Origin of the sequence: Curtobacterium sp. MCBD17_030 (assembly GCF_003224255.1) — a bacterium.
GTDB lineage: Bacteria > Actinomycetota > Actinomycetes > Actinomycetales > Microbacteriaceae > Curtobacterium.
The window spans coordinates 1-57441 of sequence record NZ_QKLI01000008.1 but is presented as its reverse complement, the minus strand read 5'-3'; the positions used below and the strand labels follow the sequence as shown (position 1 = coordinate 57441).

The following is a 57441-nucleotide window of genomic DNA, read 5'->3' as shown; positions in this document are numbered from 1 at the left end:
GCGACGGCTCCGACACACACGAAGATCGGCACCGGCTGGCCGACCACGAGCCCGGCCGAGGAAGGGAGCCCGGCGGCGCAACCGAGAGCGACCGCGACGAGGGCGCGCCGGCGGAGCAGCACGCCGAGGAGCGCGCTGCCGATGAGGACGGCGCCGAGGATCGTCATCTTTTCCTTTCAACTGTTTGGGATATACTATCGTTTGTATATCAGCCCCTCAAGCCCCTTCCCGAAGGAATCGTCATGTCGCTCGCACAGTTCCTGGCCGTCATCCGACGACGGCATTGGTTGCTGACCATGCTCACGTTGCTGGGCGTGACGGGCGGGGTGACGCTGTCGCTCCTCGCGACGCCGCTGTACCGCGCCGAGGCGCAGATGTTCGTCTCGGTGGACGGCGGTTCGACCGCGAGTGACCTGAGTCAGGGTGGGTCGTTCTCCGAGTCCCGCGTGGCGTCGTACGCGAAGCTCTCGACCTCGACCGCGATCCTCCGCGCCGCTGCTCGGGAAGCAGGAGTCGAAGCCGCTCCGTCCGAGCTCGAGAGAGCAGTGCGGACCACGACGAATGCCGACACCGTCATCATGTCGATCGCGGCGACGCAGCCCGACCCCGAGAAGGCCGCCGCGCTCGCGGACGCGATCGCCGCGCAGACCATCGAGCTCGTGGGGGACCTCGAGAAGACGGATGCACTCGGCGAATCGCTGGTGAAGTTGAGCGTGTATCAGAAGGCCGAAGTGCCGACCGCGCCGGCCTCACCCCGCGTGCCGGTGGACATCGCAGTCGGCGCCCTCATCGGTCTCGCCCTCGGCATCGGCAGCGCCCTGCTCCGCGAGACGATGGACACGAAGGTGCGGAGCGTCGACCAGGTGGCGTCCGCATCGGGGAAGAGCGTCCTCGCGGAGATCCCGGTCTCCGACGACATCGCCACCATCGCCCTCACCAGCAGCGGAGGGCAGTTCTCCAGCACAGCCGAGGCCTACCGCCAGCTGCGCACGCACCTGACCTTCACGAACCTCGACGGCGACTGTCAGGTCATCGTGGTCACGAGTTCGCTCGCCGGCGAGGGGAAGTCGACCACCGCCTCCAACCTGGCGCTCATGCTGGCGCAGAACGGCCACCGGACGCTGCTCGTGGACGCCGATCTCCGGCGGCCGTCCGTTGCCGACATCCTGGGCATCGAAGGCAGCGTCGGCCTGTCCACCGTGCTCGCCCACCAGGTCGAACTCGACGACGCGATCCAGGTGGTCGGAGAAGGCGGCCTCCGCGTCCTCACCTCCGGCCAGGTGCCGCCGAACCCGAGCGAGCTCCTCAGCTCCCGGCAGATGCAGCTCGTGGTCCAGACGGCGTCGGTGTCGTTCGACTACGTGATCATCGACGCACCGCCCGCGCTTCCCGTCACGGACCCAGCAGTGCTGGGGGCCTCGGCGTCGGGCGTGCTGTTCGTCGCCTCGGTCGACGGCCGGGTGAAGATGGGCGACATCGGGCGGGCAGTCAGCAAGGTCGACGCGGTCGGAGCTCGAGTGCTCGGCGTCGTCGCCAACCGTGTCCGTGTCGGGCACCGACCGGAGTCGTACTCCTACTACGCCACTGCTCGTCCGCAGAGCGAGAGCCCGCGGCGGGCGCGGCGTGCGGCGGTCGAGGGAAGACGATGACGCCCGCTGTGCCGCCCCGGGTGCTGTTCGTATGCGAGGGGAACATCTGCCGCTCCCCGTACGCCACGGTGGCGTTCTCCGAGCTCTGGTCCGCGAGGGACGACACTCCGGCCGTTCCACTCAGTGCCGGGACGAGGGCACCGCTCGGCGCCGGGGCACACGAACAGCTCCGCCGCTTCTTCGTCCAACCGCGGAGCCTGGCACAGCTCGATGCTCACCGGTCCCGACGGATCGACGCGGCGCTCATCCGCAGCGTGGATGTCGTGCTGACGATGGAACGCGGACACCGGCGCGACGTACTCGCGCTCGTTCCCGGTGCCCTCCGGAGGACCTACACCCTGGGCGAGTTCGCTCAGGTGGCCCGAGCGGCGACCGAGAGCGACGTCCGGTTGCACGAGATGTCCCTCGACGACGTCGTGGGACGGTTCCGCCTCGCCGCTCGGGGAGCCGTGGACATCACGGATCCGGTCCGGGGTGATGCCAGCGACTTCGCCGACATGGCCCACACCGTGGATGACGCTCTGAAGCGTGTGGTCGCGCTGCTCCACGCGGTCGCTTCACGTCCCTGACATCTCGAAGTGCCGGGGAGCGGCCCCGTGACTGCTCCGTACACGAGAAGGGGCCCCGATCGCCAGAACGATCGGGGCCCCTTCTCGTGCACGGAGCTCAGCGGTTCACGACGTTCTTCGCTCCGGAGTCATCGATCTCCGGCGTGGACGTCGTCGTGATCTCGTTGGCGTCCCCGGTCACGGTGATGGACGCGACGTCCTTGGCGGTGATGCTGTTGATCGCGCCGGTCACACGGAGTTCGTCGGCGTCGCCCATGACGATGCGAGCGTTCGAGGTCGTGATCACGACCTTCACGCAGTCGGGAACGGTGACTTCCTTGTTGTTGAGCTCAGCCACTCGGGCTACCCCGTCGGAGCAGCGCACCGTGGCCTTCTCGAGCTCGGGCGGCGGGGCCGTGGTGATGTCGGTCGGAGTCGGCGTGCGGGTGGGGCTCGTTTCCGATGTGGCGTTGCTCCCGGAACAGCCGGTGAGAGCGGCGGCGAGGGCGAGGGTGAGAGCGGTCGTGGTCAGGATCCGGGTCGACATGATGGCCCTTCGGGTCTGGTCGGTCGTCGTGTGGTGGTCCGGGCGGGACGTCGCTCGGACGTCCCGCCCGGACCGGGGGAGTGCCGGGTCAGCTCAGCTCAGCTCGGGTCAGGGGGCCACGTTGACGCCCAGCTGCTGCTGGTTGAACTTGCCGCCCTTGGTGAACTGCTGCACGAACAGCTGGTAGCTGCCGGCGGGGAGCGCCACGTCCGGGTCAGCGGTCATCGACCAGTCGGTCGTGCCGCTGAGCGTCGTCGTGGCGAGGTCCGCGGTGATGCCCGAGCCGTGCAGTGCGAGCAGCGCTCCGTCCACTGCGATGCCGGTGAACGTCTGACCCTTCGTGGCGATCTGGCTCCCCGGCGTCGGGGTGAGCACCGTGGGTGCGGTGTTCGGTGCGTACTGCAGGGTCACGTTGGCGGGGTCGGAGGTCTTGCCGTCGGTGGTCTGGGTGACGGTGAAGGCCTGGTCGCCCCAGCCGACCTTGGAGGGGTTGACGGAGAGGTCGAACGCGCCGGAGGCGTCGGCATTGCCGGTCGTGACGACGCCGTTGCTGTTGGAGATGGTGATCGTCGCTTTCGCGGTGACGCCGGAGCCCTTGATGTGGGCCCACTGCTTCACGTTCTCGGGGAAGTACCCCTGGACGTTGGCCGGCGTCGCCGGCTTGGCGTCCTTCACGGTGACGATGATCGGGGCGTTGTTGAACTTGCCGCCCTTGGTGTGCTGGTTCGCGAACAGCTGGTAGGAGCCGATCGGGAGGGTGATGGCGGGATCAGCCTGCAAGGACCAGTTCGTGGTGCCGTTGAGCGTCGTGGACGCCAGTTCGGTGCTGATCCCGGCGCCCTTGAGGCCGATCAGTGCGCCGTCGACACCGGTGCCGGTGAAGGTCTGCCCGGTGTTGATGATCGTGCCCAGGTTCGCCGGGGAGGTGAACGTGGGTGCGGTGTTCGGTGCGTACTGCAGGGTCACGTTGGCGGGGTCGGAGGTCTTGCCGTCGGTGGTCTGGGTGACGGTGAAGGCCTGGTCGCCCCAGCCGACCTTGGAGGGGTTGACGGAGAGGTCGAACGCGCCGGAGGCGTTGGCCTTGCCGGTCGTGACGACGCCGTTGCTGTTGGAGATGGTGATCGCGGCGTTCGCGGTGACGCCGGAGCCCTTGATGTGGGCCCACTGCTTCACGTTCGTGGGGAAGTACCCCTCGACGTTCGCCGGCGTCGCCGGCTTGGCCGACTCGACCACGGTGACGGTGGACTTGCCGGATGAGGTGAACGCGCCGCGGTTGCTCGTACCGCTCACGGTGAACGTGGCGTCACCGGTGCCAGCAGCCGTGCCCTCGATCGGCAGGCTCCAGCGGGCCTGCTGTCCCGTGTCCTGTGTCCAGCCGTGCTTGGTGTTCAGCGTGACGACGGCCTTCGCGCCGCCGTCCTGCACCGTGACGGTCGCGGTGGCATTGCCATCGCTCTTCCACTGCCCGTTGGGGTCGAGGTACTGGCTCTTCGAGGTGCCGTCGACGAACTTCGTCCCCGCCGGAGCAGTGACCTTGAACGTGGTGTCCTGCAGCGACGTGAGCGAGTCGGTCGCTTCGAGGCCGACGTAGAGTTCCTTGGTCTCGCCGACCTGCATCGATGCGTCGAAGCCGAGTGCGTCGGTCTTGACGCCGCCGTTCTCGACCGTTGCCGGTGCGACCGCCACGGTGATGTCACCGTGGCCGATGACCGGGGTGGTGCCGTTCGCCACGATGTCGACGCTGCCGCCGGTCAGCTCGGCGCCGCCCTTCTGGCCCTCGAGGACCTGCAGCTTGAACTGGATCTTCCGGAAATTGTCCTCCCAGGTCTGGTCTCCGGCGATGGTTGCCGTCTTCCCGTCCTCTGCGACTGAACCGGACACCACGGCGCCGCTGCCCCCGGCTCCCTGGGCCGCGACGAACTTCGTGCCCTCAGGAGCGTGGAGCGTGACCTCGCCCTGCTTCTTGGAGGAGATCGACCCCGACACCCAGTCGGTCGTCGATCCGGCCGAAGTCGCTGGCACGTCGAACGTCACCTTCGCACCGGTCTGGACGGAGAACGTCCCTTCCGCAGCCACGTCCTCCTGCCCGGCCTTCTTGATGGTCGCAGTTCCACCAGTGATCGTCGTGTCCGGCGCCGCGTCGTCGTTCACGCGCAGCTTGAACTGGATCTTCCGGAAGTCATCAGCCCATGTGTTGTCACCCGGGAAGAACGCGCTCTTCCCGCCGTCGCGGATCTGCCCGACGATCGTGGATCCGCTGCCCACACCCAACCCTCGTGCTTCGACGATCGTCGTGCCCGCGGGTGCCTTCAGCTCAAGCTCACCCGCGGCGTTGCTCGACATGGAACCATCGACCCAGTCTGTCGTTGTGCCGGGAGCGGCGACCGGTACATTCGGGAACGTGACCGTTGGCTGCTCGACCACGGTGATGTCACCGTGGCCGATGACCGGGGTGGTGCCCTCCGCCACGATGTCGACGCTGCCGCCGGTCAGCTCGGCGCCGCCCTTCTGGCCCTCGAGGACCTGCAGCTTGAACTGGATCTTCCGGAAATTGTCCTCCCAGGTCTGGTCTCCGGCGATGGTTGCCGTCTTCCCGTCCTCTGCGACTGAACCGGACACCACGGCGCCGCTGCCCCCGGCTCCCTGAGCCGCGACGAACTTCGTGCCCTCAGGAGCGTGGAGCGTGACCTCGCCCTGCTTCTTGGAGGAGATCGACCCCGACACCCAGTCGGTCGTCGATCCGGCCGAAGTCGCTGGCACGTCGAACGTCACCTTCGCACCGGTCTGGACGGAGAACGTCCCTTCCGCAGCCACGTCCTCCTGCCCGGCCTTCTTGATGGTCGCAGTTCCACCAGTGATCGTCGTGTCCGGCGCCGCGTCGTCGTTCACGCGCAGCTTGAACTGGATCTTCCGGAAGTCATCAGCCCATGTGTTGTCACCCGGGAAGAACGCGCTCTTCCCGCCGTCACGGATCTGCCCGACGATCGTGGATCCGCTGCCCACACCCAACCCTCGTGCTTCGACGATCGTCGTGCCCGCGGGTGCCTTCAGCTCAAGCTCACCCGCGGCGTTGCTCGACATGGAACCATCGACCCAGTCTGTCGTTGTGCCGGGAGCGGCGACCGGTACATTCGGGAACGTGACCGTTGGCTGCTCGACCACGCTGACGGCCGACGTGCCGGACGCGGTGAACGCGCCGCGGTTGCTCGTACCGCTCACGGTGAACGTGGCGTCACCGGTGCCAGCAGCCGTGCCCTCGATCGGCAGGCTCCAGCGGGCCTGCTGTCCCGTGTCCCGTGTCCAGCCGTGCTTGGTGTTCAGCGTGACGACGGCCTTCGCGCCGCCGTCCTGCACCGTGACGGTCGCGGTGGCATTGCCGTCGCTCTTCCACTGCCCGTTGGGGTCGAGGTACTGGCTCTTCGAGGTGCCGTCGACGAACTTCGTCCCGGCAGGCGCAGTCACCTTGAACGTGGTGTCCTGCAGCGACGTGAGCGCGTCGGTCGCTTTGAGGCCGACGTAGAGGTCCTTCGTCTCGCCGACCTCCATCGACAGGTCGAACCCGACGCCATCGGCCGCGACGCCACCGTTCGAGGACTTGCCCGGGTTCACCGTGATCTCGACGGTGGTGCGGTTGTAGCCCTTACTCGTCGTGGCGACGACGAGCTTGTACTCACGATCCTCGAGGCCGTCGATCGGGATGCCCCAGCTGCCGTTGTCCTTGTCGGCCTGCATCGACCCGAGGATCGTGCCCTGCTTGCCCTTCTCGTAGACCCTGATCAGCGAGTTCTGCTGCGACACACCGGTGAGCAGGAGCGTGCTGCCCGGTTCGAGCACGAAGTCGTCTGCCGGCGACGTGATCGTCGTGCCCGCGCCGTAGTCGACCTTCAGTTCCGTGTGACCGTTGTCCTGGCCACGGACGACCTGCACGACGTCGAGGGTGTCGACACCGGTCATGTTCGGGGCATTGACCGTGGTGCTCCACTCGCCCCCGCCGTTGACGGTGTCGTAGCCCACGACACTGTTGCCGCGGCGCACCTCGACCTTGGTGCCCGGCGTCGCAGTGCCGCTGATCTGTACGGTCTTCTCGGGGTTCTCGAGATCGAAGGTGTGCTTCGCAGTGACGTCCTGGACCTTGAGTGCGACATCGAGTTCCAACTCACCGAGTTCGGTGCCGCCCTTGAGCGCACGGATCTGTACTGCGTTCGATCCGAGAGCGAGCTTGTCGAGTGTGAAGGTGAACGAGCCGTCCGCGCCTGGAGCGAAGGCCTTGGTCGTCGTGCCCCACCGGATCTCGACGAGGTTCGCGTCCGTCGGAACGTACCCGCTCAGGCGCGCCGTGCCCTTCTCGACGTCGGCGTCGAATGCGTTGGCGCTGAGGACCTGCGGAAGGTTGACCTTGGTGCGTTCTCCGCGGTCACCAGACCAGATCGTCGCCGTGGTCGCGGTCGAGGGGACCCGGTCGAGGACAGCTCCGCGGACCCAGCCGTCCGAGCCAGCGGTCAGTGTCTGGTAATCGCCCCCCGGGGTGTCGTCCCTGGACACGTGGATGGTCGCGCCACTGCTGCCCGCGTTCGTGGTGAGGGTCCGCTGACTACCCTTCTTCCCGACCGAGACCTCTGTGAGGGCGGGGTCGTGGAGCGGCACGGTCGTCTGCACGCCATCGGCAGCCTGACGAACCCGCAGGGTCCTGCCGGCCGTGTCCGACCGAGGAGCTTTGCGCGAGTACTTGTACTCTGCGGCCGAGGTGAGCCACTTCCACTTGGCGCCGTTGTCCGCGCTGGTCCAGATGTCCCAGTTGCCCTCGGTCGTGCCGGAGATCGTGAACGAGTCCTCGGTCTTGTCGTAGGACGACGACGCGGTGAACGGTGTCGAGATCGGTACCGACGACGAGACGTCGAAAGACGTCCAGTTGGTGGAGTTCGCCGGGGCGGACTGGCCGGAGAAGCGGACGATGACCGAGCGCTTCGGGCCAGGAGTGTCGACCGTCAGGGAGGGCGAGTAGTACCACGTGTGCGAGCCGCCCCAGAATCCCCCCGTGCCGGTGCCGGAGTGCGAGCACAGCATCTTGCGATCCTGGTCGGACAGTGTGCAGTTCTCGAGCCCCGCACGCCCTGACAGCGGTCGATCGAATCCCACGATCGCGTCGTTCGCCGAGAAGTGCGTTCCGCTGGGTGCGGAGAACTCCCAACGAAGATCCTTCGTATGGCTGTCCGAGTGGATACGGAAGGCAGGATGCACTCGTTGGGTCTGACCGACTGTGAACGGAACGACTGACGAATCGAGACTGCTCCACGGGCCGCTCGACTCGGCCGACGCCGCGGGACCGATACTCAAGCTGGCGGCGAGGGTGGCTGCAGCGACGCCGGTCGCGGCCGCAGCTCGAGGGAATGCTTTCATAAGAGTGAGGTGTCTTTCGGATCGGGCTGCACCGGTGGAGCAGCGAATGTCAGATAGAGAATATCACGTTGATGAAGGCCGGTATGTGGGGCTGCCCAGCCGCCTTGCGTCGCTTGGACGCAACTTCCAACTCCGGAACTTGACCGGCCTCTGGATGGGAGTAGAGTTGAGTCCAAGGGACGCAAGTCTGTAGACGTCAGCACCACGCGTCGGACCTCCCGGCACCCAATGAAAGGAAGTACCTCCCCATGGGACGTGCAGTAGGAATCGACCTCGGAACCACCAACTCGGTCGTCAGCGTGCTCGAGGGCGGCGAGCCCACCGTCATCGCGAACGCCGAGGGCCTCCGCACCACGCCGTCGATCGTCGCCTTCACGAAGGACGGCGAGGTGCTGGTCGGCGAGACCGCCAAGCGCCAGGCCGTCACGAACGTCGACCGCACCATCGCGAGCGTGAAGCGCCACATCGGTACCGACTGGAAGGTCGACATCGACGGCAAGAGCTACACACCGCAGGAGATCTCGGCCCGTACCCTCGGCAAGCTCAAGCGCGACGCCGAGCAGTACCTCGGTGAAGACGTCACCGACGCGGTCATCACCGTCCCGGCGTACTTCAACGACGCCGAGCGCCAGGCCACGAAGGACGCCGGTGAGATCGCCGGCCTCAACGTCCTCCGCATCATCAACGAGCCGACTGCGGCCGCACTGGCGTACGGCCTCGACAAGGGCAAGGAAGACGAGCTCATCCTGGTCTTCGACCTCGGTGGCGGCACGTTCGACGTCTCCCTGCTCGAGGTGGGCAAGGACGACGACTTCTCCACGATCCAGGTCCGCTCGACCTCGGGCGACAACCGCCTGGGCGGCGACGACTGGGACCAGCGCATCGTCGACCACCTGGTCAAGAAGTTCAAGGACGAGCACGGCGTCGACCTGTCCACGGACAAGATCGCCAAGCAGCGCCTGAAGGAAGCCGCCGAGCAGGCGAAGAAGGAACTGTCGAGCCAGCTGAGCGCCAACATCCAGCTGCCGTACCTCACCCTCACAGCGAACGGCCCGCTGAACCTCGACGAGACCATCTCGCGCGCCCAGTTCGAGCAGATGACCTCCGACCTGCTCGACCGCACGAAGAAGCCCTTCAACGACGTCATCAAGGAGGCGGGCGTGTCGGTGAACGACATCGCGCACGTCGTCCTCGTCGGCGGCTCGACCCGTATGCCCGCCGTGGCCGAGGTCGTCAAGTCGCTGACCGGTGGCAAGTCGCCGAACCAGGGCGTCAACCCGGACGAGGTCGTCGCCGTCGGCGCCGCGCTGCAGGCCGGTGTCCTCAAGGGTGAGCGCAAGGACGTCCTGCTCATCGACGTCACCCCGCTCTCGCTCGGCATCGAGACCAAGGGCGGCCTGATGACGAAGCTCATCGACCGCAACACCGCGATCCCGACCAAGCGCAGCGAGACCTTCACGACCGCTGACTCGAACCAGCCGTCGGTCGCCATCCAGGTCTTCCAGGGCGAGCGCGACTTCACGCGCGACAACAAGGCGCTCGGCACCTTCGAGTTGACCGGCATCGCTCCGGCGCCCGCGGGCATCCCGCAGATCGAGGTGACGTTCGACATCGACGCCAACGGCATCGTGCACGTGTCCGCGAAGGACAAGGGCACCGGCAAGGAGCAGTCGATGGTCATCTCCGGCGGCTCGTCGCTGCCGAAGGAGGACATCGAGCGCATGGTCCGCGAGGCCGAGGAGCACGCCGCCGAGGACAAGGCCCGCCGCGAAGCCAGCGAGCGTCGCAACCAGGCCGAGCAGCTCGCGTACTCGATCGAGAAGCTCATCAAGGAGAACGACGAGAAGCTCCCCGCGGACGTCAAGTCCGAGGTGCAGGCCGACGTCGACGCGCTGAAGTCCGCCCTCGCGGGAGACGACGACGACGCGGTGAAGACCGCCTTCGACAAGCTGAACGAGTCGCAGGGCAAGATCGGCCAGGCCATCTACGCCCAGGACCAGTCGGCCGCCGCCGCCGGTCCGGAAGCGGGCGCGGAGGGCCAGACCGCCGGTGACGACGAGGACATCGTCGACGCCGAGGTCGTGGACGACGAGGACGACAAGGACAAGAAGTAACCGATGGCTGACTCCAACAACGCTGACGGCAACGTGCACGACGACAACGTCGACGACGCCCGGGAGCCGCAGGTCGAGGGCGACGCCACCAACGCGACGGCACCCGAGGACCTGATCGAGGCCGAGGGCCCCGACGTCGAGGTCCCGACGGATGCTCCCGCTGCGGCGGACGGGGGTCCGACGGACGGGAGCCCGGCGGACGACCTCAGCCCTGAGGACGAGGCCCTGCTCGCCGACGCCGCGTCCGGCATCGCCGAGGACCGTCTGTCCCCGTCCGACCGCGACCTGGTCGCCGAGATGCGCGCGGACATGCTCCGTGCGCAGGCCGAGCTGGTGAACTTCCGGAAGCGCGTCGAGCGCGACCGCGAGGCCAACCGCGAGGTCGCGATCGCCGAGGTGGTGCGTGCACTCCTCCCCGCGCTCGACGACCTGACTCGCGCCGAGGCGCACGGGGACCTGCCCGAGGGCCCCATGCAGGTCATCGGCCAGAAGATCCGCGCCGGGTTCGACAGGTTCAAGCTCGTGCAGATCGGTGAGAAGGGCGAGACCTTCGACCCGAACATCCACGAGGCGATCGTCCAGCTCCCGACCCCGGGTGCCACCGGTCAGACGGTCGCGGACGTCGTCGAACCGGGCTACAGGCTCGGCGAGCGTGTGCTCCGTGCGGCCAAGGTCGCCGTGGCGGTCCCGGCCTGAGGGCCGGCATCGGAAGAGGGGAGGTGAGCCGTGGCCAGTCAGGACTGGTTCGACAAGGACTTCTACGCGGTCCTCGGGGTGTCCAAGGACGCCTCTGAGGCCGACCTGAAGAAGACCTACCGGAAGCTCGCGCGGCAGTACCACCCGGACTCCAACCCGGGTGACGCTGCTGCCGAGTCGAAGTTCAAGGAGATCAGCGAGGCGTACTCCGTGCTCTCCGACAAGGAGCAGCGCAAGGAGTACGACCAGGTCCGCGCGATGGGTTCCGGGGCCCGCTTCACGGCGGGCGGACCGGGCGGCCAGGGCGGCTTCGAGGACGTCTTCGGTGGCATGTTCGGCGGCGGCGGCCAGGGCGGGGGCGGACAGCGCGTCCGCTTCGGTCAGGGCGGCGGCGGTGCCGGCGGCTTCGAGGACATCCTCGGCGGCATGTTCGGCGGTGGCGGCTTCGGCCAGAACACCGGCGGCTTCCGTGGCTTCGGCGGCCCGACGAAGGGGCGCGACGTCACCGCGACGACGACGCTCGACCTCGCCACCGCCGTCGCCGGTGACACCGTCAAGCTCGCGCAGGGCAACGGCCGGCCGGTGAACGTCCGCATCCCCGCGGGCGTCGCCGACGGCCAGAAGATCCGGCTGCGCGGTCGTGGTGAGCAGAGCCCCGACGGCGGTGAGGCCGGTGACCTCGTGGTCACCGTCACGGTGCGGAAGCACCCGGTGTTCGAGCGAGACGGCCTCAACCTGCGGGTCGACGTGCCGGTCACCTTCGTGGAGGCCGCGCTCGGCGCGACGATCGAGGTCCCGACCCTCGGTGGCGCGCCGGTCAAGCTCCGCGTCGCGCCCGGCACGCCGTCCGGACGGGTCCTCCGTGTCAAGGGCCGCGGCGTCACGACCAAGAACGGCACGGGCGACCTGCTCGCCACCGTCCAGGTCGCGGTGCCGTCCCACCTGTCGGACAAGGCGCGCGAGGCGCTCGACGCCCTCGCCGCAGCCCTGCCCGACGAAGACCCGCGCGAGGACCTGCTCGCCAAGGCGCGCGGCTAGCGTCACGCACCACATCACCACCAGACCCGGCCGGGAGGCTCGGTGCGGCTCCGTCAGGAACCGGCACCGAGCCTCCCGTCAGTCCCGCTAGGAGCGCTCAGATGGCCGACATGGACGAGACCTCGCCCGTCTTCGCGATCGCGGTCGCCGCCGAGTTGGCGGAGATGCACCCGCAGACACTGCGGCAGTACGACCGGCTCGGCCTGGTCGTCCCCGGACGGACCCGCGGCGGGTCCCGTCGGTACTCGATGCGGGACGTCGCGCAGCTGCGGGAGATCGCGCGGCTGGGATCCGAGGGGGTGTCGCTGGAGGGGATCCGGCGTGTCCTGGACCTGGAGAACGAGAACCGCGCGCTCCGGACTCGGGTCCGGGAGCTCGAGCGCGCCCTCGCCGACCAGTTGATCAGCCGTCCGGGCGCTCGGGTGTTCGCCGCGACGACGACCGGGGCGGCGGTGCCGCTCCGTGCCGGGATGCGGCCGCAGCGCAACACGGCGGTCGTGCTCTACCGGCCCCAGCGCTGAGTGATATACCGAATTTGTAGCGCATCCTGATCCTCTCTACGGTGTGCCCTGGCTCGGACCGAGTCATGACACGAGGAGGAGTCCATGCGCATCACGACCATCGCGATGGCCGCCACGGCGGTCGTCGTCTCCGCATTGGTGGCCGGAGGGCCGGCGTCGGCGACGACCACATCGGCGCCGCCGGGATCGACCAGGACGGTCGCGAACACGCCGACGGGCGTCAGCCTGACGCCGATCGACGACCGGACCTACCGGGTCACCGGGAAGCCACGCTGCGGGTTGTTCGAGACGACCTGTCAGATCCACGTCGGGAACGTCGGCGGTGACTACCACTGGGACGGTGGCACGTCGACCGCGACCTTCGCCGGGTGGCGGTACGGCGAGACCCGGACCCCCCGGTTCTGGACCTACGCCTGCCTGATCGGGTGCAAGAACTCGGCGACGGTGAGCAGCTCACCGGTCACGCGGCCGTACCCGCAGCGGGCGATCACCGCGCAGGTCGCGTCGAAGGACGACGTGGGACGGACCGCTCGGATCACCGGAACGGCGATGGGGAAGGCGAGCATCCGGTTGAACGGCCGTCAGGTCGCCACCGCGAGCGACGCCGGGACGGGGACGTGGGAGACGACCGTCACAGGGCTGCAGGTCGGGAAGAACACGCTGGTCTTCCAGCAGTACGTCGACGGGCAGTACCGGGACCAGACGTCGGTGACGGTGACGATCACCGACCCGGCGAAGCCGGGGCGGATCACCGGCAACGTCGGCACGGCGGACCTGCCGCGCGGTGCCACGACGACGGTGTACGCGGGCTACACCGCGCAGTCCGCCTTCACGACGCCCACCGGCACCCTGGTCTTCACGGCGCCCGAGGGCACCACGTTCGCGCCGGGCCAGGACCGGCAGACCGGTCAGTACCGGGACGGGACCACCTGGAAGGACTTCGGCGGCGACTCGCTCGTCAGCGGATCCCGCTCGGCCGACGGCAGGACGTACTCGTTCTCCCTCGGCAGCCGGAACTGGGCGATCGCCGCGGGTCAGCAGTTCCGCTTCGCGATGCGGATCGAGACGCCGATCGGCATCACGACGACGACGAGCTCGCTGCGGGGCACGCTCGCCGGTTCCGTCGCCGCGGGCACCTTCGACACGACCGCGACCGTGACGACCACGGTCACCGGCGCGGGCCTGCAGGCGACCGTGGAGGACGTCGACGTGGTGGACGGCACCGCGACCCTCGTCGGCACCGCACCGGCGGGCACGACGTCGGTGGAGGTCACCTGGAAGCGCGACGGCACCGAGGTCACCCGGTCGGTCACGCCCTCGTCGACCGGCTCCTGGAACTTCGGTCTCACCGGTCTGGCAAACGGGACGAACCCCGTCCACCTGGTCGCTCGGAAGGGCAGCGAAGAGGTCGCGAGCGCCGACGTCGACGTCCGGCTGGTCATCGCCGCGCTGACCGCTTCGGCCCAGTTCCCGGCGGACGTCTCGGAGCGTGCGACGGTGGCGGGACGAGGGCAGCCGGGCGCCCGGGTCGAGGTCCGGGACGGCGCCCGTGTCGTCGTCGGCACCACGGTCGGCGAGGACGGCAACTGGACGGTCTCGGTGCCGGCTCCGGGTCGCGGGGGCGTGTTCGCGCTCCAGGTCGTCCAGCGGGTCCGCAGCCAGGACACCGACACCGTGCCGGTGCGCCTGGACTACGGCGCGGCCGTGCGCATCACGTCTCCCGGCGACGGGTTCCTCGTGTCGCCCGTCTGGCCGGAGGTGCGGATCGCCGGGGTGGCCGCGCCGGGAGCTGCGATCGACCTCGGTGAACAGGGCGGGGTCGTCGACGGTCTCGGGCACACCGTGGCCGACGGCGACGGTCGTTGGGTCATCCGGACGCCGGCGCTCGAGGCCCGCGACCACGTGGTCGTGGCGACGGCGACGTCGAAGGGCGCGAACACGACGACCTCGAGCGTGCGGTTGGTCGCCGAGCGCTGACCGTCCTGACGCCCCGGCCGCGGTCGTCGCCCTCGAGCGACGACCGCGGCCGGGCGTTCTGCTGCTCAGGCGTCAGGCGTCGGGCGGAGGGTCGAGCAGGGCGCGGAGTGCGCTGGGGGACGACGAGCACGGCGGGACGCCGGTCGGCGCCTCGTCCGACGGGGCGCACCGCGTTCGCCGTGCCCCCGGACGACGCGCACGGACGGCATCGATCACCGCTCGCATGCACTCACCGCACACGGTCAGCGGTCCGTCCGGTCTGCTCCGGGCGCTGCCCGTCGTCGACCTGCGGGCTGCTGCGGTCCGGGTCCGGCAGCATGTGGACAGCCCAGGTGGCGCGCTCGGCGAGTCGACCGTCCCTGCTGTCCACCGCGATCCGGAGCGCGACGACGCCGTTCCGGATGTGTTCCCACGGCAGCGACTCGTGCAGACGGTCGCTGCGCAGCCGGAAGGTCAGGCCGTCGAGTGACGCGCGGAGCGCCGCCGACAGCATCGGGTTCCGACATTCGCTGATGAACGTCCGGTAGACCGGGGTCGCCGCGTCCGCCGTCGCCCGCCAGCCCGGTGTCTGCATGCAGTCGAGCAGGACCCCGAGTCGTCGGAACAGCGCGGCGCGGTTCTGGTCGCTGAGCGTCGGGACGGAGACGCGCACCAGTCCGCCGAACAGCAGCCCGAGGGCCTGCAGCGCCGGCAGGACGTCCTCGTCCCGCGGGACGGCGACCCGCGTGTACCGGTTCGCGCAGAACTCGACCAGCCCCAGGCGGTCGAGGTCGGCGAGGGCCTCGCGGACCGGCGTCCGGGAGCACCCGAGCCGCTCGGCCAGTTCGTCGTCGTCCAACCGGTCGCCCGGGCGCAGCCGCCCGCTCATGATCTCGCTGCGGAGCCGGTCACGGGCGACGTCGCGGAGCAGCTTCCTCGTCCCGGCCCTGGGTCGCGGTGCGAACATCTACCCCTCCCGCTGCGTCCTGGAGCCGGTGGACCCGACCTCCCCTGAGCGTAGGAGTCCTGCTCACACTTGTCGCGTGTGATATACCGGACGCCGTTGCGACCTGCGCCACGCGACGGCCCGGCCGGGGGAGGGCCGGGGTGGCGTCGGTACGCTCGGGGACATGTCCGCTTCCGACTTCGTCGACCATTTCCGGCGCCACCCCCGGGAACAGGGACCGGACCTCATCGCCATCGAGGGCACCGACCGGTTCCTGCTCGACGAGGCTCCGCACGTGCACGGCGACGCGCTCCGCCATCCTGGCGCCGTCACGGTCGTCGACGACCGGTACGGAGTCCTCACGCTCGGGGTGCTCGCGCTGCACGGCGCGAGCGACGTCCGGGTGGTGCAGGACTCGCTCGTCGGGGAACGCGCGCTGGAAGCGAGCGCCGGGACCTTCGGACGTCGCGGGTTCCACCACCCGGAGGGGTTCGAGGAGTCGTTCCGGGACGCCCGGCTCGTCCTGCTCCGGCTCACCAAGTCGCACGACCGGCTCGACGAGGTCGCCCGCGCGGTCGCCCGGTACGCGGCACCGGACGTGGTGCTGCTGTGCGGTGGCCGGACCAAGTACATGTCGCTGTCGCAGAACGACGTCCTCCGCCGGTCCTTCGGTGAGGTCGTGGCGAGTCGAGGGCGCGGGAAGTCACGCCTGCTCATCGCCTCCGACCCGTTGCGCGCGGCTGCTGCCCGTGCCGACGTCACCGATCCCTGGCCGCGCCGCGTGCACCAGGACGAGCTCGGGATCACGGTCGCCGCTCACGGTGGCGTGTTCGCCGGTGCGACGCTCGACCTGGGGACCCGGGTGCTCCTCGACGCGCTCGACGACGCCGTCCCGGAGGCCCGCCAGGTCGTCGACCTCGGCTGCGGCAACGGGGTGATCGCCACCGTGGTGGCTCGACGACGCCCGCGGGTGCACGTCGTCGCGACGGACGTGTCGGCCGCGGCCGTCGCCTCCACACGGATGACCGCGGACCTGAACGGCGTCGGGGACCGGGTGCGCACCGTCCGGAGCGACGCCGGCGACGAACTCGACGAGGACGGCGCCGACCTGGTGCTCTGCAACCCGCCCTTCCACGCGGACACGACGGTGTCGACCGACGCGGCGGAGGCGATGTTCCGGAACGCGGCGTCGGTGCTGCGCGCCGGTGGCGAACTCTGGACGGTGTGGAACTCGCACCTGCGGTACCGCCCGGTGCTCGAGCGGGTCGTCGGACCGACCCGGCAGGTCGTCCGCACCGCGAAGTTCACCGTGACTGCGTCGGTCGCGCAGCCCTGATCGGGCGGGCCCCGTGGAGCCAGCGCGCCAGACGTGGTGAGTCACCGGCACGGGAGGCCCGGATGACGGACGACGGCCCCGTCCTGCGTCGGCAGGACGGGGCCGTCGCAACGGTCAGCGTCAGATGGTGACGGTGACCTGGGTCGAGAGCCCGCCCGAGACGATCGTGAGGACGTGCTCGCCCGCGGTCAGGCCGGTCACCGTCAGGTGCCCGGCGCCGTCCGCGCCGATGGTGCCGTAGGCGAGGAGGTTGCCGTCGGCGTCCTCCGCCTGCAGCCCGCCGATGCCGGAGGCCGGGCCCCAGGCGTCGATCTCGGCGCTGCCGGTCAGCGCGCTGGAGCTGACGACCGCGGCCGTCACCTGGTCGGACGGGTGCGCTCCGTCGCCGATCACGACGTCCTGCTCCGCCGAACGGTCGCCGTTCGTCGAGGTGACGTGCGCCGTCGTGGTCGTCGCCGCAGGTGCCGGCACGACGACGGACGCCAGGCCCTGGTCTCCGATCGTGACGCGCTCGGTCACGCCGTTCGCGACGACGGTGACCTCCGTGCCCTCGGCGCCGGAGAGGCCGAGTACCACGTCGGCGTCATCGAGGCGCGTCGTGCTGACCTGGACCTCGGCCGGGGCCGGGGTCTCGTCGCCGTCGCCGCCGCCGGGCTGTTCGCCCTCGCCGGAGCCCGGCTCCTCGCCGGAGCCCGGCTCCTCGCCGGCGTCCGTGTCGTAGTGCAGCGTGTACGGGGAGGACGCCCATTTGCCGCCCTGCTCCTGGTACTGCACCGAGAGCGTGTTCACGCCCTCACGGAGGTCCTCGTCGAAGGTGAGCCGGAAGTCACCCTCGGCGTCGGAGGACCCGAACGCGTAGGTCGTGCCGTTCTCGTCCTGCACCGAGATGCGGCGGTACGAGCCGACCGTGGCGCCCTCGATCGTCGGCCGCGGGTCGGTGACCGTCGAACCATCGGCCGGCGTCGTGATCCGGAAGGCATCGGTCCGTGCGACGCGGGTGACCTCCTGGGTGACACGCTTCGTCCAGCTGCCGTCGGGGTTCTCGAACGAGACGGCGATGTCGTTGCCGCCGAGCTGGAGCGTGCCCTCGAGGGTGACCTCCCAGCTGCCGTCGGCGTCGGCGGTCGCGACCCCGAGCGTCTCGCCGCTCGCGGTCTGGACGGCGACGCGACCGTCGGGGCGGCCGTGGCCGGTGAAGGTCGGCTGCGCCGTCCGGACCGTCGCACCGGCGGCGGGGCTCGTGACGTCGTAGACCGGCGCCTGGGCCTCGCCGGAGCCGTCGCCGGGTGCGGGGGCCTCTTCGCCGGAGCCGTCGCCGGGTGCGGGGGTCTCTTCGCCCGAGCCGGCTTCGGAGTCAGTGGACGCCAGGGCCCAGTTGCTCGTCGCGAACTCGTCGTGGTCGTGGGTGTCCGCCGGGATGGCGTCGTTCACCGTGCGGACGAAGGCCTGCTCGGCGGTGGCGCCGCCCGGGATCCGGATCCGGAAGCTGCCGTCGGTGTCCGTGTCCGTCTCGGTGAGCACGGAGGTGCGGTCGATCGAGGACTCGACCCGGGCCTCCCGGTTGGTGTGCCCGGCCACGACAAGGTCGTCGCCGTCCCGGGTCACCGACTGGATGGTCGGTGTCGCGGCGTACGCGTCGAGTTCCGCCTGGGTGGGCGTGCTGTAGGTGCCGTTCGCCTTCACGACGGCTGCCGTGATCGTCTGCGGACCGGAGACGAGCGGTTCGAGCTCGCAGCTGTAGAGGTTCGGTCGGTCCGCCGCCGCCGAGCCGATGCAGAGCACGTTCCCGGACGCATCGACGATCTTCAGCGTGCCGTTCGCGACGGTGCTCGTGACCTGGGCCTCCGGGGTGGCCTGGCTGGTGACGAACAGGCGGTTGCCGTTCCGCTCGTCCTGGGCGGCCACCCCCTGGATCTTCGCGATGCTGGTGCGGCTGTCCGTGATCGGGCGCTCGGCGGTCGCACCCGGGATCGCGGGGGCGTCCGACGATGCGGTCGCGGCGGAGGCGACGGCCGGGACGAAGCCGGCGGCGAGCACGAGGCCGAAGGCTGCTCCGGCGGTGGCTCGGTTGATCTTGCGCATGGTTCCCTTCCTGTCCACGCGGAGCGCATGGACAGGCTGTATGTTGCATGCAATATGCTGGTGATATCTCGAATGCAATGCGCATCCGCGCACGTCGCCGGAACGTACGAAAGCCCCGACCATCGGGCCGGGGCTCTCCTCGTTCCGCGATGGATCAGGCCGGGACGAAGTCGAACGTGTCGGGGTCGGGGCCCGTGCGGTGCCCCTTGTCGAGCGTCGAGATGTCGGTCATGTCCTCGTCCGAGAGCTCGAAGTCGAAGATCGCGAAGTTCTCCTCGACGCGCGAACGGGTGACCGACTTCGGGAACACGATGTCGCCGCGCTGGATGTGCCAGCGGAGGACCACCTGTGCCGGGGTCTTGCCCGTGGCACCGGCGATGCGGGTGATGGTCTCGTCGTCGAGCACGAGGCCCTGCGCGATCGGTGACCAGGCCTCGGTCGCGATGCCGAGCTCGGTGTCCACCGCGCGCAGCTCGTCCTGCGTCAGGTACGGGTGCACCTCGATCTGGTTCACGGCGGGCGTCACGGTCGTCTCGGCGATGAGTCGGCGCAGGTGGTGCGCCTGGAAGTTCGAGACGCCGATGGAGCGAGCGGTGCCGGCGGCGTAGAGCTCCTCGAGCGCCTTCCACGTCGGGACGAAGTCCGAGACGGTCGGCAGCGGCCAGTGGATGAGGAACAGGTCGGTGTAGCCACCGAGCAGCTCGGCCGACTTCCTGCCGTTCTCCAGGGCTGCTTCGGGGGCGTGGAAGCCGTTGTTGAGCTTCGAGGTGACGAAGATCTCCGAGCGGTCGATGCCGGATTCGGCGATGGCCTCGCCGACCTCCTTCTCGTTGCCGTACATCTCGGCGGTGTCGATGTGGCGGTAGCCGACCTCGAGCGCGGCGAGGGTCGCTGCCTTCGTCTCGGAGGGGTCGATCTGGAAGACGCCGAAGCCGAGCTGCGGGATCGTGCGTCCGTCGTTGAGCGTGATGTTCGGAACGGTCATGCCTCCAGACAACACCCGTGGCCCCACGAGTCGTCCCCGGGTTCCCAGGCGGGCTGGTCCGTCCCGGTGCTACTCGAGCGCGGCGGTGATGTAGGCGGCCAACGCCTGCGCGTAGGAGATCGCCGGGTCGGCGGCCGCGAAGGAGCGGTCCTCGCCGGTGATCACGGCCGTCACCGTCCACACTGTCCGGTCGTCCGGCCCGGACACACGGGTGAGCCTCACGAACGACGGACCGAGGAGTTCCCGGAGCTGGTCCTCCCGGGGCAGCCACAGCGACTCGGCGGCCGAGACCGAGTCGAGCGCCCACTCCGTCGTCCCGTTGAAGCCCAGGAACGTGCCGGTGGGGTGGTCGTGCCGCTCGACGGTCATCTCCGACACCGTGTAGACGTCGTCGTCGACCCCCGGCTTGTCGATCACGAAGCGGTCGCCGGTCTCCGGGTGCCACCGGAGACCGGCGTCACGCAGGGAGCGGGCGAGTTCGACACTGATCATGCGCTCCAGCCTGGCACTCGACCGTCGGAGTCGACCGGGAGGCGCGGGGCCGGGATCGCGCTCTCCTCGCGCACTCGGGACGACGTGGACCGGTTCCGGACCTGGATGACGGACAGCCGTACTAGCATCACCGAGCATCCCGCGTGCGGTCGCCCGTCGATCCACGTGCGTGACGCGACGACCGCCGGGGGACCGGTGCCGAGCCTCCCGGCCGTGGCCGACGGGGGTGGCGGACCGGGGGACGACGTCCCGGACCGCGGTCGACGCGGACCGACCCCCAGCAGAGAAGGACCCGCATGACCCTCGAACGCGAGGAACTCCGCGACGACTGGACCGTGTCCGCGGCTGAGGAAGGGGGACGCGGGAGCGTCCCCGACGCCGTCCGTGGCCGGGCGCTCACGGCGACCGTCCCGGGCCAGGTGCACACCGACCTCGAGCGCGAGGGGCTGCTGCCGGACCCGACCTCCGACCGCAACGAAGCGACGACGGCATGGGTCGGGCAGACCGACTGGCTGTACCGCCGGACCGTCGACGTGGACCCGCGCGGGTTCGAGCGGGTCGACCTGGTCTGCGACGGCCTGGACACCGTCGCCACCCTGACCCTCGACGGCGTGCAGGTCGGCACGACGCGCAACATGCACCGGCGCTACCGGTTCGATCTGCTCGACATGACCGACGGCACGAACGCCAGCACCGACCGCGAACTCGAGATCCTGTTCGAGTCGCCGTACCGCGAGGCCGAGCGGGTGGCAGCGCGTGCGGGCACGATGCCGGGGCCCTACGACGAGCCGTTCCCGTACGTGCGCAAGATGGCCTCGAACTTCGGCTGGGACTGGGGCCTGACCGCCGTCACGAGCGGGCCGTGGCGCCCGGTCGCCATCGAGCGCTGGTCCACCGCTCGGCTGCGTGACGTCCGGCCCCTCGTGGACGTCGAGGCCGGCGAGGGTGTCCTCGACGCGCACGTCGCGTTCGAGCGCTCCGGCATGAACGACCTGGACCAGGACGGTGAGGACGACGACCTCGTGCTCGTCGTCACGGTGTCGGGCCACGGGACGAAGCAGCGCTCGCGCGTCACCGTGACGCCGAAGGAGGACGAGGCCGTCGTGACGGTCCGGATCCCGGACGCCGAACTGTGGTGGCCCCGCGGGTACGGCCCGCAGCCGCTGTACGACGTCGAGGTGCACCTGCAGACCGTCGACGGCGACGTGCTCGACCGCTCGTCGTTCCGGACGGGCTTCCGCTCGGTGGTCGTCGACACGGCCGAGGACTCCGTCGGACGGCCGTTCGCGATCCGTGTGAACAGCACCGTCATCGACGTCCGCGGGGTGAACTGGATCCCGGACGACGTGATCGTCTCGCGGGTCACGAAGGAGCGGTACGCCGAGCGCCTCGACGCCGCCGTGGCCCTGAACGCGAACCTCGTCCGGGTCTGGGGCGGCGGCGTGTACGAGTCGCACGACTTCTACCAGCGCTGCGACGAGCTGGGTTTGCTCGTGTGGCAGGACTTCCTGTTCGCGTGCGCCTCGTACCCCGAGATCGAGCCGATCCGCAGCGAGGTCGTCGCCGAGGCGCGGGACAACGTCGCTCGTCTGTCGCGGCACCCGTCCCTGGTGGTCTGGAACGGGAACAACGAGAACATCTGGCTGCACGACGCCGACGGCTGGGGCGAGGAACTCGGCGACCGCGGTTGGGGACTCGACTACTACCTGGACCTGCTGCCGACGATCGTGGACGCGGTGGACCCCTCCCGCTTCTACACGGTGGCCTCGCCCTGGTCGGGCTCGGAGTCGCTCGAACCGAACGACGTGGACCACGAGACGCACCACTCGTGGGACGTCTGGAACCGGGTGTCCGACGAGCACTACCGGGACTCGGTCCCGCGCTTCGTTGCGGAGTTCGGCTGGCAGGCGCCCCCCGCCTGGCGGACCCTGCGCGAGGCCGTGACCGACCAACCGATGACCCCGACGTCGCCGGGTGTGGTGCACCACCAGAAGGCCGACGACGGCATGGGCAAGTTGGCCCGTGGCCTCGAGCCGCGCTTCGGCGAGGGCTGGGAGTCGGACTTCGACCGGTGGCACTGGCTGACGCAGCTGCAGCAGTCCCGCGCCGTCGCGACCGGCGTCGAGCACTGGCGGACGCACTGGCCGCGCAACACCGGCGTCATCGTGTGGCAGCTCAACGACCTGTGGTCGGTCTCGTCGTGGTCCGCCATCGACTCCGCGGGCCGCCGCAAGCCGCTTGCGCACGAACTGCGCCGCCTGTACGACGACGTGCTGGTGACGATCCGGCCGGTCTCGACCGTGGTCACCGCAGTGACGCCGCTCGCCCCGGGTGCGGAGCGGGTCGACCGGTCGGGAGGCGCGCACCCGCCGACCGCGCAGCTGCCGGTCCCCGACACGGCCGGCTCCCCGATCGAGGTCGCGGTCCGCTCGTCGCGGAACGGCATCGACTCCGTCGTCCGGGTGCGGCGGATCGACCTCGCCGGGCAGATCCTGGCCGAGGAGTACCTGCCGGTGGTCCTCGACGGCCCCGGGGTCGCCGTGGTGCGCCTGCCGGCCTCCGTCGGCGTGGTCGCGGATGCGCGTGGTGAGCTCGTCGTGGCGGACATGGACTGGCGTCGGGCCGTCTGGACGCCCGCCCCGGACCGGGACATGCGCTGGCAGCCCGCGCACTACCGTGTGACGGTCTCGGACGAGCCGGACCGCTCCGGCGTGCGGATGGTCGTGGAGGCGGACTCGCTCGTACGGGACCTGCTCGTGCAGCCGGACCGGGTGTCGCCGACGGGCACCGTCGACCGTGGGTTCATGACGCTCCTGCCCGGTGAGCGGGTGGAGTACCGCGTCGGCGGGGTGACGGGCGCGGACGCTGCGGCCCTGACCTCGGCGCCGGTGCTCTGGACGCTCGACCGGGTGCTGGCCGACGACGAACCCATCGCCATCTGATATGTCCGGGTGATATGCTGGACTCCTGTGTGGTGACCACGGTGACGACGGTTCCACGCAAGCCGGCCGCAGCACGGCCGTGCTCGAGCTGGAGGCCCGATGTCCAACACCCTCACCCGTCCGGTCGACGAGAGCGTCGTCGCGCACGCTCACCCGCGTCTCCGCGCGGTCCGGATCGGCATGGCCGTGACGGACCTGCTCGTCCTGATCGCTGCCTTCGTCACCGCCCAGGCCGTCCGCTCCCCGTCGGAGACGCCGACGTCGCACGGTGACGTCGGCTGGCTCGTGGGGGCGCTGACCGTCCTGCTGTGGGCGGTGCTGCTCACGACGATGCGGACCCGCGACCCCCGCATCATCGGTCTGGGCGGGGACGAGTACCGACGGCTGCTGACCGCGTGCCTCACCACGGGCGGTGCGCTTGCCGTGACCGCCTTCCTGCTGGACCTGGACATCGCCCGTGGCTACGTCGCCGTCGCGTTCCCGGTCGCCCTCGTCCTGCTCGTCCTCGGCCGCAGGGCGTGGCGCACGGTGCTCGTCCACCGCCGAGCCGCTGGCCACCACCTGGTCGACGTCCTGCTCGTGGGCGACCTGGACGACGTCGAGTACGTCGGGAGCCGCATCCTCGCGACCCCGGCGGCCGGCTACCGCGTGCGGGGCGTCCTCACCGACACGCTGCCGTCCGGGCGGTCGGCAGCGATCGGGCCGACCGAGACGAGCGTGCTCGGCGGTGTCGACGACGTCCTCCAGGTCGCTGGCCAGACGGCCGTCGGCGCTGTCGTCTTCACCGGGGCGATCGCTGGCGGCCACGAACGACTGCGCCGACTCGGCTGGGAACTCGAGCGAGCGGGGGTCGAACTCGTCGTGTCCTCGCCACTCGTCGACGTCGCTGCCGCACGGGTGCACCACCGCGCCGTCGACGGTCTGCCGCTCATGCACGTCGAGACGCCGGACTACACGCGGCGGATGAGCAAGCGCCTCTTCGACGTCGTCGGCGCCGCGTGCGGACTGTTGGTCCTCGCTCCGGTGGCAGCGGTCATCGCCGTCGCGATCCGCCTCGATGACGGTGGTCCGGTCCTGTTCCGTCAGCACCGAGTCGGCCGCGGCGGCGTGGAGTTCCCGATCGTCAAGTTCCGGACGATGTGCGTCGACGCGGAGGCCCGGAAGGCCGAGTTGCTCTCCGCGGACGAGGGTGCCGGCCCGCTCTTCAAGGTGCACGCCGACCCGCGGGTCACCAGGGTCGGGGCGTTCCTCCGTCGTACGTCCCTCGACGAGTTGCCGCAGCTCTGGAACGTCCTGACCGGCTCGATGAGCCTGGTCGGGCCTCGTCCGGCCCTGCCGTGCGAGGTCGCGGTGTACGCGGACTTCGCCGAGCGTCGCCTGCTGGTGACTCCGGGCATCACCGGGCTCTGGCAGGTGAGCGGCCGTTCGGACCTGGACTGGGCCGAGGGGGTCCGGCTCGACCTGCACTACGTCGAGAACTGGTCCTTCCTGCACGACCTCGTCATCCTGGCCCGGACCGTCCCGTCGGTGCTGCGATCGCGCGGCGCCTACTGATCCACGCTGCCGGATGCACGGCGACCCTGGACGATCGGTGTCCGTTGCCGCAGGCGTCTGGGCTTCCCGGGCAGCGGGAGTTAGCATGGACGGACAGCGGGACACCGCCGGGTCGGTCGACGATGACCGGGCAACGCGACCAGGAAGCCTGGTCGGACGGCGACCAGTTCCAGTACCGAAGGAGTCATCATGTTGCAAGGCCTCACCGGAGTCCACCTGGTGATCATCCTGGGCATCGTGCTGCTGCTGTTCGGTGCGACGAAGCTCCCGGCGCTCGCCAAGGGCCTCGGCCAGTCGATCAACGTCTTCAAGAAGGAGATGGACACCGACGACCGCAAGAAGACCGGAGCCGCCGGGCAGGACGCCGCCGCGTATGACGCGAACGCCCCGGTGCACACCACCGCCGCTCCCGTCCAGCAGCCGACGGCGCAGTACCCGAGCAGCAACGGCGTGCAGCAGCCGGTCGTGAGCCCCGGCCCCTCGACGCCGCCGAACGGCGACTCCCGCTCCCTCTAGACCGCCGATCCATCGGCATCCCGGCCCCGGGACCGATGACAGCCAACGTGCGACGAGCACGGGGGCTGTCATCGTCATCGGGCGACGCCCGGTTGCGCGGGGGCGCGGACGGACCACCGATGGGCGCATGATGGCCCAATGACGTCCGCCGCCGCCGCAGACCGCCCGGCGACAACAGCGCCCCTGCACGACGACCGCCGCCTGGTGCTCCTGGTCGCGATCCTGGCCTCGTTCGTCGTCGGACTGGACTCGAGCGTCGTGAACGTCGCCCTCCCCGCCATCCGGACGGAGCTCGGCGGCGGGCTGGTCGTCCAGCAGTGGACGGTGGACGCGTACCTCGTGACCCTCGGGTCGCTGATCCTGGTCGCGGGTTCGCTCTCGGACCTGTTCGGCCGAGTGCGCATCATCACGTGGGGCCTCGTCGTCTTCGGCATCGCCTCGGTCGTCTGCGCGATCGCGCCGTCCGGCGAGGTGCTCATCGTCGCCCGGGCGCTCCAGGGCGTCGGTGGTGCGCTGGTGACCCCGAGCGCGTTGGCGTTGATCGTGGCGGCCTTCCGCGGTGGAGCGCAGGCGAAGGCGATCGGCGCGTGGACGGCCTGGTCGAGTGCGGCGATGATCCTGGGCCCGGTCGTCGGCGGCGTCGTGGTGGACGGCATCGGGTGGCGCTGGATCTTCGTGCTGACCGCCGTCCCCGTCGCGGTGACGATCCCGCTCGTCCGGCGCGTCACCACCGAGGTCCGCGTGGGAGCGCACGCCCGGGTCGACCTCGTCGGAGCGGTGCTCGCCGTCGTCGGTGTCGGCGGCGTCGTCCTGGGGCTCATCGAGCAGGAGCGACTGGGGTGGGGTTCGCCGGTGGTCGTCAGTGCGCTCGTGCTCGGCGGGGCCGCCCTGGTGGCGTTCGTGCCGTGGGAGCTCCGGGTGAGCCGTGCCTCGGGGGCGCCGCTCGTGCCGCTCGGGCTCTTCCGCGCGCGGAACTTCACCGTCGGCAACCTCGCGACGCTCTCCATCTACGGGGCGCTCGGGATGGTGTTCTTCGTCGTGACCCTGTTCCTGCAGGAGGTCTGGGGCTTCCCGGCGTGGGTCGCCGGGCTGGCGACCCTGCCCCCGACCCTGATGCTCCTGGCGCTGTCGACCACCGTCGGGTCGCTCTCCGGCCGGTTCGGGCCACGCTGGTTCATGGCGGCAGGGCCGGCGATCGCGGCGGTCGGGGCGCTGCTCATGCTCCTCGCCGATGACGACCCAGCCGGGTACTGGTGGTCGGTCCTGCCGGGGCTCGTCCTGGTCGGGGCGGGCATCGCGACGATGGTCACGCCGCTGACGAGTGCCGTCCTCGGGTCCGTCCCGCAGGACGAGGCCGGGGCGGGCTCGGCGGTCAACAACGCGATCGCGCGGATCGCGGGCCTGGTGACGGTCGCGCTCGCCGGAGTGTTCCTCGGCGGCGAGGTCAGTGTCGACGGACTGCACCGGGCGATGGTCGTGATGGCGCTGCTGCTCGCGGCGGGCGCCGTCGTCAGCGCAGTCGGCATCCGGAACGAGCCCGCGGAATCCACACCCGTGGAGTAAACTTGAGTCATCAGGACTCAACTGAGTCCGAGGACCTGACCACACGACCACCGCAACGGAAGGACGGAACGCATGGCGAACCTCCAGGGCGCGCCGGATTCGCAGGAGAAGCAGAAGACGGCGCTCGAACAGTACGGCGTCGACCTCACGGCGATCGCGCGGAGCGGCAAGCTCGACCCGGTGATCGGCCGCGACGCCGAGATCCGCCGGGTCTCGCAGGTGCTGACCCGTCGGACCAAGAACAACCCCGTGCTCATCGGAGAACCCGGCGTCGGCAAGACCGCCGTCGTCGAGGGGCTCGCGCAGCGGATCGTCGCCGGTGACGTCGCCGACTCGCTCAAGGACAAGCGGCTCGTCTCGCTCGACATCTCGGCGCTCATCGCCGGCGCGAAGTACCGCGGTGAGTTCGAGGAGCGGCTGAAGGCCGTCCTCAAGGAGATCAACGACGCCGACGGCCAGGTCATCACCTTCATCGACGAGCTGCACACCCTGATGGGCGCCGGCGGTGGCGAGGGCTCGGTCGCCGCGTCGAACATGCTCAAGCCGATGCTCGCCCGCGGCGAACTCCGACTCATCGGCGCGACGACGCTCGACGAGTACCGCGAGTACATCGAGAAGGACGCTGCCCTCGAACGGCGGTTCCAGCAGGTGTACGTGGGGGAGCCGAGCGTCGAGGACACCATCGCCATCCTCCGCGGGCTCAAGGAGCGCTACGAGGCGCACCACAAGGTGACGATCAACGACCAGGCGCTCGTCGCGGCCGCGGCGCTGTCCAACCGGTACATCGCGGGGCGACAGCTGCCGGACAAGGCGATCGACCTGATCGACGAGGCAGCGTCACGACTCCGGATGGAGATCGACTCGAGCCCCGTCGAGATCGACGAGCTCAAGCGGAGCGTCGACCGGCTGCGGGTGGAGGAGTTCGCCCTGAAGCAGGAGAAGGACGACGCCTCGAAGGCCCGGCTCGCCACCCTCCGCGACGAACTGGCCTCGCGAGGCGAGCGGCTCGCCGCGCTCGAGGCCCGGTGGCAGGCCGAGCGCGCGAACCTCAACCGCATCGGCGAACTCAAGCAAGAGCTCGACGACCTCAACATGCGGTCCCAGCGGGCGCAGCGGGAGGCTGACTACGAGCTGGTTTCGCGGCTCGAGTACGCCGAGAAGCCCCGGATCGAAGCCGAACTCGCGGCCGCCGAACAGGCCGAGCAGGGTGAGCGGATGGTGAACGACAGCGTCACCGACGAGGACATCGCCGCCGTGATCGCCCAGTGGACGGGCATCCCGATGGGACGTCTGCTGCAGGGCGAGACCGAGAAGCTCCTGCACCTGGAGACCGAGCTCGGCCGCCGGATCATCGGGCAGCGCACCGCGGTCGGCACCGTGTCGGAAGCGGTCCGCCGCACCCGTGCCGGCATCTCCGACCCGGACCGGCCGACCGGCTCGTTCCTGTTCCTCGGGCCCACCGGTGTCGGCAAGACCGAGCTGGCCAAGGCGCTCGCCGAGTTCCTGTTCGACGACGAGAAAGCACTCGTCCGCATCGACATGAGCGAGTACGGCGAGAAGCACTCGATCGCACGGCTGATCGGTGCCCCGCCCGGGTACGTCGGGTACGAGGCCGGCGGGCAGCTCACCGAAGCCGTCCGGCGCCGTCCGTACTCGGTGATCCTGCTCGACGAGGTCGAGAAGGCCCACCCCGAGGTCTTCGACGTGCTGCTGCAGGTGCTCGACGACGGACGGCTCACCGACGGTCAGGGCCGGACGGTCGACTTCCGGAACACGATCCTGATCCTCACCTCGAACCTCGGGTCGCAGTTCCTCACCGACAGCACGCTGACGCCCGAGCAGCGCGAGGACTCCGTCCGCGACCTGGTCCGGCAGGCATTCCGGCCGGAGTTCGTCAACCGCCTCGACGACATCGTGGTGTTCCAGGCGCTCACGCAGGACGACCTGGGGCAGATCGTCTCGATCTCGGTCGACCGGCTCGCCCGACGCCTGTCCGACCGACGGTTGGAGCTCGCGGTCACGCCGGCCGCGCGGACCTGGCTCGCCGAACGCGGGCACGACCCGGCGTACGGTGCCCGGCCGCTCCGCCGCCTCATGCAGCGGCAGATCGACGACCAGCTGGCGCGGGCGATCCTGGCCGGCGACGTCCGGGACGGCGACACCGTCCGCGTGGACGTCGCGGACGACGGCGAGGGCCTGCTGGTCGAGCCGTTCGCGGTCGGCGAGGTGGACGAGGTCGTCGCGGAGTAGCGATCGGCCGTCGACCCGGGCCCGCGCCGGTCCCTGAGACCGGTGCGGGCCCGCAGGCCTAGGTTCGGCAGCATGCCGGAGATCCGCGCCCTGCGCCGCCTGACCGAATCCATCGAACACGCCAGCGTCCTCGACAAAGCCGTCGACCTCGACCGGAAGGTGGTGCGCGCACTGGCGCGGCCACGCGCCCTGCGGCAACTGCTGCACGGCGTCCCGTTCGGGCACCCGATCCACCCGCTCATGGTGCAGGTGCCGCTCGGCGCCTGGATCTCCGCAGCGGTCCTCGACCTGGTCGGCGGTCGTGGCAACGCCAAGGCCGCGAAGACCCTGGTCGGCGTCGGTGTCGTCTCCGCGGGCAGCGCGAGCGTCGCCGGCTACGTGGACTGGTCGGCGCTGGACCGCGAGCAGCTCCGCACGGGGTGGGTGCACCAGGCGGTCAACTGGGTCGGGCTGACGCTCTACGGGTTCTCCTGGCTGCAGCGGAAGCGCGGCAACACCGGGGCCGGGAAGCTCCTCGGGTTCGCGGGACTGACGGTCGTCAGCGTCGGTGGGTACCTGGGCGGACACCTGTCCTACCGGCAGCGCGCCGGGGTCAGTCGCGACGGCGAGGTCCCCTACGAGTCGGACGGTGCGCCTGAGTCTGCGTGACCGGTCCCGCTGATCCACCCAGCGAACATGTAGCATTCCACCGTACGGTACCGCGATGCGCGTACTGGTGGTGGACGACGAGATCCCGCTGGCCGACCTGATCGTCCGGGGCCTGCAGCGGCAGGACATGGCCGTCGACGTGGCGTACCGCGGCGACGACGCCGACGAGCTCCTGTCGGTGAACGACTACGACGTCGTCGTGCTCGACCGGGACGTCCCGGGGATGCACGGCGACGAGGTCGCTCGCCGGACCACCGCCCGTGCTTCCCTCACCCGGGTGCTCATGCTCACCGCGGCGTCCACGCTCACCGACCGGGTGAACGGTCTCGAACTCGGTGCGGACGACTACCTGACGAAACCGTTCGAGTACCCGGAGCTCGTCGCACGCGTCCGGGCACTCGGTCGGCGGAGCGGCGCGCCGGTGGCTCCCGTGCTCGAGCGGGACGGCATCGTGCTTGACTCGAACCGGCGGATGGTCACCCGCGACGGGCGTCCGCTCGTCCTGACGAGCAAGGAGCTCGGCGTGCTCGAGGTCCTGCTGCGAGCAGACGGGCGGATCGTCGCCGCCGAGGAGCTGCTCGAGAAGGTCTGGGACGCGAACGTCGACCCGTTCACCGCGGCCGTGCGGGTGACGATGTCGAAGCTCCGGAGGAAGCTCGGTGCACCGGACCCGATCCGCACCGTGCCCGGCTCCGGCTACGCGCTGTGAGGCGTGTCGGGAGCATCCGGACCCGCACCGCGCTCGCGTTCGCCGTCACGTCCATGGCGCTCGCTGCGGCCGCGATCACCGTCGTGAACCTCGGGTCGCAGGCATCGCTCGGACAGGTGGTGCTGGAGCGTCAGGCCGACCGGAGCGGGGGTGGGCAGGCCGGCACCGTGGCGGCGGTGACCGTGTCGGCGGTCGCCGACCTGCAGTGGCGCTGGACCGTGCTCGGCGTCGCCGGCGCCGGCGTCCTGGCCGGCGCCACGGGATGGGTCCTCGCGCGGCGGATGCTCGCACCCGTGGACCGGATCACCGCCACAGCCAGGCGGCTGTCCGCGTCGACGCTGCACGAGCGCCTCGGCCTCGACGGGCCGGACGACGAACTCCGACGTCTCTCGCGGACGATCGACGAACTCCTCGACCGGCTCGAGGCGTCGTTCGCGAGCCAACGGCGGTTCGTGGCGCAGGCCGCACACGAGCTCCGGACGCCGCTCGCCGTCCAGCGCGCCGCGATCCAGATCGGCCTGCCGGACGACGCCGGCCCGGACGAGGTCTCGGCGGCGCGGACCGAACTGCTCGAGCAGAACCGGCGGACCGAGCACCTCGTCGAGTCGCTCCTCGTGCTGGCCGAGGCGGAACGTGATCTGGGCGGGCAGACGGTGTCGGTCGACCTGGCCGCGACGACGGCGGAGGTCGTGGCGGAGCACCTCCGCGCCGCGACCGATGCCGGGGTGACGCTCACCTGGCGGACGGTGGGCGAGCCTCCCGGCCGGACCGTGCTCGCCGAACCGGTCCTGTTCCGTCAGCTGCTGCGGAACCTCGTCGACAACGCCCTCGAGTACAACGTCCCCGGCGGGTTCGTCCACGTCGACGTCACAGCCGGCACCCTGACGGTGGAGAACTCCGGGCCGCTGCTCACCGCCGGCGCCGTGGCGACGCTCACCGGACCGTTCCGACGAGCCCCCGGAACGGTCGCACAGCGGGAGGCGGCACAGCGGCCTCGGCCTGTCGATCGTGGCGACCGTCGTGCAGGCGCACGGGTGGTCGCTCGCGGTCGATCCACGGGTTGCCGGCGGGCTGACGGTCCGGGTGCACGCGGGGTCGGCGGCCGACGGTGTTTCGTCGGTGTCTCCTCCCGGGGACCGCTGACGAAACAGCCCGTCCGCTGTCCTGGTGGCATGCGAACAACGAACCGACCTCCGACACGGATCCTCGTCACCGCCGTCCTCGCGCTGGGCCTGGCCTCCGGCCTGACCGGGTGTGCCGGCGGCGGAGCACCCGATCCCGACAGCACGACCGCAGCGGCGGGGCTCGGTGCACAGTGGGGCAGTTGCATGCGATCCGCGGGTTTCGACGTCCAGGACCCGAGCGATGACCAGGTCCGCTCCGGCTCCGTGGTCGCCCCGCAGAGCGTCGACCAGGAGGAGTTCGGCACCGCGGCTGACTCCTGCGCCACCGAACTCGGTGTGCAGCGCGCCGACTCTGCCGCGAAGGAACAGTGGCGACGGGAGTACGACCAGGTCGCCTCCTGCGTCCGGGACGCCTACCCGGACTTCCCGGAACAGCGGCCTGGCACCCTGTCGTTCGACGAGTCGACCTACCCGCCGGCGGCCGAGCCGGGGTTCCAGCAGCTGGTCGACGAGTGCCTGCAGCGGTACTCGCCCGACACGAAGACGCAGGACGCCGGATGAGCCGCCGGACGCGGTTGATCGGCATCGCCAGCGCCTGCCTGGTCGGCGCACTCGCCGTCGGCACCGCCACCTGGTCGCTCGCCACCGCAGCGGACGGTGCCGCGACGCGGGCGAGTGCTCCGCAGTCGGATGGGGACCGCCACGGCACGACGACGGTGCCGGTGGAGCAGGGCGACCTCGTCGAGACCCGGACCATCGCGGGCGCGCTCGGCTACGGCACGCCCACCTCGGTACCCGGGGCAGCGAGCGGCACGCTCACCTGGTTGCCGCAGCCCGGCCAGGTCGTCCACCGCGACGAACCGCTCTACGCCGTGGACGAGCGACCCGTCCGCGCCCTGTACGGCACGACACCGCTCTGGCGGTCACTTCGCGCCGGTGCCCGGGGCGCCGACGTCCGGCAACTCACCGAGAACCTGGCCGCCCTCGGGTACGACGTCCCCGCCGACGACGTGTTCGGCGCCCGGACCGGGGCCGCCGTCCGCCAGTGGCAGCGGGACCGCGGGCTGCCCGTCACCGGGGTCGTGGACGGCGATCAGATCGCCTTCGTCGACGGTGCGGTGCGTGTCGCCTCGGTCGTGGGGCAGCTCGGGCAGCCGGTCGGCGGCGACGTCCTGCAGGTGACGAGCACGCACCGTGTCGTCTCGGTGCGGGTCCCCGCGCGGGACGCCGGACAGCTCGGCGTGGGGAGACGCGTCCGGGTGCTCGTCAACGGCGCCGGCGGCGCGATGCCGGGGTCGGTCACCGACGCGACCCCGGCCGAGACCGAGGACGGCCGGGACGAGGTCGACGTCACCGTGGCGTTCGACGCCGGCGACCGACGGCTGCCCGCAGCGGCCTCGGCGCAGGTGGTCGCCGAGGGGCGGACCGAGCGGGACGTGCTCTCCGTGCCCGTCTCGGCACTGGTCGCCCGTGGGAGTTCGGGGTACGCGGTCGAGGTCGTCGATCGGGACGGGTCGGCCGAGCGGGTCCCGGTCGAGGTCGGTCTCGTGGCGGACGGGCGCGCGGCGGTCACGGGAGACCTGGACGAGGGTGCGCGCGTGGTGGTGCCCTCGTGAACGGCGCCGTGCCCGTCCTGCCCGTACCCGTACCCGTACCCGTACCCGCACCGCCGGTGCCGGCCCGGTCCGGGTCGGACGCCGTGCTGGTGCTCACGGACGTCACCCGCACCCACGGCGAGGTCCGGGCGCTCCGCGGCGTCTCGCTCCGGATCGACCGCGGCGAACTCGTCGCCGTGGTCGGACCCTCCGGTTCGGGGAAGTCCACGATGCTCAACGTCATGGGCACGCTCGACCGTCCGACCTCCGGCAGGGTGGAAGTCGCCGGCCGGGACGTCGGCGCGATGACGGACGACGCGCTCTCCGCCCTGCGCGCCGAGCACATCGGTTTCGTCTTCCAGCACTTCCACCTGCAGGCCGGAGCCAGCGCCGCCGAGAACGTCGCAGACGGGCTGCTCTACACGGGCACACACCGGCGGGAGCGGATGCGGCGGGCCGTGACGGCGCTGGAGCGCGTCGGCCTGGGACACCGGACCGACCACCTGCCGAACCAGCTCTCCGGTGGCGAGCGCCAGCGCGTCGCGATCGCGCGGGCGATCGTCGGGGAACCGACCGTGCTGCTGGCGGACGAGCCGACCGGTGCGCTCGACACGGCCTCCGGCACCGCGGTCCTCGGCGTGCTGCGGGAGCTCAACGCCGCCGGCACCACGGTGGTCGTCATCACCCACGACCGGGAACTCGCCGCGGCCCTCCCACGCCAGGTCCGGATGCGTGACGGTGCGGTGGAGGACGACTCCGGTGCGCACGACACCGGCCCACGTGACACCGGCCCACGTGACGCCGGCCCACGTGTCGCCGGCCCACGTGACGCCGGCCCACGCGACACACCGGCGGGTCCCGTCGAGCTCGCCCCCGCGATCGAGGCCGACCGATGACCGCCGGCCCCGCGACGGCCACGCGACGCACCCTGGGCTCCGGCGACCTGCTCCGACTCGGGGTGTTCGGGCTCCGGACCCGTCCGACCCGGGTGGTCCTGTCCGCCCTGGGCATCGCCATCGGCATCGCGGCGATGATCGCGGTCGTCGGCATCTCCTCGTCGAGCAAGGCCGCGCTCGACCGGGTCCTCGACGCGCTCGGCACGAACGTGCTCACCGTGACGGAGGCCGAGTCGTTCGGCGAGACGCCCCCGCTCCCGGTCACCGCGGTCGACTCGGTCCGTCGGCAGGAGGACGTGCTCGCCGCAGCGGGGGTCGGCCGGGCCGACGACGGCCGGGTGTACCGGAACCCGTTCATCCCGCCCGCCGAGACGAAGGGCATCGGCGTGCTGGGGACCTGGGGAGACGTGCCCGAGGTCCTCGGCGGGTCGCTGGCGTCCGGGCGCTGGCTCGACACGGCTCCGGACGCACCGCCGCAGGTCGTGCTCGGAGCGGCCGCGGCACACGCGCTCGGGATCGACCAGGTGACGACGGACAGTCGCGTCTGGACCGGTGGCCGATGGCTGCAGGTCGTCGGGGTCCTCCGGCCGCTGGAACTCGCGCCCGACCTCGACAACCAGGCTTTCGTGCCGCGGGACCTCGCGGCCGCGCTGGGCTTCGACGGGCACCCCACCGCCGTGTACACCCGCGTCGACCCGGATCGGGTGGCCCCGGCGCGCGACCTGCTCGCCCGGGTGGTCAGTCCGGCAGCCCCCCAGGACGTCGGGGTCACACGGCCCTCGGACGCGCTCGCCGCGAAGAACGCCACCGACGACTCCTTCACGGGCCTGCTGGTCGGGATCGGTGGGGTCGCGCTCCTGGTCGGCGGGATCGGTGTCGCGAACACGATGGTGATCACCGTGCTGGAGCGTCGGGCCGAGGTCGGCGTCCGCCGCGCGCTCGGAGCGAGACGGCGGGACATCCGGAACCAGTTCCTCGTCGAGTCGCTGCTGCTGTCGTTCCTCGGCGGCGTCGCCGGGGTGGTGATCGGGCTCGGCGCCACCGTCGTCTTCGCTCTGGCGCAGGGCTGGCCGATCGCGGTGCCGCTCTGGGCGGTCGCCGGCGGACTCGGTGCGACGGTGCTGATCGGCGGGGTCTCCGGGCTCTACCCCGCCGCGCAGGCCGCGCGGATCCCACCGACGAGCGCGCTCGCAGCAGCCTGACCGGACCACCCCGACCCGATTGCCGGACGCGACGGTCTGGAGGCCCGGTGCCGGTTCGGCGGACCGGCACCGGGCCTCCTTCCCGTGTTGGGATCATGTTGGTTTCAGTACAGAACAGTTGCGTTCGAGTGGGTTTGCTGCGTACAGTGCTCGAAACCCACGGGAACGAAGGAGTTCGGGCATGTACGCAACCGAGCGGCACGACGCCATCGCCGCCGCACTGCAGACCGCCGGCCGCGTGTCCGTCACCGACCTCGCCGCGCACTTCGACGTCACCACCGAGACCGTCCGCCGCGACCTGGACGCCCTCGAGCAGGCCGGGGTCCTGCGCCGCGTGCACGGCGGCGCGGTCTCGGTCGAACGGTCCAGCCTCGTCGAGCTGAGCGTCGCCGAACGCGAGGGGCAGCACGGGCGGGAGAAGACCGCGATCGCCCGTGCCGCGATGCGCCTGGTGCCGCCCACCTTCACCGGGTCGATCGCCCTCGACGCCGGCACCACCAGCGGTGCCGTCGCCGCGGAACTCGCCCGGTGGGAGCCCGAGCGGGCCGGAGCGACGATCACCGTGATCACGAACTCGGTCCCGATCGCCAGCACCCTGCAGCACAGCGACCACGTCGAGCTGCACCTGCTCGGCGGTCGGGTCCGTGGCGTCACGAGTGCCGCCGTCGGGACCGCCACCGTCGACCAGATCGGGGCACTCCGACCCGACGTCGCGTTCATCGGGACGAACGGGTTGTCCGCGGGCTTCGGCCTGAGCACACCCGACGAGTACGAGGCCGCGGTGAAGGCCGCGTACGTCCTCGCCTCCCGACGCAGCGTGGTGCTCGCCGACGCCGCCAAGCACGGGGTGGAAGCCCTGATGCGCTTCGCCCGCCTCGACGAGATCGACACCGTCGTCACCGACCAGGCGCCGCCCGCCGACCTCGCCGGAGCACTCGCCGACGCCGACGTCGAGGTCGTCGTCGCATGACCGGCCGCATCGTCACCGTCACGCCGAACCCCTCGCTCGACCGGACGATCGAACTGGCCGGGGAACTCCAGCGTGGTGCCGTGCAGCGGGCCACCCGTTCCACGGGGGAGCCCGGCGGCAAGGGCGTCAACGTCTCCCGGGTCGTCGTCGCCAGCGGCGGGGACACCGTCGCGGTCCTGCCGGGCGACGAGCTCGACCCGGTGCTCGTCGGCCTGGCTGCCCGGGGCATCCCGACCGCCGCGCTCCCGATCGGTGCCGCGCTCCGCTCGAACGTCACCGTGACCGAACCGACCGGGACCACCACGAAGCTCAACGAGCCGGGTCCTTCGCTCGCCGGGCGCCTGGACGACCTGGCGGAACTCGTCGCCACCACCGCGGGGCCGACGCCGACCGGTCCGGCCGCCCGGTGGGTCGTGTTCGCCGGGTCCCTGCCGCCCGGGCTGCCCGACGACGCCCTCGCGGTGCTCGTCCGCGCCGTCCGCGCCCGGCACGGCGACGACGTCCGGATCGCGGTCGACTCCTCCGGCGTGCCGTTCACCGCGCTGCTGCAGTCCGGGGAACGGGTCGACCTGGTCAAGCCGAACGCCGAGGAGCTCGCCGAGGTCGTCGGCGGCGACCCGGAGCAGTACGAGCAGGACCCGGAGCGCGCCGCAGCCGCAGCCGCACGCCTCCGGGAGCGCGGAGTCGACACGGTCCTGCTCACGCTCGGCAGCGCGGGCGCCGTCCTCGTCGACGGCACCGGTTCCTGGAGCGCCGCCGCCCCGCGCATCACGGCACGCTCCACGGTCGGTGCGGGGGACTCGGCGCTCGCCGGGTACCTGCTCGCCGAGGTCGCCGGTGCCCCGCCCGAGCGTCGACTCGCCCAGGCCGTCGCCACCGGTGCCGCCGCCGCCGGACTGCCCGGCAGCGACGTCCCGGCACTCGACGCCACCGACCCGGACGCGATCGTCGTCCACCGCCTCGGCACACCGCCGACACCGGCCGGGCACCGCCCGTCCGTCCCCGTCCCGCACGGCGCCTGACCACACGGTCCGTCGTCCCGTCGGTCCGGCCACGACCTCGGACCCCGGGCCGGTCGGGTCCGATCACTCGTCCCACCAGCACAGCCCGGCGCACCGCGCCACCTGCGAAGGAGCAACCCATGTCCGCTGCGCACACCACCGGCGCCGGCGACGGCGCCGACCTGATCGGTGTCGACCTCGTCGGCCTCGACGAGGACCTCGGCGCCACCTCGTCCGACGTCATCCGCGTCCTCGCCGACCGCATCGCCGCGACCGGTCGAGCCGCCTCCGGTGACACCCTCGCCGCCGACGCGATCGCCCGCGAGGCGAGCGTCGGCACCGGCGTCCCCGGCGGCATCGCCATCCCGCATGCCCGGTCGACCTCGGTCACCGCTCCCACGCTGGCGTTCACCCGCCTGGCGCGGACGGTGCCGTTCGGTGCACCGGACGGGGACGCCGACGTCGTCTTCATGATCGCGGTGCCGGACGGCGCCGACAAGGACCACCTCACCGTCCTCTCCACCCTCGCCCGGGCGCTGATCCGCGATGACTTCACGGCCGCCCTCCGCGCCGCGACGACACCGCAGGACATCGTCGACCTGGTCGACCGCGAGGTGAGCGGCGAGGTCGCCGCAGCCGGCGTCGGCACCGCTGGACGAGCCTCCGGTACCCCGGCCGGCACCGCCGTTGGCCAGGAGGCCCGCCCCACCTCCGGCGCGGACACCCACGTCGTCGACAGCGACACCTCCGGCACCGGCGGGCGCCGCAAGGTCATCGTCGGGGTCACCGCGTGCCCGACCGGCATCGCGCACACCTACATGGCCGCCGACGCCCTGGTCGCCGCCGCCCAGCGTGCGGGCGCCGAGATGCACGTCGAGACGCAGGGGTCGTCCCAGGTGGAGCCGCTCGACCCGGCCCTCATCGCCCGCGCCGACGCCGTCGTCTTCGCGGTCGACGTGGACGTCCGCGACCGCAGCCGCTTCGCCGGCAAGCCGCTCGTGTCCGGCCCCGTCAAGCGCGGCGTGGACGAGCCGGACGCGATGATCGCCGAGGCCCTCCGCGCCGCCGACGACCCCAAGGCCGCACGGGTCTCCGGCTCCGCCGCCGAGGCCGGTACCAGCACCGCGAAGGACGAGCACTTCGGGCAGTCGCTGAAGCGCTGGCTGCTCACCGGCGTCTCGTACATGATCCCGTTCGTCGCGGGCGGCGGGCTCCTCATCGCGCTCGGCTTCCTGCTGTCCGGCTACGGCATCGCACTGACGCACGGCGACGACGGTGTCAACAACGCCGTGTGGACGCTGCAGCACTCCACGCTCCTCGACCTGCCGGCGCAGGGCCTCGGGTACTACCTCGGCGCTGCGGCGTTCCAGATCGGCTCGGTGTCGCTCGGGTTCCTCGTGGCCGCCCTCGCCGGGTACATCGCGTACGCGATCGCCGACCGGCCGGGCATCGCGCCGGGCTTCGTCGCCGGGTCCATCGCCGTCTTCATGAACGCCGGGTTCCTCGGCGGCCTGGTGGGTGGCCTCATCGCCGGTGCAGCCGCCTACTGGATCGGACGGATCCCGACGTGGCGCTGGCTGCGCGGGCTGATGCCGGTCGTGATCATCCCGCTGTTCGCGTCGATCATCGCCTCCGGCCTCATGCTCCTGGTGCTCGGCGGGCCGATCGCCTGGCTGATGACCCAGCTGACCGAGTTCCTCAACTCGCTCTCCGGAGCCTCGGCGGTGCTGCTCGGGATCATCCTCGGCCTGATGATGGCCTTCGACCTCGGTGGCCCGGTCAACAAGGTCGCCTACGCGTTCGCCGTCGCCGGACTCGGTGCCGGGTCCGCCAGCAACGTCGTGCCGTTCGAGATCATGGCCGCGGTGATGGCCGCCGGCATGGTCCCGCCGCTCGCCCTGGCGCTCGCCTCGACCGTGCTCTACCGCAACGGCTTCACCAAGCCCGAGCGCGAGAACGGCAAGGCCGCGTGGCTGCTCGGCGCCTCGTTCATCTCCGAGGGTGCGATCCCGTTCGCCGCCGCCGACCCGTTGCGGGTCATCCCGGCGTCGATGGTCGGCGCTGCCGTCACGGGAGCGATCTCGATGGCCGCCGGCGTGACGTCTCGGGCGCCGCACGGTGGGATCTTCGTGTTCTTCGCGATCGGTGGCATCGGGATGTTCATCGTGGCGGTCCTGGCGGGGACGGTCGTCTCCGCGCTGGTCCTCGTGGCGCTGAAGAAGTGGGTGCGCCGGGCGCCGGCGGCGACGGATGCTGCCGCCGCCCAGGCGGCCTCGGCCGGCGAGACGGTCGGCCAGCGCGCGCCGGTCGCGGTGTAGCCGCACCACCTGACGGACGGGAGGCCCGGTGCCAGCTGGCACCGGGCCTCCCGTCCGTCACGTGCCGGTGGTGACACGGGTGGCGGGACACTCCCGGACGCTGACGCCGAGTGGTCACGAAGCGTCGTTCTGGAGGCTCGAGAACGACAGTTCATGACCACTCGGCGGAGGTGAGCGGGGTGTCGCCACCGGTGGGCGCGCCCCGCAGGCAGCCGGACTACACCGCGATGTTCGCCGTGACCGCGTCGATGTAGGCGGCGCGCTCCTCGCGGGAGTGCGGGCGGCCCGGGACGCCCGGGCGCTCCTCCCACGGCAGTGGCCCGGACTCGTGGCGGTACTCCACCCCGAGGGCGTCGAGGCGGGTCAGGTGCTCGGTCAGGCGCTGCCGGAAGTCCGCGACGTCCCGCGGCCCGGCGACGTCCGCCGACCAGAGTGCCTCGGACAGCGCGACCACGCGGGGGAACAGCTGGTAGTCGAGCCGTCGGACGGTGTCCACGTGCTCGGTCCACATGTTCGCCTGGCCGCCGATCACGTGCGCCCGCTCGGCCTCGGTCAACGACGACGGCACCGGGTCGAACGCGTAGACGTCGTCGACGGTGAGCACGATCGACACCGGGATCGGCTCGTTCGGCAGGTCGCTCTGCCGGTAGTCCAGGTACACCTGGTCGTCCGGCGTCGAGATGACGTCGTGTCCCCGACGGGCCGCCGTGACCGCGCCGCGCATGCCCCGCCAGGACACCACGGTCGCGGACTGGGAGAGCGTGCCGCCCTCCAGGATCTCGTCCCACCCGAACGCCCGGCGGCCGTGCGACTCGATGTGCGCCGCGAGCTGCCCGATGATCCAGGCCTGCAGCTGCTCCTCGTCCTCGAGCCTGAGCTGCCGGATGCGCTCCTGGGTGCGCGGGTCGTCCTCCCACTGGTCCTTCGGGCACTCGTCGCCGCCGAGCCCGATGTACGCGGACGGGAACAGCGCGACGACCTCGTCGAACACGTCCTTGAAGAACTGCACCGTGCTGTCGTCGGCGTTGAGGACGTCGTGCGCCACGCCCCACTTCGTCCAGACCTCGACCCGACGTTCGGGGTGGACGCCGAGCTCCGGGTACGCGGCGAGGGCGGCGCGGACGTGCCCGGGCGTCTCGATCTCGGGCACGACGGTCACGAAGCGGTCCTCGGCGTAGGCGACGATCTCGCGGATGTCGTCCTGCGTGTAGAAGCCACCGTGCGGACGGCCGTCGTACCCGGCGACCTGCAGCACCCCGTCCGCGTCGGGGACGTGCGCGCCGACCTGGGACTCCCGGCGCCAGGAGCCGACTTCGGTGAGCCGCGGGTACTTCTTGATCTCGATGCGCCAGCCCTGGTCCTCGGTGAGGTGGAAGTGCATGCGGTTGATCCGGTGCGCCGCGAGCTGGTCGATGACGCGCAGCACCTCGGCCTTGGTGCGGAAGTGCCGGGCCACGTCGAGCATGACGCCGCGCCAGGCGAACGCGGGAGCGTCCTCGACGACGGTCGCCGGCAGCGTCCACGCCGCCGTGCGCACCTGCCCTCGGCGGTACACGTCGGCGGGCAGCAACTGCAGCAGCGCCTGGACGCCGTAGAACACCCCGGCAGCGCCGCCGCCCTCGACGGTGACGGCGTCCGGCGTGACGTTCAGGCGGAACGACTCCTCGCGGTCCTCGCCCGGTCCGGCGGGCAGGTCCTCCGGCGTCGCGGCGATCCGCAGGGCGATCACCGGCGCGTCGGAGTCGCCGGCGCCGGACAGCGGCAGCCGCGTGGAGGCTCGCAGCACCTGCTGCAGGTACTGTGCGGTCGACTCGGTGGCGGGCTCGGCGCTGATGCGCGTGCGCTCGTCGATGGTGAAGGTGCCGGACGAGTCGTTCCGGGATCGTGGTCGGGGGATCAGCATGTCGGTTCCACCATTCCTCAACGGTCTTTCGTAATGTGGAGATTATGGCGACGCACTCGAGCATGTCAACGATCGGCAGCTCCCCGGCCCTGCTCCGCAGGATGAACTCCCGCGCGGTCCTGGCCGAGTTGTTCCGGGCCGGACCCGACGTCGGGGACCCGGGGCGGGCCTCCCGGACGGTCACCGAACTCGTCGCCGCCGTCGGTCTCACGCGGCCCACCGTCGAGGCGGCCCTGACCGACCTGGTCGCCGAGGGGTGGGTCGAGGAGCTCAAGGCCGTCGCCACCCCCAACCGCGCCGGACGACGAGCCCGACGCTTCCGCATCGATGCGCGATCCGGACTGGTGCTCGGCATCGACCTCGGCCTGCACGCCGTCGTCGGCGTCCTCGCCGACCTGCACGGCGACCCCGTCGCCCGCACCGAGCAGTTCGCCCCCACCCTGGCGCCGATCGAACAGGCCGTGGCCGCCGTCCGCGAGGTCGTCGACCGCCTGGTCGGCACCCTGCCGCCCGGACGGCTGCTCGCGGTCACCGTCTGCGTGCCCGCGATCATCGACCGCACCGGCAGGATCGTGCACACGGTCGCCGCGCCCGAGTGGCAGAGCGAGGGCATCACCGAGCGCATCGCCGCCCTGGTCCCCGACGCGGTAACCGTGTTCGAGAACGACGCCAAGGCAGCGGCCCGCGCCGAGGCCGCCTGGGGCCGGCTTCACGGCGTCCGGGACGGCCTGCTCCTGGTGATGGGACGACAGATCGGCGCGGCACTGGTCGTCGGGGGTTCGGTCGCGCAGGGAGCCCACGGCGCAGCGGGCGAGGTCGGCGGACTCGCCGCGACCGGGTGGCCGGGTGCGGCGCGCGCCCTGGAGGCACGGAGCGATCCCGGCGCTGGCCCGACGTCCACGGGTGGTCCCGGTGGCAACGCCCTGCCGGGCGGGTCCGGCGCCGGACTGGGCGTGGAGGACGGGCGGGCCGCCGTCCGCGCGCTCGCCGCGGACGTGGCACCCGGGGTCGCGCAGCTCGTGGCGGCCGTGGACCCCGAGGTCGTGGTCGTCGGCGGCGAGGTGCTGCCCGACGGCGAGGAGTTCTGCACCGCCCTGGCCGCCGAGCTCGAGAAACTGCCGGGCCTCGGCGTCCCGGGTGCCCCGGCGGTCGCGGTGGTGCCGTCCGGTCTCGGGCGCGACGCGGTGTCGCGGGGAGCCGTGGCGCGGTCCCTGGCGACCGCGCGGGCAGAGCGGCTGGGTCTCGGAGTGGGGCTGCACGCCGGCGTCGCCTGACCGGGCAGCCCGGGCGGTTGGGGGTGGTCGGGGCGGTCACGGCGGAACGGGCGGTTGGGGGTGGTCGGCGCGGTCGCGGCCGACTGGGCGGTCGCCGCGGTCGCGGCGGTCGCGGGCGGCGCGTTCGGTCGCGCGGGCGGGCCGCACACCGGAGTCTGTCAGCCCGCTCAGGCAGGGTGACGGGATGACGACTGCCGTGCCCTCGACCGTCGCCCACGTCGGTGTCCCGACCGCGTCCTCCGGATCAGGCGGTGAACCGGACCCCGACATCGGCGGGCTGACCGGCCTGGTCCTGCAGGTCATCGACTCGATGGGGGAGTGGGGCGTCGCCCTCATGCTCTTCATCGAGACGGTGTTCCCGCCGATCCCGTCCGAGGTGATCCTGCCCCTCGCCGGGTTCCTGGCCGGCGCGGGCCGGATGGACCTGACGCTCGTGCTGGTCCTGGCGACCGCCGGCTCGTACGTCGGGGCGCTCGTGCTCTACTGGCTCGGCGCGGTGATCGGCTTCGACCGGACCGTCCGCTGGTTCGGCAAGCTGCCGCTCGTCGACGAGGACGACTTCCGGAAGGCCGCGTCCTGGTTCCACCGGCACGGCAAGAGCGCGGTGTTCTTCGGGCGTCTGGTGCCGGTCGTCCGGAGCCTGATCTCACTGCCTGCGGGCGCCGACCGGATGCACCTGGGCACCTTCAGCTTGTTCACCGTGCTCGGCAGCGGGCTCTGGAACTCGATCCTGGTCCTCGGTGGCGCGGCCCTCGGCACCCAGTACGAGCGCGTCGAGGCGTACACCGAGTGGATCGACCGGGCCGTGTACCTGGCGGTCGTCGTGATCATCGTGGCGTTCGTCGTCCGCCGGGTCCGACGTGGCCGGTCCGCGGCGCGGTCGACCGCGTCGGAGTAGCCGGCTGGCCGCCTCTGAGTGGTGGCCCTTAGGCCTTCGTGAGCGCCGACTCCTTGTGGGCCGCCTTCTTGCCGGACTTCTCCGACTCGATGATCCAGTACGGGTCGTCGTCGGTCGGCTTGAAGGTCTGCCCGTCGAACTCGAAGTCCGCGGTCTTCTTCTCGACGAGCTTGCCCGTCGTCGTGCCCTGGGACGTGTTCCAGTGCACTTCGTCGCCCTTGCGCATGTCGGCCTCCCGCCTGGTCCGGACGGCTCTCCGGGACCCGGACGGTACCCGGGCCGCTCCACAGGACGCTGGCACCATCCCTGTTGCGCAGTTGCGCCCCGAGGACGGGTCACATTCGGGTAACCGGGCCTCGGATCGAAGGGGCCGCGCGTACCGTTGCCGAGGAGTCACACCGCGAGGACCGACGCGGATCCGGACTCCCGAAGGATCGACGAACGCATGAGCTTGGCCACCGACACCGCGCGAGCGGACACCGTCCTGGCAGGACGGTACCGCCTCGTGAAACTGATCGGCACGGGCGGCATGGGCTCGGTGTACGAGGCACGTGACGAGCACACCTACCGTGCCGTCGCCGTGAAGATGTTCGCGACGCCGGAGCGCATGACCACGGCCGACCGGGTCCGCCAGGAGCGCGAGATCCGCCTGCTCAGCATGCTCTCGCACCCGGGCCTCATCCCGCTCTACGACGCCGGCACCCACGACTTCGAGGACGGCCCGCACCGGTTCATCGTGATGGAGCTCATCGCGGACGCCACCCTGCTGCGCCGCCTGGCCGAGGGCCCGCTGCACAACTACGAGGTCGCGGACCTCGGGGCGCAGCTCGCCGATGCCCTGGCCTACGTGCACTCCCGCGGGATCGTGCACCGCGACGTCAAGCCCGCGAACATCCTGCTGAGCGACGAGGGTGCGTCCGGGTTCGTCCGGACCGTCAAGCTCACCGACTTCGGCGTCGCGCACTTCGTCGACGGCTCCCGGCTGACCAACGACGGTACGATCATCGGCACCGCCGCCTACCTGTCGCCGGAGCAGGTCGCCGGCGAGCCGATCAGCTACGCCACCGACGTCTACTCGCTCGGCCTGGTGTTGCTCGAGTCGCTGACGGGCGTGCAGGAGTACTCCGGCACCGTCATCGAGGCAGCCCTCGCTCGGCTCCGCCGCGACCCGCAGGTCCCCGACACCGTCGCCTCCGAGTGGCGGGAACTGCTGACCCTGATGACCGCGCGGGACCCGGCACGCCGACCCACGGCTGTCGCGGTCGCCCGTGCCCTGCGCGGCGGGTCGACGCAGGTCACCGGTCCGGTGCCGCTGGGACCCGATCGGGAGGTCCGCCGCAAGGAGCACCGCATGCACCGGGCCGCCCACCGGCACGCCCGGCGCGGCACGTTCGACGTGGTCCGGCGCTGGCGTCGGCGGAACGTCCTGGCCGCATCGGCCACGGCCGTCGCGGTCGCGGTCGCGTGCGTCGGCAGCTACGTCGTCGGCGCGCTGCACTGAGCGGGAGCACGAGCCGCCCCCCACTGGCTGCTCGCCGCGGCCGATCAGGCAGGATGGGTGCATGAGCGACCAGCGATGGATCAAGATCTGCGGCCTCTCCACCCCGGAGACGGTCGACGCCGCCGTCGAGGCCGGGGCGGACGCCGTCGGGTTCGTCTTCGCCGCCGGCAGCCCCCGCACCGTCACCGCCGACACCGCGAAGGAGCTCGCCGAGCGCCTGCCGGACGGCATCGACGCCGTCGGGGTGTTCCGTGACCAGCCGATCGACGAGGTGGTCGGCATCGCCTCGGCCGTCGGGCTCACCACCCTGCAGCTGCACGGCCGCGAGTCCGCGTCGGACTTCGCCCGCGCCCGCGACGCCGGCTTCTTCACGATCCGCGCCCTGGCCGCCGCCGACTACCTGGCCGAGACCGCGGAACAGCGCACCGCGTTCGACCACGACCTGCTGCTGCTCGACGCGGCCGTCCCCGGCAGCGGGCACCTGGTCGACCCGGCGACGCTGACCGGCACCGTCGACGAGGCGTGGATCCTGGCCGGCGGCCTCACACCGGAGAACGTCGCGGGCCTCGTGCAGCGCCTCGACCCCGACGGCGTCGACGTGTCGAGCGGTGTCGAGTCCGAACGCGGCGTCAAGGACGTGCGCGCGATCCGGGCGTTCGTCGAGGCCGTCCGCAGCATCCGCTGACGATCCGACGACCTCGGACGGGCCTCCCGGCCGGGAGGCGCGTCAGGCGGTCCGGAGCGTCGGGATGAGCTCGCGGAGGAACGCGTCGGTGTCCTCCCATCCCTCGACCGCGTGCGTGGGCACGCCGAGAGCCTTGACCGGGTAGTCGTTGCCCTCCGGGTCGAGCCGGTCGCCGACGAAGAGCATGTCGTCGAGCGCGATGCCGGTCAGCTCGGCCAGGCGCTGCATGCCGTAGGCCTTGTCGATGCCCTTGCGGGTGATGTCGATGCTGGTGGAGCCGCCGGAGCGGACCTCGAGGTCGGGGAGCTCGGCCTGCACGCGGCGGCGGAGGTCGTCCTTCTTCGTTCCGGTCGGGTCCCAGCGCTTCTTGACGTCCACCGGAGCCGCCTGGCCGAGTGCGGAGAACGTGACCTGCGACCCGCGGTCCTCGAGGATCGCGCCCCACGTCTCGGACTCCCAGTAGCCGGCGTCCTTCGCCTGCGCCTCGACGGCGGCGAGGGCGCGGGCCTTCTCGTCGTCGGTGAGGTCCTCGGCGTACTGCAGCACCCAGTCCCGTTCCCACGCGTAGTACCGGGTGCCGCACGTCGGCAGGAGGTGCAGGTCGTCGAGACGCAGACCGGAACGCTTCCGCAGCGGTGTGACGAGCTGCTGCTCGAACTGCTGGAAGTTCCCGCCGCTGATGACGGCGACGGGGACGACCTCGAGCAGTGCGGCGAAGGTCTCGAGCATCTGCGGATCGAGCGGGGACTTCGACGGGGCGAGCGTGTCGTCGAGGTCGAAGGCGACGAGGCGAGGTGCGGGCATGCCCTCGATCATGCCAGGCGACTACTCCTTGACCAGCACGACCTCGTCGAGGGGGATGCGGGTGCGCGGGGCGACCTCGCGCGCGGCGGCCTTCTCGTCGAGCTGCGCGGCGTCGGCGACGTGGCCGATCGCGGTGACCGTCACCGGGACGAGGCGCTCCGGCAGGTCGAAGGCGGCGCGGACGGCGTCGACCTCGAAGCCGCCCATCTGGTGCAGGTGCAGACCCTCGGCGTGTGCCTGGACGGCGAGTGCGGCGATGGACTGGCCGAGGTCGTACTCCGCCCAGCGTCGCTCGTCGCCGTCGGCCGTCACGGGCTCGGCGATGGCGACCAGGAGTGCGCCGGCGCGGTGGGCCCAGACGCCGTTGAAGCCCATCAGCGTCGCGTGGATCGCATCGAAGGTGCGGGTGCCGCGACGACCGACGATGAACCGGCGGGGCTGCGTGTTCCCCGCGGACGGCGCCCACCGAGCGGCCTCGAGGAGCGCGTCGAGCTGCGCGTCCGAGATCGTCGCGGTCTCGTCGTAGGAACGCGGGCTCCACCGTTCCTCGAGCAGGGGCACGAGGGGCTGGCTGGAGTCCGTGGAGCGGGAGAGCGTCGTCTGCGTGGTCATGGTTGCCGGAACAACCGTGGGCGCACCGGTATTTCCCGACGGGCCTGCGAAGATGGGCAGGATGAGTGGCGTCCTGATCGGCTTCGCGATCATCGCCGCCGTCATCGTGACCGGCTACGGCGTCGGTCGCGCCGGACTGCTCGGACCGCATGCGCAGTTCGTGCTGAGCCGGCTGGCGTTCTTCGTCCTCATGCCGTGCCTGCTGTTCCACACGATCGCCACGGCCGACGTCCGGACGCTGTTCTCGCCGATGCTCGCCGTGTCGGCGATCACCGCGCTGTCCGTCGCCGCCGGCACCGCCCTGGTCTTCGCACTCGTGCTCCGGCGGCCGCTCACCACCACGACCGTCGGGGCACTCGCCGCCTCGTACTCGAACGCCAACAACATCGGGTTGCCGGTCGCCGTCTACGTCCTCGGTCAGGCGACCGCCGTGGTGCCGGTGATCATGCTCCAGCTCGTCGTGATGGCCCCGATCGCGCTGACCGTGCTCGACGCGGCCACGGCCTCCGGTGGCGGGTGGCGACGTCGGGTGCTCGGGCCGGTGTCGAACCCGCTCATCATCGCGTCGCTGCTCGGCCTGCTCTGCTCCGTCACCGGCATCACGCTGCCGGACCCGGTGCTCGAGCCGTTCGCCCTGGTCGGCGGCGCAGCGGTCCCGGTCGTGCTGCTCTCGTTCGGGATGAACCTGCACGGCGCGGCACCGCTCCGGGACGCGGCCACCCGGGCCGACGTGCTGCTGGCGAGCGGCGTGAAGCTCCTGGTGATGCCGGCGGTCGCGTTCCTGCTCGCCCGGTACGCCTTCGGGCTCGACGACCAGCGCGTGTTCGTGCTCACCGTCCTCGGCGGGTTGCCGGCGGCGCAGAACGTCTTCAACTACGCCCAGCGGTACGGAGCCGCGGTGCCGGTCGCACGGGACGTGGTGCTGCTCACGACCGTCGGGTCGGTGCCGGTCCTGGTCGGGATCGCGGCGCTGCTGCACCCGTAGGGGCGGCGGGGCCGTCGGACCGTGCCGCGCCGGTGTGCCTCCGCCGAGGGGTCACGAAGTGTCGGTCGGGGGCGGCCTGAGCAACAGGGTGTGACCGTTCGGCGGAGGTGAGCGGGGTGCCGCGGGGGCAGCCGGCAGGGGCCGGACGCGCCTCCCGGCCGGTCAGAAGATCATCGGGCGGTCGTCGTCCAGGACGGTGTCGAGGTCCAGGTCGACCGACACCGGAACGTGGTCACTCGGAGCGTCGCCCTTGCGCTCGTCGCGGTGGATGGTGGCGCCCACCGTCACGTCAGCGAACGCCTGCGAGCCCATCACGAAGTCGATGCGCATGCCCTCGTTGCGGGGGAAGCGGAGCTGCTTGTAGTCCCAGTACGTGTACCCGGTGGGCACGAGCGGCCGGACGACGTCCTGCAGGCCGCGCTCCTCGAACGTGCGGAACGCCGCACGCTCCGGCTCGCTGACGTGCGTGGAGCCCTCGAAGACACGCATGTCCCAGACGTCCTCGTCGAGCGGTGCCACGTTCCAGTCACCCATCAGCGCGAGGGGCAGGTCGGGCTCGGCCTGCAGCCACTCGGCGGTGCGGTCGGCCAGCTGCGCCAGCCAGTCGAGCTTGTACGTGTAGTGCGGGTCGCCGAGCTCACGGCCGTTCGGGACGTACAGGCTCCACAGTCGGACGCCCTCGACCGTGACGCCGATGGCACGGGCCTCCACGGGCAGGTCCGGGCCCTCCTGCCCCTTGAGGAAGCCCGGCTGCCCGGGGAAGTCGCGGGTGACGTCCTCCATCGGCAGACGGCTGGCGAACGCGACGCCGTTCCACTGGTTCAGGCCGTGCGCCTCGACCGTGTAGCCGGCGGCCTCGAACGCCTCGACCGGGAACTGCTCCGGCTTGCACTTGATCTCCTGCATGCCGAGGACGTCGACGTCCTCCCGCACCAGCCAGTCGACGACCCGGCCGACTCGGGTGCGGACGGAGTTGACGTTCCAGGTCGCGACGCGCATGGGATCGAACCTACCGGGAGCGACCGACCGGCCGCCCGGGGCGTCCCGGCCCCGTCGGCGGACACGCCCCGGTGGCAGGGTGTTGCCTGGACCCACATCCGACCAGCACCGCAGGAGGCACTCATGGCAACGACGACGGACTCCGACCGCGTGGACGGCACGACCACCGGCAGCACCACCACCCAGGTCACCGCGAAGGGCCGCACGATCATCGACGACGCGGTCGTCGCGAAGGTCGCCGGCATCGCCGCCCGTGACGTCGCCGGCGTGGTCGCCCTGGGGGGCAACACCGCGCGGGCGTTCGGCGCGATCCGTGACGCCATCGGCTCGAGCGACCTCGGCCAGGGCGTCCGCGTCGAGGTCGGCGAGACCCAGGCCGCCGTCGACCTGACCCTCGTCGTCGCCTACCCGATGCCGATGCAGCAGGTCGCCTCCGCGGTCCGCCAGGCCGTGACCGACGCCGTCACCGACCTGGTCGGACTGCAGGTCACCGAGGTCAACATCGCGATCGTCGACGTCGACATCCCCGCGCTCGACGCCCCCGCCACTGCGCCCGAGACGCGCGTCCGGTGAACACCACTGTCGTCGGCATGGCCGTCGGGGCGGTCCTGGCGATCGTCGCCCTCACGCTCGGGTTCTGGGCGTTCGTCGTGGTGGCCGTCGCCATCGCGCTCGGCGGCCTGATCGGCCGCATCGTCAGCGGCGACGTCGACGTCCGCCGCCTGCTCGACGTGCTCCGCGGTCGCCGGAGTTCCTCGTGAGCGCAGCCGCGCTGCCCGGCACCGACCGGATCGCGTCCCCGGCACTCGTGCACACCGCCCAGGCCGTCGCCGCCGAGGCGCTCCGTGCACCCCTCCGGGAGGTCCGTGCCCGGGTGGTCGACGACGGTCGCGGCGCGCTGGCGGTCGAGGTCACCAGCCCGCTCGTGCTGCCGGCGCTCGGCTCGCACACCGTCCCCGACGAGCCGGTCCTCGTCACGGCGCACCGCGCCCGCGCCACCATCGCCGAGCGTCTGCGGACGATCACGGGGCGGAAGGTCGAGCGCGTCTCGGTGACCTTCTCGTCCGCCGTCCTGGACGTGCCTCGGAGGGTCCGGTGAGCCCGGAGCCGGTCAAGGACACCCCGCCCGCGGACGACGACCGCTTCGTGCGTCGCATGGTCCGGCGCGAGACGTCGGCGTCGAGGACACCCTCCGTCGTCGCCGCGTTGGTCCTGCTCCTGGTGCTCGCCGCGGCCGTGGGGACCGCCGCGGTCGTCGTCCTGCTCGACGAGCGCATCGCCGGCATCGACCCGCGCACCGTCGTGGACACCGCCGTCCGGGCCCCGGCCGGCCTGGTCGACGCCGTGGTCATCGCCGTCGGTGCCGTCATCGCCCTGGTCGGCCTCTGGTTCCTGCTGCACGGGCTCCTGCCGTCCCGACGACCCCGGCACGCCGTCCGCTCGGCCCGACTCGGCGTGGTCGTCGACGACGAGGTCCTGGCCTCCGCCGCAGCCCGCGCAGCCCGCGCTGCGACCCGTCTCGCGCCGGACGCCGCCGTCGGCTCCGTCGGTCGCCGGACGCTCGACGTCGTGCTGCTGCCGGCCTCCGGGGTGGACGTCGCCGCGCTCGCCGCCTCCGAGGCCGTGGAACGCGAACTCGCCGCCGTGGACGCCGTCCCCCCGCTCACCGCACACGTCCGCGTGCGCTCCACCGGCCGGATCGACGGATGAACGGCACGAACCGCGCACTGAACCGGGTCGTCCTGGTCCTGGTCGGCCTGGTGTTCCTGGCGCTCGGGGTCGCCGTCGTCCTGGTGCAGACGCTGCCCGCGGCGGCGGACCTCTGGCACACGGCCGCGGACCGGACGCTCGGCGGCGTCCGGTCCGGCGCTGCCGACTCGTCCGCGTGGTGGTGGGCGCTCGGCGGGGCCGTCGTCCTCGGCGTCCTGGCGCTGCTCGTGCTCAGCGCGATCGGGGGTGGTCGCACCGGCACGGTCCTGCAGGACGACGGGCCCGACGGCTCACTGCCCGGTCAGGTCAGGATCGAGGCTGCGGCGGTCGAACACGCGCTCTCCGCCGCCATCAGCCCGCTGCCGCAGGTCGCGTCCCTGGCGGTCGACGTCCGACGCGTCGGCCGCCGCACCGCGATCCGGATCGTCGTCCGCACCCGGCGCGGAGCACCACCACGGGAGGTCGTCGACCGCGTCGAGGACGTCGTCCGTGACCTGGACGCACTGCTCGGACAGCGGTTGCCGGTGCTGCTCCGGATCGTCCGCGGCGGGTCCTCGCGCCCGGACCGGGTGCGCTGACACGTGGAGCGCCCGGACGACCTGGCCGGCCGCGGTGGGCAGCCGGACGAACCGGTCACGGTCCCGGACGCCGTCGCCGAGGTCGCCGACGGCCGGACCCTCGTGCCGGTGTGGGTGAACTCCGCGGGCGGCAAGACCTTCCGGATCGGCCCGTCCCCCGACCGTGCCGACGCGTACGTGAAGTGGGTGCCACCGCACCACGCGCCCTGGATCGCCGCCGAGGTCGCTCGACTCCGGTGGGCCGGCCGGTGGCTCACCGTGCCCGAGGTCGTCCACCACGGAGCGGACGAGTCCGGCGCCTGGATGACCACCCGGCCGGTCGTCGGGTGGAGCGCCGTCGACCAGCGGTGGCACGACGACCCGCGCACGGCGGTGATCGCGGTGGGGGAGGGACTCCGGGCGATGCACGAGACGCTGCCCGTCGCGTCGTGCCCGTTCGTCTGGTCGACCTGGGAACGACTCGACCGTGCCCGGGCAGCCGGACGGGACGTCGACGCCATGGGGCCGCAGCCGGAGACCGACCAGCTGGTCGTCTGCCACGGCGATGCCTGCACGCCGAACACCCTCGTCGGCGACGACGGGCGGTGGATCGGGCACGTGGACCTCGGCGCCCTCGGGGTCGCGGACCGGTGGGCCGACCTGGCGGTGGCGTCGATGAGCCTCGGGTGGAACCACGGCCCCGGGTGGGACGACCTGTTCCACGAGGCGTACGGGCTGCCGCAGGACCGGGACCGGACGGCCTGGTACCGCATGATGTGGGAGCTGGACGTCGACGACGTCGACGATCGGCGCGGTGCGGGAGGGGCCTCCCGGCACTGATCGCAGGAGGCGCGGACTAGAAGCCGACCCCGCGAGCCGCCATGAACCCGACCGGGTTCACGGTGCCGCCGCCGACGTGCGTCTCGAAGTGCAGGTGGCAGCCGGTCGAGTTGCCGGTCGACCCGACGAGCGCGATCAGGGCACCAGCGCCCACCCGCTGCCCGGGGGCGACCCGGAACCCGCCGTCGACGATGTGACCGTAGGCCGTCTTGACGCCGCCGCCGTGGTCGATGCGGACGTAGTTGCCGTAGCCGCCGTACCGGCCGACGTACTCGACGGTGCCGGCGGAGGCGGCGACGATCGCGGTGGAGCAGCCGCTGCCCAGGTCGAGGCCGTCGTGCATGGCGACCGCACCCGTGTACGGGTTCACGCGGACGCCGTAACCGCTGGTGATCCAGCCACCGGCCGGGCGGACCCAGCCGGACCCGGAGCCGGAGCCCGGTGCCGCCCCGCCGCCACCGGCGGACGGAGCGCCGCCGCCACCGCTGCCACCGCCGCCCTGGTTCGCCGCAGCCGCGGCAGCCGCCGCCTGCTGGGCACGCAGCTGGCGGGCCAACTCGGCCTCGAGCGCCTTGCGCTTGCGCTCTTCCTCGGCCTTGCGGATCCGTTCGCCCTTCTCGTACTGGGCCTCGGTCGTGGCGCGGCCGGACGTCAGCGAGGTGAGCTGCGCCTCGAGCCGGGACTTGTTGTCCTCTTGCTCGTCGTAGGCGGCCTGGGCACGGTCGGACGCGGCCTGCGCTTCGCCCATCCGGTCCTGCGCGGCCTGGGCGAGGTCCTTCAGCGCGACGGCTGCCCGGTCGGCCTGGGCGGTGAGGGAGCGGGCGACGGATGCGTCGGTGGTGGCCGCGGTCTCGACGCGTTCGGCCTGCTCGGACAGCTTGCTCAGTGCTCCGAGGTCGTAGAGCAGGTCGCGGGTGCCTTCGCCCCCGGTGATCACGCTGGTCGTGACGTCGCCACCGCCCGAGCGGGCCATCTGTGCGGCGAAGCGGCCGGCCTGCGCCGCGCTGGCGTCGGCGATCTCGGCGTGCTCCTCGGCGTCGTCGCGGAGCGCCTGCTCCTTCTCGGCGGCGCGGAGGGCCCTGCGCTGTGCGGCCTCGAATGCGGCACCGAGTCGATCGGCCTCGGCCTTCGCGGCGTCCGCCTCTTCCGACAGGCTGGCGATGATGCCGCGGATCTCGACGATCTGTGACTGCTTGGCGGACTCCTTGCCCCGGGCCGCGACGACGTCGTCCCACGACGGGTACGAGGCCGCCTGCGCGACCGGTGCGTCGAGGACCAGCGAGCCGACCAGGCCGGCGATCGCGAGCGCGGTGGCGAGCAGGCGTCGGCGGCCCGCGGCGGAGGCGGAGCGGGGACGGGAGGCGGGGACCACGGTGCGAGACATCGGAACGGAGCCTATACATCCACACAGGTCGAACCCTGCGGCGACGCTCCGCTGTGGACGACACGGGCGAGAGATCCGTGCTGTGGAGGGTGCGTACCCCGGTGCCGACCGAGGCGCGAGGGCTCCCGCCGCGCAGGACCCGCCCGTTCAGAACCCGCGGTCGCGCAGGATCTGCTCGGCCGACCCGACGACCCGCTGCCGCAGCACGTCGGCGCCCCCGGTGCCCGCGTAGTCGTACACGTCGTACCCGGTGCAGTGCGTGATCGTGGCCGGGCGTCCGAGCGAGTCCTCGACGGGGGTCGTCCAGACGTCCCCGGAGCCGATCACGACGTAGTCCGGGCGGGCGTCCCGGTAGGCGCCGAGGTCGACGAGCCAGGGGTAGGTGTCGAACGAGTCGCGGACCTGCAGCAGTCGGACGTCTTGCTGCGCGTAGGCCGCGAGCGGACGCACCGTCCAGAACTGACCGACGCCGACCGGGTCGCGACCCGCGTTCCGCTGCGCGTCGACCCAACGGTCCAGGCAGGTCACCGGCGTGTACCGCGCCGCTACCACGGCCCCGACCGTGCCGGGTGTCACAGCGACCCCGAGGACGAGCACCGCGGCGGCCGCGACCGCCAGCGCGGTCCGGAGACCGCGCACCGGTCGGTGCAGCCGGGTCCGACGGACGGTGGTCCGGGTGAGTTCGCACACCGCGACGACGGCCAGGAGCGGCATCGCGACGACCGGCTCGAGGTAGCGCGGTGTCTCCGAGCCGGCGACGACCACCCCGACCGACACGGCCACGATCGTCACCAGGGGCAGCGCGGTCGCCACGAGCACCGCCCGGGCGGTCCGTGCGCGCCACGCCCAGACCGTCCCGCCCGCGCTCAGCAGCACCCCGAGCAGCATGAGCAGCAGTCCGGTGTCCCCGGCCGCCGACGCCGCCCGGTCGTCGGTGAGCGACGCGAAGAACGCGGCGGTCGCCCCGGCCCGCTCCGGGTGCACGTAGGTCGAGGGGTCGAGGGAGACGAACGGCCGCAGCGGGATCCGCAGGAGGTACCCGACGACGGCACCGAGCGTCAGCGTCACCGAGACCCAGGTCGCCGGTCGCCAGGGCACGCGGCGGGCGAGCGCGAGCAGTGCCAGCGTCACGACGACCGGTCCGGCCGACCACGGCACGTACAGCGGGTTGGAGGCCGTGCTCAGCACCGCCACCAGCCCGAGCGTCACGAGGACGGGGACCGAAGCCCGCCCGGTCCGCACCGTCCGGAGGACCAGGACGGCGGTCCCGAGCATCGCGAGCACCGCGCCGTAGTAGTAGGTCGTCGTGAGGAGCAGCGAGGCCAGTTCGAGCGAGGTCGCGGTCGCCGAGGACTCCGTCAACACGAGCATGGTCAGCAGGACGACGGCGACCACGGACACGGCGACCCGAGCCGGGCGACCGGCCGACGGCATGAGTTCGTTCGCCGCTGCCCGGACCAGGGCGTACACGGCCAGCAGGACGAGGACACCGTTCAGCGCCAAGGCCTGCTGCGGTGTCGCGGTCACGGCCGCGGTCGCCAGGTAGACCGGCAGTTCGGGGAAGAAGAACAGCGCCGGGGACATCGCCCACTCGAACGGCTGTCCGAGCGCGATCGACCGCGCCACCAGCGGCAGGAGCACCGAGTCCCCGTCGTACCAGAGGAGCGCCACCCGGGCCGTGGCGAGCACGTGACGCAGGGCGAGGACCGCGAGCACCAGCGCGAGGACCGCACCGAGGGCCTCCTGCGCGACCGCCCGGACGACGGTGGATCGGGGGCGGCGGCCGCCGGCCTCGATCGGTCGGACGCCGTCCCGCGGACGGGCGAGGGGCATGACCGGAGCGTACCGGCGTCGGCATCGGAGCAGCCGGACAGTGCGCTCGGGTGAGCGCGGAACGGCCGTCGCCGCTACCCTTGACCACCGTGACCCACGCGCGCGAGCAGTTGATCGAGCACATCAAGGCCGATGCGGTCTTCCACGGCGACTTCACGCTGACCAGCGGGAAGCAGGCCTCCTACTACATCGACCTCCGCAAGGTGAGCCTCGACCACCGCGTCGCGCCCCTGATCGGCCAGGTCATGACCGACCTCATCGCGAGCGTCCCGGACGTCGACGCCGTCGGCGGTCTGACGATGGGCGCCGACCCGATCGCGAGCGCCGTGCTGCACCAGTCCGCGGCACGTGGCGGCTCGTACGATGCCTTCGTCGTCCGCAAGGAGCCCAAGGACCACGGCCGCGGCCGTCAGGTCGAGGGCCCCGACGTCCGCGGCAAGCGCGTCATCGTGCTCGAGGACACCTCGACCACCGGTGGGTCCCCGCTCAAGGCCGCCGAGGCGCTCGAGCGCGAGGGCGCCGTCATCGCCGCCGTCGCCGTCGTCGTCGACCGGGACACCGGCGCCAAGGAGAAGATCGAGGCGGCCGGCTACCCGTACCTGGCGGCGATCGGGCTGGCCGACCTGGGGCTGTCCGCGTGACCGAGGAGCGTCCGGAGGGGCGCGACGAGTCCGACCGGTCGGTCGCGCCCGAAGACGGGGGCGGCGGACAGGAGGCTCGGCGCGGTCCCGACCCGGACGCTCCGTTCCACGGTCTCCGCAGTGCGGCGGACATCTTCGGCGCGCCGATCACCGAGGAGGAGTGGCCGTCGCGCCGTGAGCGTCGGGAGGCCGAACGTGCCGCTCGACAAGCGGGGCAGCCGGAGCCGGAGCCGTTCACGGCCCCCGCGTCGGTGCCGGCCTCCGCGCCGCGGGCCGACCACGAGCACGACGACATCGCTCACGGGCAGGCCGACGACGTCCACGGGCAGGCCGATGCCGCGGCGGAGCCGGACCCCGCGGCGACCCAGGCCATCTCGATGCCCGAGGAGCTGGCGCTACCGGGCGGTGTCGCAGGCCGGGTGCCGCCGCCCGCCGCCGTCCCGCCCGTGTCGAACGCGCCGGACCCCCGCGCGATCTCGCTGCCCACCGCCCGGACCGATCGGGACCTCCGCGCTGCCGAGGCCCGGGCGATCGAGGACGAACGCCGCCGCACCGACCCGGACGGCGTCGGTCGTGACGACGTCGACTGGCTCGGCCGTGCCCGTCCCACCGCGGGTGCTCCCGCCGGGACCCCGGTTCCGCCCGCGTTCCGCGGTGGTCCGGACGCGCAGCCGCTCGGGGTGCAGGACTCGCTGCCGCCCACGTCCGAGCCGCCCACCTTCACCGAACTCCTGCGTCTGGGCGACGACGTCGATGCCGCTCCGCAGGCCGACCGTCCGTTCGACTGGTCCCTGCTGGACGACCAGACCGGCGAGGTCCCGACGACGCTGACCCGTGATGCGTTCGACACGAACCTCGTCGCGGCGGGCTCCTGGGCGACGGGCACCCCGGTCGGTGCCGAGCCGGTCGCGGAGCCGGCCGCCGAGCCGGCCGCGGTCACCCCGACGGACCCGGCCCGCCAGCGCGGTCACGGCACCGTCCCCGAGCACGACCGTACCGACGAGCGGACCACCCCCTCCGGCTCGAGCTGGTCCCTGAGCGACGACGCGGCCCGTACCGGCGAGGTCTTCCCCGGTGACGTCGAGGTCGTCGTGCACGACACGGCCCCCGCCGACGACGACGACGACGACGACCGCGGCGCGTCCGCCACCGCCGCCTTCTCGCCGCGCTCGGCCGCCGCCGTCCCACCGCCCTCGGTGCTGCCGACGCCCGCGGTCCCG

Annotated in this window: 48 protein-coding genes and 1 pseudogene (1 of these 49 only partly in view); 35 read left to right on the top strand and 14 right to left on the bottom strand. The window is 71.8% G+C overall.

From position 1 onward, the window contains the following. Positions 1 to 167, bottom strand: partial view of a hypothetical protein gene (locus tag DEI89_RS09230; RefSeq protein ID WP_110903757.1) — the 5' portion only. It extends 1198 nt beyond the left edge of the window; only the first 167 of its 1365 coding nucleotides appear in the window; its start codon is at positions 165 to 167; the stop codon falls past the left edge of the window. 75 nt (positions 168 to 242) lie between these two features. On the opposite strand from DEI89_RS09230, the gene DEI89_RS09225 reads away from it, so the two are divergent. Continuing rightward, positions 243 to 1649, top strand: a complete 1407-nt coding sequence (locus DEI89_RS09225) for a polysaccharide biosynthesis tyrosine autokinase (protein ID WP_110903756.1) — start codon at positions 243 to 245, stop codon at positions 1647 to 1649. Continuing rightward, positions 1646 to 2218, top strand: coding sequence for a hypothetical protein (locus DEI89_RS09220; RefSeq protein ID WP_110903755.1), 573 nt, complete (start codon positions 1646 to 1648; stop codon positions 2216 to 2218). Before DEI89_RS09225 ends, DEI89_RS09220 begins: the two co-directional genes overlap by 4 nt. Positions 2219 to 2315: 97 nt before the next feature. Here the strand turns inward: DEI89_RS09220 and DEI89_RS09215 are convergent, their stop codons facing one another. Both DEI89_RS09215 and DEI89_RS09210 read right to left on the bottom strand, forming a co-directional pair. After that, positions 2316 to 2744 carry a DUF3060 domain-containing protein gene (locus tag DEI89_RS09215; RefSeq protein ID WP_110903754.1) on the bottom strand — a complete coding sequence of 143 codons (429 nt, stop codon included), beginning with the start codon at positions 2742 to 2744 and terminating at the stop codon, positions 2316 to 2318. Between the two features lie 108 nt (positions 2745 to 2852). Beyond that, complete coding sequence (locus DEI89_RS09210; protein WP_146236724.1) at positions 2853 to 7880, bottom strand: hypothetical protein; 5028 nt, start codon at positions 7878 to 7880, stop codon at positions 2853 to 2855. Between the two features lie 509 nt (positions 7881 to 8389). On the opposite strand from DEI89_RS09210, the gene dnaK reads away from it, so the two are divergent. The 5 genes from dnaK to DEI89_RS09185 all read left to right on the top strand — a co-directional run bounded on the left by dnaK (position 8390) and on the right by DEI89_RS09185 (position 14487). Next, a complete protein-coding gene (dnaK, locus tag DEI89_RS09205) occupies positions 8390 to 10255 on the top strand; it encodes a molecular chaperone DnaK (RefSeq protein ID WP_110903752.1) in 1866 nt (621 codons plus the stop codon). A gap of 3 nt (positions 10256 to 10258) precedes the next feature. Then, positions 10259 to 10951 carry a nucleotide exchange factor GrpE gene (locus DEI89_RS18070; protein ID WP_258366499.1) on the top strand — a complete coding sequence of 231 codons (693 nt, stop codon included), beginning with the start codon at positions 10259 to 10261 and terminating at the stop codon, positions 10949 to 10951. A gap of 30 nt (positions 10952 to 10981) precedes the next feature. Next, a complete protein-coding gene (locus DEI89_RS09195) occupies positions 10982 to 11989 on the top strand; it encodes a DnaJ C-terminal domain-containing protein (RefSeq protein WP_110903751.1) in 1008 nt (335 codons plus the stop codon). 110 nt (positions 11990 to 12099) lie between these two features. Beyond that, on the top strand, positions 12100 to 12510 hold the full coding sequence (locus DEI89_RS09190; RefSeq protein WP_110903820.1) for a heat shock protein transcriptional repressor HspR: 411 nt from the start codon (positions 12100 to 12102) through the stop codon (positions 12508 to 12510). Positions 12511 to 12594: 84 nt separating this feature from the next. Then, a complete protein-coding gene (locus DEI89_RS09185) occupies positions 12595 to 14487 on the top strand; it encodes a hypothetical protein (RefSeq protein ID WP_110903750.1) in 1893 nt (630 codons plus the stop codon). A gap of 229 nt (positions 14488 to 14716) precedes the next feature. Here DEI89_RS09185 and DEI89_RS09180 read toward each other — a convergent pair whose 3' ends face one another. Further along, complete coding sequence (locus tag DEI89_RS09180; RefSeq protein WP_110903749.1) at positions 14717 to 15433, bottom strand: GntR family transcriptional regulator; 717 nt, start codon at positions 15431 to 15433, stop codon at positions 14717 to 14719. A gap of 163 nt (positions 15434 to 15596) precedes the next feature. On the opposite strand from DEI89_RS09180, the gene DEI89_RS09175 reads away from it, so the two are divergent. After that, a complete protein-coding gene (locus DEI89_RS09175) occupies positions 15597 to 16748 on the top strand; it encodes a class I SAM-dependent methyltransferase (RefSeq protein ID WP_110903748.1) in 1152 nt (383 codons plus the stop codon). A gap of 120 nt (positions 16749 to 16868) precedes the next feature. Here the strand turns inward: DEI89_RS09175 and DEI89_RS09170 are convergent, their stop codons facing one another. From DEI89_RS09170 to DEI89_RS09160, 3 genes are all read right to left on the bottom strand, one after another. Continuing rightward, entirely contained in the window at positions 16869 to 18830 is a 1962-nt protein-coding gene (locus tag DEI89_RS09170) for an Ig-like domain-containing protein (protein ID WP_110903747.1), read from the bottom strand. 154 nt (positions 18831 to 18984) lie between these two features. Next, entirely contained in the window at positions 18985 to 19815 is an 831-nt protein-coding gene (locus tag DEI89_RS09165; protein ID WP_110903746.1) for an aldo/keto reductase, read from the bottom strand. A 69-nt stretch (positions 19816 to 19884) separates the two neighbouring features. Beyond that, positions 19885 to 20307, bottom strand: coding sequence for a pilus assembly protein CpaE (locus tag DEI89_RS09160; RefSeq protein WP_110903745.1), 423 nt, complete (start codon positions 20305 to 20307; stop codon positions 19885 to 19887). Between the two features lie 296 nt (positions 20308 to 20603). Between DEI89_RS09160 and DEI89_RS09155 the strand changes: the two genes are divergently transcribed. The 14 genes from DEI89_RS09155 (at position 20604) to DEI89_RS09090 (ending at position 39595) form a co-directional block, all read left to right on the top strand. Beyond that, a complete protein-coding gene (locus tag DEI89_RS09155) occupies positions 20604 to 23249 on the top strand; it encodes a glycoside hydrolase family 2 protein (protein WP_110903744.1) in 2646 nt (881 codons plus the stop codon). Between the two features lie 99 nt (positions 23250 to 23348). Then, the gene (locus DEI89_RS09150) at positions 23349 to 24803 is read left to right on the top strand and encodes a sugar transferase (protein ID WP_110903743.1); all 1455 of its coding nucleotides are present in this window, start codon (positions 23349 to 23351) and stop codon (positions 24801 to 24803) included. Positions 24804 to 24992: 189 nt separating this feature from the next. Next, positions 24993 to 25319, top strand: coding sequence for a twin-arginine translocase TatA/TatE family subunit (gene tatA, locus DEI89_RS09145; protein WP_110903742.1), 327 nt, complete (start codon positions 24993 to 24995; stop codon positions 25317 to 25319). A gap of 138 nt (positions 25320 to 25457) precedes the next feature. Next, on the top strand, positions 25458 to 26882 hold the full coding sequence (locus DEI89_RS09140) for an MFS transporter (RefSeq protein ID WP_110903741.1): 1425 nt from the start codon (positions 25458 to 25460) through the stop codon (positions 26880 to 26882). A 72-nt stretch (positions 26883 to 26954) separates the two neighbouring features. Next, positions 26955 to 29132 (top strand): ATP-dependent Clp protease ATP-binding subunit, encoded by a 2178-nt coding sequence (locus DEI89_RS09135; RefSeq protein ID WP_110903740.1) that lies wholly within the window; start codon positions 26955 to 26957, stop codon positions 29130 to 29132. A gap of 72 nt (positions 29133 to 29204) precedes the next feature. Continuing rightward, positions 29205 to 29780: a DUF2231 domain-containing protein gene (locus tag DEI89_RS09130; RefSeq protein ID WP_110903739.1), complete on the top strand. Its 576-nt coding sequence runs from the start codon at positions 29205 to 29207 to the stop codon at positions 29778 to 29780. Positions 29781 to 29835: 55 nt separating this feature from the next. Next, on the top strand, positions 29836 to 30489 hold the full coding sequence (locus tag DEI89_RS09125) for a response regulator transcription factor (protein WP_110903738.1): 654 nt from the start codon (positions 29836 to 29838) through the stop codon (positions 30487 to 30489). Then, positions 30486 to 32174 (top strand): HAMP domain-containing sensor histidine kinase, encoded by a 1689-nt coding sequence (locus tag DEI89_RS09120; protein WP_110903737.1) that lies wholly within the window; start codon positions 30486 to 30488, stop codon positions 32172 to 32174. The genes DEI89_RS09125 and DEI89_RS09120 overlap by 4 nt, the downstream gene beginning before the upstream one ends. After that, positions 32171 to 33229 (top strand): efflux RND transporter periplasmic adaptor subunit, encoded by a 1059-nt coding sequence (locus DEI89_RS09115; RefSeq protein ID WP_110903736.1) that lies wholly within the window; start codon positions 32171 to 32173, stop codon positions 33227 to 33229. Before DEI89_RS09120 ends, DEI89_RS09115 begins: the two co-directional genes overlap by 4 nt. A 56-nt stretch (positions 33230 to 33285) precedes the next feature. Further along, positions 33286 to 34104, top strand: coding sequence for an ABC transporter ATP-binding protein (locus DEI89_RS09110; protein WP_220033213.1), 819 nt, complete (start codon positions 33286 to 33288; stop codon positions 34102 to 34104). After that, positions 34101 to 35306, top strand: a complete 1206-nt coding sequence (locus tag DEI89_RS09105; protein WP_110903735.1) for an ABC transporter permease — start codon at positions 34101 to 34103, stop codon at positions 35304 to 35306. Before DEI89_RS09110 ends, DEI89_RS09105 begins: the two co-directional genes overlap by 4 nt. A 181-nt stretch (positions 35307 to 35487) precedes the next feature. After that, positions 35488 to 36276, top strand: a complete 789-nt coding sequence (locus DEI89_RS09100) for a DeoR/GlpR family DNA-binding transcription regulator (RefSeq protein ID WP_110903734.1) — start codon at positions 35488 to 35490, stop codon at positions 36274 to 36276. Next, positions 36273 to 37298, top strand: coding sequence for a 1-phosphofructokinase family hexose kinase (locus tag DEI89_RS09095; RefSeq protein ID WP_110903733.1), 1026 nt, complete (start codon positions 36273 to 36275; stop codon positions 37296 to 37298). The genes DEI89_RS09100 and DEI89_RS09095 overlap by 4 nt, the downstream gene beginning before the upstream one ends. Before the next feature lie 119 nt (positions 37299 to 37417). Then, a complete protein-coding gene (locus DEI89_RS09090) occupies positions 37418 to 39595 on the top strand; it encodes a fructose-specific PTS transporter subunit EIIC (RefSeq protein ID WP_110903732.1) in 2178 nt (725 codons plus the stop codon). Positions 39596 to 39812: 217 nt separating this feature from the next. Here DEI89_RS09090 and DEI89_RS09085 read toward each other — a convergent pair whose 3' ends face one another. Beyond that, positions 39813 to 41498 (bottom strand): beta-N-acetylhexosaminidase, encoded by a 1686-nt coding sequence (locus DEI89_RS09085; RefSeq protein ID WP_110903731.1) that lies wholly within the window; start codon positions 41496 to 41498, stop codon positions 39813 to 39815. A 62-nt stretch (positions 41499 to 41560) separates the two neighbouring features. On the opposite strand from DEI89_RS09085, the gene DEI89_RS09080 reads away from it, so the two are divergent. Beyond that, complete coding sequence (locus tag DEI89_RS09080) at positions 41561 to 42772, top strand: ROK family protein (protein ID WP_181421566.1); 1212 nt, start codon at positions 41561 to 41563, stop codon at positions 42770 to 42772. Positions 42773 to 42956: 184 nt separating this feature from the next. Next, a complete protein-coding gene (locus DEI89_RS09075) occupies positions 42957 to 43670 on the top strand; it encodes a DedA family protein (RefSeq protein ID WP_110903729.1) in 714 nt (237 codons plus the stop codon). Between the two features lie 28 nt (positions 43671 to 43698). Here the strand turns inward: DEI89_RS09075 and DEI89_RS09070 are convergent, their stop codons facing one another. After that, positions 43699 to 43896 carry a DUF2945 domain-containing protein gene (locus DEI89_RS09070; RefSeq protein WP_110903728.1) on the bottom strand — a complete coding sequence of 66 codons (198 nt, stop codon included), beginning with the start codon at positions 43894 to 43896 and terminating at the stop codon, positions 43699 to 43701. A gap of 219 nt (positions 43897 to 44115) precedes the next feature. Between DEI89_RS09070 and DEI89_RS09065 the strand changes: the two genes are divergently transcribed. Beyond that, positions 44116 to 45171 (top strand): serine/threonine-protein kinase, encoded by a 1056-nt coding sequence (locus DEI89_RS09065; protein ID WP_110903727.1) that lies wholly within the window; start codon positions 44116 to 44118, stop codon positions 45169 to 45171. A gap of 61 nt (positions 45172 to 45232) precedes the next feature. Further along, positions 45233 to 45856, top strand: a complete 624-nt coding sequence (locus DEI89_RS09060; protein ID WP_110903726.1) for a phosphoribosylanthranilate isomerase — start codon at positions 45233 to 45235, stop codon at positions 45854 to 45856. Between the two features lie 42 nt (positions 45857 to 45898). On the opposite strand, the gene DEI89_RS09055 is transcribed toward DEI89_RS09060, so the two are convergent. Next, entirely contained in the window at positions 45899 to 46660 is a 762-nt protein-coding gene (locus tag DEI89_RS09055; RefSeq protein ID WP_110903818.1) for an HAD-IIB family hydrolase, read from the bottom strand. Between the two features lie 21 nt (positions 46661 to 46681). Then, the gene (locus DEI89_RS09050) at positions 46682 to 47272 is read right to left on the bottom strand and encodes a nitroreductase family protein (RefSeq protein ID WP_110903725.1); all 591 of its coding nucleotides are present in this window, start codon (positions 47270 to 47272) and stop codon (positions 46682 to 46684) included. 61 nt (positions 47273 to 47333) lie between these two features. Between DEI89_RS09050 and DEI89_RS09045 the strand changes: the two genes are divergently transcribed. Then, positions 47334 to 48257 (top strand): AEC family transporter, encoded by a 924-nt coding sequence (locus DEI89_RS09045; RefSeq protein WP_110903724.1) that lies wholly within the window; start codon positions 47334 to 47336, stop codon positions 48255 to 48257. A 162-nt stretch (positions 48258 to 48419) separates the two neighbouring features. On the opposite strand, the gene DEI89_RS09040 is transcribed toward DEI89_RS09045, so the two are convergent. Beyond that, a complete protein-coding gene (locus DEI89_RS09040; RefSeq protein WP_110903723.1) occupies positions 48420 to 49256 on the bottom strand; it encodes an exodeoxyribonuclease III in 837 nt (278 codons plus the stop codon). Between the two features lie 123 nt (positions 49257 to 49379). Between DEI89_RS09040 and DEI89_RS09035 the strand changes: the two genes are divergently transcribed. Genes DEI89_RS09035 through DEI89_RS09010 form a run of 6 tightly spaced genes read left to right on the top strand, consistent with a single transcriptional unit; the run spans position 49380 to position 52363 of the window. Beyond that, positions 49380 to 49829 (top strand): Asp23/Gls24 family envelope stress response protein, encoded by a 450-nt coding sequence (locus tag DEI89_RS09035; protein WP_110903722.1) that lies wholly within the window; start codon positions 49380 to 49382, stop codon positions 49827 to 49829. After that, the gene (locus tag DEI89_RS09030; RefSeq protein ID WP_110903721.1) at positions 49826 to 50017 is read left to right on the top strand and encodes a DUF2273 domain-containing protein; all 192 of its coding nucleotides are present in this window, start codon (positions 49826 to 49828) and stop codon (positions 50015 to 50017) included. Before DEI89_RS09035 ends, DEI89_RS09030 begins: the two co-directional genes overlap by 4 nt. Next, the gene (locus DEI89_RS09025; RefSeq protein WP_110903720.1) at positions 50014 to 50355 is read left to right on the top strand and encodes a hypothetical protein; all 342 of its coding nucleotides are present in this window, start codon (positions 50014 to 50016) and stop codon (positions 50353 to 50355) included. Before DEI89_RS09030 ends, DEI89_RS09025 begins: the two co-directional genes overlap by 4 nt. Then, positions 50352 to 50966, top strand: a complete 615-nt coding sequence (locus DEI89_RS09020) for a hypothetical protein (protein WP_110903719.1) — start codon at positions 50352 to 50354, stop codon at positions 50964 to 50966. The genes DEI89_RS09025 and DEI89_RS09020 overlap by 4 nt, the downstream gene beginning before the upstream one ends. Further along, positions 50963 to 51544 carry a hypothetical protein gene (locus DEI89_RS09015; RefSeq protein WP_110903718.1) on the top strand — a complete coding sequence of 194 codons (582 nt, stop codon included), beginning with the start codon at positions 50963 to 50965 and terminating at the stop codon, positions 51542 to 51544. Before DEI89_RS09020 ends, DEI89_RS09015 begins: the two co-directional genes overlap by 4 nt. Positions 51545 to 51547: 3 nt before the next feature. Then, a complete protein-coding gene (locus tag DEI89_RS09010) occupies positions 51548 to 52363 on the top strand; it encodes an aminoglycoside 3'-phosphotransferase (protein ID WP_258368829.1) in 816 nt (271 codons plus the stop codon). A gap of 16 nt (positions 52364 to 52379) precedes the next feature. On the opposite strand, the gene DEI89_RS09005 is transcribed toward DEI89_RS09010, so the two are convergent. Both DEI89_RS09005 and DEI89_RS09000 read right to left on the bottom strand, forming a co-directional pair. Then, positions 52380 to 53747 carry a M23 family metallopeptidase gene (locus DEI89_RS09005; protein ID WP_110903717.1) on the bottom strand — a complete coding sequence of 456 codons (1368 nt, stop codon included), beginning with the start codon at positions 53745 to 53747 and terminating at the stop codon, positions 52380 to 52382. 147 nt (positions 53748 to 53894) lie between these two features. Further along, positions 53895 to 55580 (bottom strand): hypothetical protein, encoded by a 1686-nt coding sequence (locus DEI89_RS09000; protein ID WP_110903716.1) that lies wholly within the window; start codon positions 55578 to 55580, stop codon positions 53895 to 53897. Between the two features lie 89 nt (positions 55581 to 55669). Here DEI89_RS09000 and pyrE point away from each other — a divergent pair, with 89 nt between their 5' ends. Both pyrE and DEI89_RS08990 read left to right on the top strand, forming a co-directional pair. Next, entirely contained in the window at positions 55670 to 56221 is a 552-nt protein-coding gene (gene pyrE, locus DEI89_RS08995; RefSeq protein WP_110903816.1) for an orotate phosphoribosyltransferase, read from the top strand. After that, positions 56218 to 57441, top strand: a pseudogene (locus DEI89_RS08990) (hypothetical protein); the annotation flags it as partial. The gene pyrE and the pseudogene DEI89_RS08990, both read left to right, overlap by 4 nt.

What these genes read in the sequence shown, in the direction of transcription:
- DEI89_RS09225 (WP_110903756.1), top strand. Translation starts at nt 243, where the DNA reads ATGTCGCTCGCACAGTTCCTGGCCGTCATCCGACGACGGCATTGGTTG.
- DEI89_RS09220 (WP_110903755.1), top strand. Translation starts at nt 1,646, where the DNA reads ATGACGCCCGCTGTGCCGCCCCGGGTGCTGTTCGTATGCGAGGGGAAC.
- DEI89_RS09215 (WP_110903754.1), bottom strand. Translation starts at nt 2,744, where the DNA reads ATGTCGACCCGGATCCTGACCACGACCGCTCTCACCCTCGCCCTCGCC.
- dnaK (WP_110903752.1), top strand. Translation starts at nt 8,390, where the DNA reads ATGGGACGTGCAGTAGGAATCGACCTCGGAACCACCAACTCGGTCGTC.
- DEI89_RS18070 (WP_258366499.1), top strand. Translation starts at nt 10,259, where the DNA reads ATGGCTGACTCCAACAACGCTGACGGCAACGTGCACGACGACAACGTC.
- DEI89_RS09190 (WP_110903820.1), top strand. Translation starts at nt 12,100, where the DNA reads ATGGACGAGACCTCGCCCGTCTTCGCGATCGCGGTCGCCGCCGAGTTG.
- DEI89_RS09185 (WP_110903750.1), top strand. Translation starts at nt 12,595, where the DNA reads ATGCGCATCACGACCATCGCGATGGCCGCCACGGCGGTCGTCGTCTCC.
- DEI89_RS09180 (WP_110903749.1), bottom strand. Translation starts at nt 15,433, where the DNA reads ATGTTCGCACCGCGACCCAGGGCCGGGACGAGGAAGCTGCTCCGCGAC.
- DEI89_RS09175 (WP_110903748.1), top strand. Translation starts at nt 15,597, where the DNA reads ATGTCCGCTTCCGACTTCGTCGACCATTTCCGGCGCCACCCCCGGGAA.
- DEI89_RS09170 (WP_110903747.1), bottom strand. Translation starts at nt 18,830, where the DNA reads ATGCGCAAGATCAACCGAGCCACCGCCGGAGCAGCCTTCGGCCTCGTG.
- DEI89_RS09165 (WP_110903746.1), bottom strand. Translation starts at nt 19,815, where the DNA reads ATGACCGTTCCGAACATCACGCTCAACGACGGACGCACGATCCCGCAG.
- DEI89_RS09160 (WP_110903745.1), bottom strand. Translation starts at nt 20,307, where the DNA reads ATGATCAGTGTCGAACTCGCCCGCTCCCTGCGTGACGCCGGTCTCCGG.
- DEI89_RS09155 (WP_110903744.1), top strand. Translation starts at nt 20,604, where the DNA reads ATGACCCTCGAACGCGAGGAACTCCGCGACGACTGGACCGTGTCCGCG.
- DEI89_RS09150 (WP_110903743.1), top strand. Translation starts at nt 23,349, where the DNA reads ATGTCCAACACCCTCACCCGTCCGGTCGACGAGAGCGTCGTCGCGCAC.
- tatA (WP_110903742.1), top strand. Translation starts at nt 24,993, where the DNA reads ATGTTGCAAGGCCTCACCGGAGTCCACCTGGTGATCATCCTGGGCATC.
- DEI89_RS09140 (WP_110903741.1), top strand. Translation starts at nt 25,458, where the DNA reads ATGACGTCCGCCGCCGCCGCAGACCGCCCGGCGACAACAGCGCCCCTG.
- DEI89_RS09135 (WP_110903740.1), top strand. Translation starts at nt 26,955, where the DNA reads ATGGCGAACCTCCAGGGCGCGCCGGATTCGCAGGAGAAGCAGAAGACG.
- DEI89_RS09130 (WP_110903739.1), top strand. Translation starts at nt 29,205, where the DNA reads ATGCCGGAGATCCGCGCCCTGCGCCGCCTGACCGAATCCATCGAACAC.
- DEI89_RS09125 (WP_110903738.1), top strand. Translation starts at nt 29,836, where the DNA reads ATGCGCGTACTGGTGGTGGACGACGAGATCCCGCTGGCCGACCTGATC.
- DEI89_RS09115 (WP_110903736.1), top strand. Translation starts at nt 32,171, where the DNA reads ATGAGCCGCCGGACGCGGTTGATCGGCATCGCCAGCGCCTGCCTGGTC.
- DEI89_RS09105 (WP_110903735.1), top strand. Translation starts at nt 34,101, where the DNA reads ATGACCGCCGGCCCCGCGACGGCCACGCGACGCACCCTGGGCTCCGGC.
- DEI89_RS09100 (WP_110903734.1), top strand. Translation starts at nt 35,488, where the DNA reads ATGTACGCAACCGAGCGGCACGACGCCATCGCCGCCGCACTGCAGACC.
- DEI89_RS09095 (WP_110903733.1), top strand. Translation starts at nt 36,273, where the DNA reads ATGACCGGCCGCATCGTCACCGTCACGCCGAACCCCTCGCTCGACCGG.
- DEI89_RS09090 (WP_110903732.1), top strand. Translation starts at nt 37,418, where the DNA reads ATGTCCGCTGCGCACACCACCGGCGCCGGCGACGGCGCCGACCTGATC.
- DEI89_RS09085 (WP_110903731.1), bottom strand. Translation starts at nt 41,498, where the DNA reads ATGCTGATCCCCCGACCACGATCCCGGAACGACTCGTCCGGCACCTTC.
- DEI89_RS09080 (WP_181421566.1), top strand. Translation starts at nt 41,561, where the DNA reads ATGTCAACGATCGGCAGCTCCCCGGCCCTGCTCCGCAGGATGAACTCC.
- DEI89_RS09075 (WP_110903729.1), top strand. Translation starts at nt 42,957, where the DNA reads ATGACGACTGCCGTGCCCTCGACCGTCGCCCACGTCGGTGTCCCGACC.
- DEI89_RS09070 (WP_110903728.1), bottom strand. Translation starts at nt 43,896, where the DNA reads ATGCGCAAGGGCGACGAAGTGCACTGGAACACGTCCCAGGGCACGACG.
- DEI89_RS09065 (WP_110903727.1), top strand. Translation starts at nt 44,116, where the DNA reads ATGAGCTTGGCCACCGACACCGCGCGAGCGGACACCGTCCTGGCAGGA.
- DEI89_RS09060 (WP_110903726.1), top strand. Translation starts at nt 45,233, where the DNA reads ATGAGCGACCAGCGATGGATCAAGATCTGCGGCCTCTCCACCCCGGAG.
- DEI89_RS09055 (WP_110903818.1), bottom strand. Translation starts at nt 46,660, where the DNA reads ATGCCCGCACCTCGCCTCGTCGCCTTCGACCTCGACGACACGCTCGCC.
- DEI89_RS09050 (WP_110903725.1), bottom strand. Translation starts at nt 47,272, where the DNA reads ATGACCACGCAGACGACGCTCTCCCGCTCCACGGACTCCAGCCAGCCC.
- DEI89_RS09045 (WP_110903724.1), top strand. Translation starts at nt 47,334, where the DNA reads ATGAGTGGCGTCCTGATCGGCTTCGCGATCATCGCCGCCGTCATCGTG.
- DEI89_RS09040 (WP_110903723.1), bottom strand. Translation starts at nt 49,256, where the DNA reads ATGCGCGTCGCGACCTGGAACGTCAACTCCGTCCGCACCCGAGTCGGC.
- DEI89_RS09035 (WP_110903722.1), top strand. Translation starts at nt 49,380, where the DNA reads ATGGCAACGACGACGGACTCCGACCGCGTGGACGGCACGACCACCGGC.
- DEI89_RS09015 (WP_110903718.1), top strand. Translation starts at nt 50,963, where the DNA reads ATGAACGGCACGAACCGCGCACTGAACCGGGTCGTCCTGGTCCTGGTC.
- DEI89_RS09005 (WP_110903717.1), bottom strand. Translation starts at nt 53,747, where the DNA reads ATGTCTCGCACCGTGGTCCCCGCCTCCCGTCCCCGCTCCGCCTCCGCC.
- DEI89_RS09000 (WP_110903716.1), bottom strand. Translation starts at nt 55,580, where the DNA reads ATGCCCCTCGCCCGTCCGCGGGACGGCGTCCGACCGATCGAGGCCGGC.